The organism is Mycobacterium sp. URHB0044, assembly GCF_000620625.1.
In the GTDB taxonomy this organism is placed as follows: domain Bacteria; phylum Actinomycetota; class Actinomycetes; order Mycobacteriales; family Mycobacteriaceae; genus Mycobacterium.
Window position 1 is genome coordinate 171,604 of the sequence record NZ_JIAW01000008.1, and the last position, 56,838, is coordinate 228,441.

53 protein-coding genes and 2 tRNA genes (2 of these 55 cut by a window edge) are annotated in these 56,838 nt (G+C 68.1%); 19 read left to right on the forward strand and 36 right to left on the reverse strand.

Going from position 1 to position 56,838, the window contains the following annotated elements:
- The 4 genes in view from N536_RS0118390 to N536_RS0118405 are tightly spaced (at most 36 nt apart) and all read right to left on the reverse strand, a layout consistent with a single transcriptional unit that may run on beyond the window.
- Positions 1-2,783: the 5' portion of a pyruvate carboxylase gene (locus N536_RS0118390; RefSeq protein WP_029114943.1), read on the reverse strand. 634 nt of this gene lie to the left of the window's left edge; only the first 2,783 of its 3,417 coding nucleotides appear in the window; it begins with the start codon at positions 2,781-2,783; its stop codon lies beyond the left edge, outside the window.
- A 36-nt stretch (positions 2,784-2,819) separates the two neighbouring features.
- Entirely contained in the window at positions 2,820-3,449 is a 630-nt protein-coding gene (locus N536_RS0118395) for a vitamin K epoxide reductase family protein (protein ID WP_029114944.1), read from the reverse strand.
- Entirely contained in the window at positions 3,446-4,324 is an 879-nt protein-coding gene (locus N536_RS0118400) for a thioredoxin domain-containing protein (RefSeq protein ID WP_029114945.1), read from the reverse strand. Before N536_RS0118400 ends, N536_RS0118395 begins: the two co-directional genes overlap by 4 nt.
- Before the next feature lie 34 nt (positions 4,325-4,358).
- Positions 4,359-5,504, reverse strand: a complete 1,146-nt coding sequence (locus N536_RS0118405) for an alpha/beta hydrolase (protein WP_029114946.1) — start codon at positions 5,502-5,504, stop codon at positions 4,359-4,361.
- Here N536_RS0118405 and N536_RS0118410 point away from each other — a divergent pair.
- Both N536_RS0118410 and N536_RS0118415 read left to right on the forward strand, forming a co-directional pair.
- The gene (locus tag N536_RS0118410; protein WP_029114947.1) at positions 5,503-6,333 is read left to right on the forward strand and encodes an aldo/keto reductase; all 831 of its coding nucleotides are present in this window, start codon (positions 5,503-5,505) and stop codon (positions 6,331-6,333) included. The genes N536_RS0118405 and N536_RS0118410 overlap by 2 nt on opposite strands.
- A gap of 5 nt (positions 6,334-6,338) precedes the next feature.
- Positions 6,339-7,178: an aldo/keto reductase gene (locus N536_RS0118415; RefSeq protein ID WP_029114948.1), complete on the forward strand. Its 840-nt coding sequence runs from the start codon at positions 6,339-6,341 to the stop codon at positions 7,176-7,178.
- A gap of 22 nt (positions 7,179-7,200) precedes the next feature.
- Here N536_RS0118415 and N536_RS0118420 read toward each other — a convergent pair whose 3' ends face one another.
- From N536_RS0118420 to N536_RS0118430, 3 genes are read right to left on the reverse strand one after another with little or no spacing between them, the layout of a single operon-like run.
- The gene (locus N536_RS0118420; RefSeq protein ID WP_029114949.1) at positions 7,201-7,902 is read right to left on the reverse strand and encodes an HNH endonuclease family protein; all 702 of its coding nucleotides are present in this window, start codon (positions 7,900-7,902) and stop codon (positions 7,201-7,203) included.
- Positions 7,899-10,127, reverse strand: coding sequence for an ATP-dependent DNA helicase RecG (gene recG, locus N536_RS0118425; protein WP_029114950.1), 2,229 nt, complete (start codon positions 10,125-10,127; stop codon positions 7,899-7,901). Before recG ends, N536_RS0118420 begins: the two co-directional genes overlap by 4 nt.
- Positions 10,128-10,129: 2 nt before the next feature.
- The gene (locus N536_RS0118430) at positions 10,130-11,761 is read right to left on the reverse strand and encodes a DAK2 domain-containing protein (RefSeq protein WP_029114951.1); all 1,632 of its coding nucleotides are present in this window, start codon (positions 11,759-11,761) and stop codon (positions 10,130-10,132) included.
- A 185-nt stretch (positions 11,762-11,946) separates the two neighbouring features.
- Between N536_RS0118430 and rpmB the strand changes: the two genes are divergently transcribed.
- Entirely contained in the window at positions 11,947-12,141 is a 195-nt protein-coding gene (gene rpmB, locus N536_RS0118435) for a 50S ribosomal protein L28 (RefSeq protein WP_029114952.1), read from the forward strand.
- Between the two features lie 110 nt (positions 12,142-12,251).
- Here rpmB and N536_RS0118440 read toward each other — a convergent pair whose 3' ends face one another.
- Together N536_RS0118440 and N536_RS0118445 are read right to left on the reverse strand one after the other, a co-directional pair.
- Positions 12,252-12,935 carry a uracil-DNA glycosylase gene (locus tag N536_RS0118440; RefSeq protein WP_029114953.1) on the reverse strand — a complete coding sequence of 228 codons (684 nt, stop codon included), beginning with the start codon at positions 12,933-12,935 and terminating at the stop codon, positions 12,252-12,254.
- 28 nt (positions 12,936-12,963) lie between these two features.
- On the reverse strand, positions 12,964-13,938 hold the full coding sequence (locus N536_RS0118445; protein ID WP_029114954.1) for a thiamine-phosphate kinase: 975 nt from the start codon (positions 13,936-13,938) through the stop codon (positions 12,964-12,966).
- A 79-nt stretch (positions 13,939-14,017) separates the two neighbouring features.
- Between N536_RS0118445 and N536_RS0118450 the strand changes: the two genes are divergently transcribed.
- A complete protein-coding gene (locus N536_RS0118450) occupies positions 14,018-14,260 on the forward strand; it encodes an Lrp/AsnC family transcriptional regulator (protein ID WP_029114955.1) in 243 nt (80 codons plus the stop codon).
- Between the two features lie 10 nt (positions 14,261-14,270).
- Positions 14,271-14,813: a DUF3515 domain-containing protein gene (locus tag N536_RS0118455; protein WP_029114956.1), complete on the forward strand. Its 543-nt coding sequence runs from the start codon at positions 14,271-14,273 to the stop codon at positions 14,811-14,813.
- Here the strand turns inward: N536_RS0118455 and N536_RS0118460 are convergent.
- The 3 genes from N536_RS0118460 to N536_RS0118470 all read right to left on the reverse strand — a co-directional run bounded on the left by N536_RS0118460 (position 14,810) and on the right by N536_RS0118470 (position 18,091).
- Positions 14,810-15,913, reverse strand: a complete 1,104-nt coding sequence (locus tag N536_RS0118460; protein WP_029114957.1) for a D-alanine--D-alanine ligase family protein — start codon at positions 15,911-15,913, stop codon at positions 14,810-14,812. The genes N536_RS0118455 and N536_RS0118460 overlap by 4 nt on opposite strands.
- 80 nt (positions 15,914-15,993) lie before the next feature.
- A complete protein-coding gene (locus N536_RS0118465; protein ID WP_029114958.1) occupies positions 15,994-17,097 on the reverse strand; it encodes a cystathionine gamma-lyase in 1,104 nt (367 codons plus the stop codon).
- 13 nt (positions 17,098-17,110) lie between these two features.
- On the reverse strand, positions 17,111-18,091 hold the full coding sequence (locus N536_RS0118470) for an NAD(P)H-dependent glycerol-3-phosphate dehydrogenase (RefSeq protein ID WP_036436853.1): 981 nt from the start codon (positions 18,089-18,091) through the stop codon (positions 17,111-17,113).
- A gap of 62 nt (positions 18,092-18,153) precedes the next feature.
- Between N536_RS0118470 and cofC the strand changes: the two genes are divergently transcribed.
- From cofC to N536_RS0118485, 3 genes are read left to right on the forward strand one after another with little or no spacing between them, the layout of a single operon-like run.
- On the forward strand, positions 18,154-18,825 hold the full coding sequence (gene cofC, locus N536_RS0118475) for a 2-phospho-L-lactate guanylyltransferase (RefSeq protein WP_029114960.1): 672 nt from the start codon (positions 18,154-18,156) through the stop codon (positions 18,823-18,825).
- Between the two features lie 43 nt (positions 18,826-18,868).
- Entirely contained in the window at positions 18,869-21,034 is a 2,166-nt protein-coding gene (locus tag N536_RS0118480; RefSeq protein ID WP_029114961.1) for an RNA degradosome polyphosphate kinase, read from the forward strand.
- Between the two features lie 60 nt (positions 21,035-21,094).
- Positions 21,095-22,015: a bifunctional NUDIX hydrolase/histidine phosphatase family protein gene (locus N536_RS0118485; protein WP_029114962.1), complete on the forward strand. Its 921-nt coding sequence runs from the start codon at positions 21,095-21,097 to the stop codon at positions 22,013-22,015.
- Between the two features lie 75 nt (positions 22,016-22,090).
- Here the strand turns inward: N536_RS0118485 and N536_RS0118490 are convergent, their stop codons facing one another.
- The 3 genes from N536_RS0118490 to leuC form a co-directional block, all read right to left on the reverse strand.
- On the reverse strand, positions 22,091-22,759 hold the full coding sequence (locus N536_RS0118490; RefSeq protein WP_029114963.1) for an HU family DNA-binding protein: 669 nt from the start codon (positions 22,757-22,759) through the stop codon (positions 22,091-22,093).
- A 204-nt stretch (positions 22,760-22,963) separates the two neighbouring features.
- Positions 22,964-23,557: a 3-isopropylmalate dehydratase small subunit gene (gene leuD, locus N536_RS0118495; protein ID WP_029114964.1), complete on the reverse strand. Its 594-nt coding sequence runs from the start codon at positions 23,555-23,557 to the stop codon at positions 22,964-22,966.
- A gap of 11 nt (positions 23,558-23,568) precedes the next feature.
- Entirely contained in the window at positions 23,569-25,017 is a 1,449-nt protein-coding gene (leuC, locus tag N536_RS0118500; RefSeq protein WP_029114965.1) for a 3-isopropylmalate dehydratase large subunit, read from the reverse strand.
- A gap of 77 nt (positions 25,018-25,094) precedes the next feature.
- Here leuC and N536_RS0118505 point away from each other — a divergent pair, with 77 nt between their 5' ends.
- Together N536_RS0118505 and N536_RS41095 are read left to right on the forward strand one after the other, a co-directional pair.
- A complete protein-coding gene (locus N536_RS0118505) occupies positions 25,095-25,796 on the forward strand; it encodes an IclR family transcriptional regulator (RefSeq protein WP_029114966.1) in 702 nt (233 codons plus the stop codon).
- 140 nt (positions 25,797-25,936) lie between these two features.
- Positions 25,937-26,764 (forward strand): hypothetical protein, encoded by an 828-nt coding sequence (locus N536_RS41095; protein ID WP_155948639.1) that lies wholly within the window; start codon positions 25,937-25,939, stop codon positions 26,762-26,764.
- On the opposite strand, the gene N536_RS0118515 is transcribed toward N536_RS41095, so the two are convergent.
- The 4 genes from N536_RS0118515 to N536_RS43045 all read right to left on the reverse strand — a co-directional run bounded on the left by N536_RS0118515 (position 26,759) and on the right by N536_RS43045 (position 28,969).
- Positions 26,759-26,834, reverse strand: a tRNA-Glu gene (locus N536_RS0118515). The genes N536_RS41095 and N536_RS0118515 overlap by 6 nt on opposite strands.
- Positions 26,835-26,914: 80 nt before the next feature.
- Entirely contained in the window at positions 26,915-27,250 is a 336-nt protein-coding gene (locus tag N536_RS38855) for a hypothetical protein (protein ID WP_369798446.1), read from the reverse strand.
- A gap of 13 nt (positions 27,251-27,263) precedes the next feature.
- Positions 27,264-28,100, reverse strand: a complete 837-nt coding sequence (locus tag N536_RS0118525) for an NAD(P)-dependent oxidoreductase (protein ID WP_029114969.1) — start codon at positions 28,098-28,100, stop codon at positions 27,264-27,266.
- Entirely contained in the window at positions 28,097-28,969 is an 873-nt protein-coding gene (locus tag N536_RS43045) for an NAD(P)-dependent oxidoreductase (RefSeq protein ID WP_029114970.1), read from the reverse strand. Before N536_RS43045 ends, N536_RS0118525 begins: the two co-directional genes overlap by 4 nt.
- 82 nt (positions 28,970-29,051) lie before the next feature.
- On the opposite strand from N536_RS43045, the gene N536_RS0118535 reads away from it, so the two are divergent.
- The gene (locus tag N536_RS0118535) at positions 29,052-32,189 is read left to right on the forward strand and encodes a BTAD domain-containing putative transcriptional regulator (protein WP_029114971.1); all 3,138 of its coding nucleotides are present in this window, start codon (positions 29,052-29,054) and stop codon (positions 32,187-32,189) included.
- A gap of 25 nt (positions 32,190-32,214) precedes the next feature.
- Here N536_RS0118535 and N536_RS0118540 read toward each other — a convergent pair.
- The 4 genes from N536_RS0118540 to N536_RS0118555 form a co-directional block, all read right to left on the reverse strand.
- Positions 32,215-32,289, reverse strand: a tRNA-Gln gene (locus N536_RS0118540).
- 118 nt (positions 32,290-32,407) lie between these two features.
- Positions 32,408-33,892 carry a glutamate--tRNA ligase gene (gene gltX, locus N536_RS0118545; protein WP_029114972.1) on the reverse strand — a complete coding sequence of 495 codons (1,485 nt, stop codon included), beginning with the start codon at positions 33,890-33,892 and terminating at the stop codon, positions 32,408-32,410.
- Positions 33,889-34,671, reverse strand: coding sequence for a fumarylacetoacetate hydrolase family protein (locus N536_RS0118550; RefSeq protein WP_029114973.1), 783 nt, complete (start codon positions 34,669-34,671; stop codon positions 33,889-33,891). Before N536_RS0118550 ends, gltX begins: the two co-directional genes overlap by 4 nt.
- A 45-nt stretch (positions 34,672-34,716) precedes the next feature.
- Positions 34,717-34,938 (reverse strand): hypothetical protein, encoded by a 222-nt coding sequence (locus N536_RS0118555; protein WP_155948641.1) that lies wholly within the window; start codon positions 34,936-34,938, stop codon positions 34,717-34,719.
- Positions 34,939-35,216: 278 nt separating this feature from the next.
- Here N536_RS0118555 and N536_RS0118560 point away from each other — a divergent pair, with 278 nt between their 5' ends.
- On the forward strand, positions 35,217-36,386 hold the full coding sequence (locus N536_RS0118560; protein ID WP_369798447.1) for an MFS transporter: 1,170 nt from the start codon (positions 35,217-35,219) through the stop codon (positions 36,384-36,386).
- Here the strand turns inward: N536_RS0118560 and N536_RS0118565 are convergent.
- From N536_RS0118565 to serA, 3 genes are read right to left on the reverse strand one after another with little or no spacing between them, the layout of a single operon-like run.
- The gene (locus N536_RS0118565; RefSeq protein ID WP_231514569.1) at positions 36,383-37,009 is read right to left on the reverse strand and encodes a hypothetical protein; all 627 of its coding nucleotides are present in this window, start codon (positions 37,007-37,009) and stop codon (positions 36,383-36,385) included. The genes N536_RS0118560 and N536_RS0118565 overlap by 4 nt on opposite strands.
- 10 nt (positions 37,010-37,019) lie before the next feature.
- Positions 37,020-38,030, reverse strand: a complete 1,011-nt coding sequence (locus N536_RS0118570) for a 3-isopropylmalate dehydrogenase (protein WP_029114977.1) — start codon at positions 38,028-38,030, stop codon at positions 37,020-37,022.
- On the reverse strand, positions 38,027-39,613 hold the full coding sequence (gene serA, locus N536_RS0118575) for a phosphoglycerate dehydrogenase (protein ID WP_029114978.1): 1,587 nt from the start codon (positions 39,611-39,613) through the stop codon (positions 38,027-38,029). The genes N536_RS0118570 and serA overlap by 4 nt, the downstream gene beginning before the upstream one ends.
- Before the next feature lie 66 nt (positions 39,614-39,679).
- On the opposite strand from serA, the gene N536_RS0118580 reads away from it, so the two are divergent.
- The gene (locus tag N536_RS0118580; protein ID WP_029114979.1) at positions 39,680-41,110 is read left to right on the forward strand and encodes an NAD(P)/FAD-dependent oxidoreductase; all 1,431 of its coding nucleotides are present in this window, start codon (positions 39,680-39,682) and stop codon (positions 41,108-41,110) included.
- A gap of 61 nt (positions 41,111-41,171) precedes the next feature.
- On the opposite strand, the gene ilvC is transcribed toward N536_RS0118580, so the two are convergent.
- From ilvC to N536_RS0118595, 3 genes are read right to left on the reverse strand one after another with little or no spacing between them, the layout of a single operon-like run.
- Complete coding sequence (gene ilvC / locus N536_RS0118585) at positions 41,172-42,173, reverse strand: ketol-acid reductoisomerase (RefSeq protein WP_197040177.1); 1,002 nt, start codon at positions 42,171-42,173, stop codon at positions 41,172-41,174.
- Positions 42,174-42,226: 53 nt separating this feature from the next.
- Positions 42,227-42,727: an acetolactate synthase small subunit gene (ilvN, locus tag N536_RS0118590; RefSeq protein ID WP_029114981.1), complete on the reverse strand. Its 501-nt coding sequence runs from the start codon at positions 42,725-42,727 to the stop codon at positions 42,227-42,229.
- On the reverse strand, positions 42,724-44,583 hold the full coding sequence (locus tag N536_RS0118595) for an acetolactate synthase large subunit (RefSeq protein ID WP_029114982.1): 1,860 nt from the start codon (positions 44,581-44,583) through the stop codon (positions 42,724-42,726). The genes ilvN and N536_RS0118595 overlap by 4 nt, the downstream gene beginning before the upstream one ends.
- A gap of 267 nt (positions 44,584-44,850) precedes the next feature.
- Here N536_RS0118595 and N536_RS0118600 point away from each other — a divergent pair, with 267 nt between their 5' ends.
- Complete coding sequence (locus tag N536_RS0118600) at positions 44,851-45,258, forward strand: PH domain-containing protein (RefSeq protein WP_197040174.1); 408 nt, start codon at positions 44,851-44,853, stop codon at positions 45,256-45,258.
- On the opposite strand, the gene N536_RS0118605 is transcribed toward N536_RS0118600, so the two are convergent.
- Positions 45,255-46,091 (reverse strand): DoxX family protein, encoded by an 837-nt coding sequence (locus N536_RS0118605; protein WP_029114984.1) that lies wholly within the window; start codon positions 46,089-46,091, stop codon positions 45,255-45,257. The genes N536_RS0118600 and N536_RS0118605 overlap by 4 nt on opposite strands.
- 128 nt (positions 46,092-46,219) lie before the next feature.
- Here N536_RS0118605 and N536_RS0118610 point away from each other — a divergent pair, with 128 nt between their 5' ends.
- Entirely contained in the window at positions 46,220-47,338 is a 1,119-nt protein-coding gene (locus tag N536_RS0118610) for a PQQ-dependent sugar dehydrogenase (RefSeq protein WP_029114985.1), read from the forward strand.
- A gap of 4 nt (positions 47,339-47,342) precedes the next feature.
- Here the strand turns inward: N536_RS0118610 and N536_RS0118615 are convergent, their stop codons facing one another.
- Positions 47,343-48,083, reverse strand: coding sequence for an SDR family NAD(P)-dependent oxidoreductase (locus N536_RS0118615; RefSeq protein ID WP_029114986.1), 741 nt, complete (start codon positions 48,081-48,083; stop codon positions 47,343-47,345).
- A gap of 116 nt (positions 48,084-48,199) precedes the next feature.
- On the opposite strand from N536_RS0118615, the gene N536_RS0118620 reads away from it, so the two are divergent.
- On the forward strand, positions 48,200-48,805 hold the full coding sequence (locus N536_RS0118620; protein ID WP_029114987.1) for a TetR/AcrR family transcriptional regulator: 606 nt from the start codon (positions 48,200-48,202) through the stop codon (positions 48,803-48,805).
- On the opposite strand, the gene gatB is transcribed toward N536_RS0118620, so the two are convergent.
- The 4 genes from gatB to gatC all read right to left on the reverse strand — a co-directional run bounded on the left by gatB (position 48,802) and on the right by gatC (position 53,275).
- Entirely contained in the window at positions 48,802-50,304 is a 1,503-nt protein-coding gene (gene gatB, locus N536_RS0118625; protein WP_029114988.1) for an Asp-tRNA(Asn)/Glu-tRNA(Gln) amidotransferase subunit GatB, read from the reverse strand. The genes N536_RS0118620 and gatB overlap by 4 nt on opposite strands.
- A gap of 110 nt (positions 50,305-50,414) precedes the next feature.
- The gene (locus tag N536_RS0118630; protein ID WP_029114989.1) at positions 50,415-51,446 is read right to left on the reverse strand and encodes an ATP-dependent 6-phosphofructokinase; all 1,032 of its coding nucleotides are present in this window, start codon (positions 51,444-51,446) and stop codon (positions 50,415-50,417) included.
- 39 nt (positions 51,447-51,485) lie between these two features.
- Positions 51,486-52,979 carry an Asp-tRNA(Asn)/Glu-tRNA(Gln) amidotransferase subunit GatA gene (gatA, locus tag N536_RS0118635; protein WP_029114990.1) on the reverse strand — a complete coding sequence of 498 codons (1,494 nt, stop codon included), beginning with the start codon at positions 52,977-52,979 and terminating at the stop codon, positions 51,486-51,488.
- Positions 52,976-53,275, reverse strand: coding sequence for an Asp-tRNA(Asn)/Glu-tRNA(Gln) amidotransferase subunit GatC (gene gatC / locus N536_RS0118640; RefSeq protein WP_029114991.1), 300 nt, complete (start codon positions 53,273-53,275; stop codon positions 52,976-52,978). The genes gatA and gatC overlap by 4 nt, the downstream gene beginning before the upstream one ends.
- Before the next feature lie 113 nt (positions 53,276-53,388).
- Between gatC and N536_RS0118645 the strand changes: the two genes are divergently transcribed.
- Positions 53,389-54,048 carry an amino acid-binding protein gene (locus N536_RS0118645; RefSeq protein WP_036436946.1) on the forward strand — a complete coding sequence of 220 codons (660 nt, stop codon included), beginning with the start codon at positions 53,389-53,391 and terminating at the stop codon, positions 54,046-54,048.
- On the opposite strand, the gene ligA is transcribed toward N536_RS0118645, so the two are convergent.
- Positions 54,038-56,113, reverse strand: a complete 2,076-nt coding sequence (ligA, locus tag N536_RS0118650) for an NAD-dependent DNA ligase LigA (protein ID WP_029114993.1) — start codon at positions 56,111-56,113, stop codon at positions 54,038-54,040. The two genes, N536_RS0118645 and ligA, sit on opposite strands and share 11 nt — an antisense overlap.
- 65 nt (positions 56,114-56,178) lie before the next feature.
- Between ligA and N536_RS0118655 the strand changes: the two genes are divergently transcribed.
- The gene (locus N536_RS0118655; protein ID WP_029114994.1) at positions 56,179-56,583 is read left to right on the forward strand and encodes an MmcQ/YjbR family DNA-binding protein; all 405 of its coding nucleotides are present in this window, start codon (positions 56,179-56,181) and stop codon (positions 56,581-56,583) included.
- A gap of 34 nt (positions 56,584-56,617) precedes the next feature.
- Positions 56,618-56,838: the start of a 4-coumarate--CoA ligase family protein gene (locus N536_RS0118660; protein WP_029114995.1), read on the forward strand. 1,387 nt of this gene lie beyond the right edge of the window; only the first 221 of its 1,608 coding nucleotides appear in the window; the start codon lies at positions 56,618-56,620; its stop codon lies off the right edge, out of view.

The following is a 56,838-nucleotide window of genomic DNA, read 5'->3' on the forward strand; positions in this document are numbered from 1 at the left end:
CCCGCCAGCGCCTTCGTGCGCAGCGGTTCGGGCCACCCACCCGGCGGGTCACCGAGTTCGCCCCGCAGGAAACCGATTACGGAGTCGGGGATGTCGAAACGTGCCGGGTCGGCGGCGAATTCGTCGGCAGTGGCACCCGCGCCGACGAGGGCGAGCGCGAGGTCACCGACGACCTTCGACGACGGCGTGACCTTCACCAGGTGACCGAGTACGCGGTCGGCCGCGGTGTAGGCCTCCTCGATCTGCTCGAACCGGTCCCCCAAGCCCAGCGCGATGGCCTGCTGCCGCAGGTTCGACAACTGACCGCCGGGGATCTCGTGGGAGTAGACCCTGCCCGTCGGCGAGGGAAGCCCGGATTCGAAGGGCCGGTACACCTTTCGCAGCGCCTCCCAGTACGGCTCGAGGTCACAGACCGCACTCAGCGACAAACCGGTGTCGTACCTGGTGTGTGCGGCCGCGGCGACGATGGAGCTCAACGCCGGCTGGCTGGTCGTACCGGCCAGCGGGGCGGCAGCACCGTCGACGGCGCTGGCACCGGCGTGCCAGGCGGCGGTGTAGGTGGCCAGCTGACCGCCGGGGGTGTCATGGGTGTGCACGTGCACGGGAAGGTCGAACCGGCTGCGCAACGCACTGACCAACGTGGCCGCCGCGGGCGGTCGCAGCAGCCCGGCCATGTCCTTGATCGCGAGCACGTGGGCGCCTGCCTCGACGATCTGCTCGGCGAGCTTGAGGTAGTAGTCCAGCGTGTAGAGCGTCTCCGCGGGGTCGGACAGGTCGCCCGTGTAGCTCATCGCGACTTCGGCGACGGCAGAACCGGTTTCGCGCACCGCATCGATCGCGGGCCGCATCGATTCGACGTTGTTCAGTGCGTCGAAGATGCGGTAGATGTCGATGCCCGTCGCGGTGGCCTCCTCGACGAACGCCGACGTCACCACCTCTGGGTAGGGCGTGTAGCCGACGGTGTTGCGGCCACGCAGCAGCATCTGCAGGCAGATGTTGGGTACGGCCTCGCGCAGCGCGGCCAGCCGCTCCCACGGGTCTTCCTTCAGGAACCTAAGGGCCACATCGTAAGTCGCCCCACCCCAGCACTCGATCGACAGCAGCTCGGGTGTCATCCGTGCGATGTACGGTGCGATCAGCGCGAGGCCGGTGGTGCGCACCCGCGTGGCGAGCAGCGACTGGTGCGCGTCGCGGAACGTGGTATCAGTGACGCCCACCGCGGGCGAGTCCCGCAGCCACGCCGCGAAGCCCTCGGGTCCGAGCTCCACCAGGCGCTGCTTGCTTCCCGGCGGTGGAGTGGTCTCGACGTCGACGTCGGGAAGTTTGTCCTGCGGGTACACCCGCTGGCTGCCCCCGTAGGGCGTGTTGACGGTGACCTCGGCGAGGTAGTTGAGGATCTTCGTCCCACGGTCGGCGGAAGTGTGCGCGGTGAGCAGATGCGGACGCTCGTCGATGAACGACGTCGTCACGTGGCCCGCGCGGAAGTCGGGATCGTCGACCACGGCCTGCAGGAAAGGGATGTTCGTCGACACGCCACGGACGCGGAACTCCGCCAAACCGCGGCGCGCGCGTGTGACGGCCGTGGAGAAGTCGCGCCCGCGGCACGTCAGCTTCACCAGCATGGAGTCGAAGTGCGCGCCGACCTCGGCGCCCAGGTGGGTGCCACCGTCGAGGCGGACTCCTGCGCCACCCGGGGAGCGGTAGCCGGTGATCCGACCGCTGTCGGGCCGGAAGCCGTTGGCCGGGTCCTCGGTGGTGATGCGGCACTGCATGGCCGCGCCGCGCACCTGCAGTGCGTCCTGGCTGAGCCCGAGGTCCGCCAGTGTCTCCCCCGCCGCGATGCGCAGCTGGCTGGCCACCAGGTCGACGTCGGTGATCTCCTCGGTCACGGTGTGCTCGACCTGGATGCGCGGGTTCATCTCGATGAACACGTGGTGACCGCGCTCGTCGAGCAGGAATTCGACGGTACCGGCACACGTGTAGTTGATCTGCCTGGCGAAGGCGACTGCGTCCGCGCAGATCCGGTCACGCAATTCGGCGGGCAGGTTGGGTGCCGGCGCGAGTTCGATCACCTTCTGGTGGCGGCGCTGCACACTGCAGTCCCGCTCGAACAGATGGATGACGTGGCCTTGGGCGTCGGCCAGGATCTGCACCTCGATGTGGCGCGGGTTCACCACCGCCTGTTCGAGATAGACGGTCGGGTCTCCGAACGCCGACTCCGCCTCCCGGCTGGCGGCCTCGATCGACTCGGCAAGCGAATCGGGGTCGGACACCCGGCGCATGCCGCGCCCGCCGCCGCCGGACACAGCCTTGACGAACAGGGGGAACTGCATGTCGGCTGCGGCCGCGACGAGTTCGTCCACCGACGCCGACGGCGCCGACGAGTTCAGCACGGGCAGGCCCGCCTCGCGGGCTGCGGCAACCGCGCGCGCCTTGTTGCCGGTCAGCTCAAGGACCTTCGCGCTCGGACCGACGAACGTGATGCCGGCCTCGGCGCACGCCGCGGCCAGCTCCGGGTTCTCCGACAGGAAGCCGTAACCGGGATAGACGGCGTCCGCTCCGGCGTGCTTGGCGACGCGGATGATCTCGTCCACCGACAGATAGGCGCGGACCGGGTGGCCGGTGTCACCGATCTGGTAGGACTCGTCGGCCTTCAGGCGGTGCGACGAATTGCGGTCTTCATAGGGATACACCGCAACCGTGGCGATGCCCATCTCGAATGCGGCGCGAAATGCGCGGATGGCGATCTCACCACGGTTCGCTACCAGGAGTTTGGAGAGCACGCGCTACCTTAACCTCTCCGATTTGGCCGCCCGTTCCTAGATCAGCGTCGACCAGTAATCCCAGAAGCGCACCAGAATCAGCAGAACCAGCGCCGTGAACCACAGCGCGACCAGCGACCAGCGCCACTGGTGAATCGCTCGCGCCACCGCGTTGCCCTCCTGGGGCGCCAGCGCGATCGACGCCACCACCACCAGCAGCGGAATGGTCACGGCCCACACCACCATGCAGTACGGGCACAGCGCGCCGATGGTGTAGAGGCTCTGATAGATGAGCCAGTGGATGAAGACCACGCCCAGCGTGGTGCCGACGGCCAGGCCGGCCCAATACCACCGCGGCAGTGGAACTTTCGCGACCGCGAGCACACCAGTGACCACGACCACCGAGAACGCGACGACGCCGATCAGCGGGTTGGGAAAGCCGAAAGCCGCAGCCTGCGGGGTGACCATCACCGATCCGCAGGAAAGGACCGGATTGAGGTTGCAGGACGGGACGTAGGCGGGGTTCTGGAGCAGCTCGATCTTCTCGATCGTGAGCGTGACGGCGGCGGCGAGGCCGAGGACGCCGGCAATCAACACCCAGAGGGCGCTCGCCCTCGGTACGGCGAATGCGGGGCCGTCGGCCGATGGCTCGGTCGACGGCTCTCCAGTCGCCGCGGTGACGGTCATCGCGTCGTCGTCGGCGCCGCGGGTGCTGCGGGCGGCGTCGGGGCGGCCGGCGCTGCGGGTGCGCCGGGTTGCCCGGGGGCAGCTGGCGCTGCCGGTGCGCCCGGTTGCGTCGGGGCGGGCGCAGGCGGCGCGGCGGTCACGTTCGGCAGGTCGCCGACGATCTCCTTGATCTTGGCGACCAGGGCGTCGGGCGTGGAGTACTCGTAGTCCTCACCGTTGATCCGGACCGTCGGAGTGGCGTTCACCTTCGACGCCGCGGCGAGGCCGTCGACCATGTCGACGTAGCGGCCGCTGTTGATGCATTCGGGCACCTTGCCCACCACACCGGCCTGCCGGGCGGTTTCGATCAACTGCTCGTTGGTGGGGAAGATCGTTCCCGTCTCGCTGGGCTGCTGGGCGTACAGCGCGGCGTGGAACCGTCGGAAGACCTGCTTGTCCGGAGTGGTGTCCTCGTCGGCCACGCAGTACGCGGCGGCGCCGGAGCGCGACGAGTAGTTCTGGTTGGCCGGCCGGTCCAGGATCGCGACCATGTTGTAGTCGGCCGCGATGGCGCCGCTCTCGATCAGCTGATTGATCGTCGGGCCGAACGTCTGCTCGAAGCGGCCACAGACCGGGCAGAGGAAGTCCTCGTAGAGGGACAGCACGGCCTTCGGTTCGGAGGTGCCCTCCTTGGTGATCAAGTTGCTCGACGCCACCCGGATCGACTTCGTCTCGCCACCCGAGGGCTTCTTGCTGCCAGACATCACGATGTAGAGCACCAGGGCCACGGCGAACACCACGACGACGGCGGTCAGCCCGATCTGGATCATGAGGTTGCGCCGGCGATCGGCGGCCTTCAGGTCGTAGCTTGCGGTCTTCTTGGGTTTCGTGGCCACGCGACTAGGGTACCGGCGGCGTTTCCGGCGTCCGTCAGGTCCGGCTCAGATGCGCGCGCACCGCGGAAACGACCTCCGCCATCGCGGTGGCGCTATCGCCGCCGAGGGTGAAGAAGTTGGCGAAGCCGTGCACCAGCGAGCCGAACTGCCGGTGATCGACGGCGACACCGGCCGCCGCCAGCGCATCGGCGTACTGGTTGCCTTCGTCGCGCAGCGGGTCGAAGCCCCCGGTCACCACCAATGCCGCTGGCAGGCCGGACAGGTCGGCGGCCCGCAGCGGCGACACCCGCGGGTCGGTCATCGCCACAGCGGGATCGGCGAGGTAGTTGTCGCGGAACCAGTCCATGTCCCGCTTGGTCAGGAAGTATCCGTCGGAGAACAGCGTCCCCGAACGCGTCTCGTCACCGAACTGGGCAACGGGGTACAGCAGCAGTTGCAGCGCCGGCAGTTGCACACCCTCGTCGCGGGCCTGCTGCGACACGACGGCGGCGAGGTTGCCGCCCGCGCTGTCACCGCCGACCGCGATCCGGGTCGGGTCGGCGCCGAGTTCCGCCGCGTGCTGCTGTGCCCACCGATAAGCGGTGTAGCAGTCCTCTGCGGCTGCGGGCGCCTGATGCTCGGGGGCGAGCCGATAGTCGACGGACAGCACGTGCACACCCGCGTCCCGGCAGAGCAGGCGGCACAGGCCGTCGTGAGTGTCGATGTCGCCGATGACGAAGCCGCCACCATGGAAGAAGACGAGCAGCGCGGGCTCTGGGTTGTTGACGTTGTTCACGGGAACGTAGTGCCGGGCCCTGATGGCGCCAGCGGCGCCTGGGATGGTGATGTCGGTCACGCCGACGGCGATGGCAGGGGCGATCTTCGCGGCGAGCTTGCGCAGCTGGGAGCGGGCCACTGCCACGTCGCGACTGGCGACCAGTCCATTGACACCCGAGACCCGTTGCGCGGCCAGCATCAGCTGCAACGTGACGTCCAGAGTGTTGCCGTCGATCGTCACCGTCCGTCCACCGAGGAGCAGCCGCTTGACGGGATCGGGGATCTTCGGCAGTGCGCGCAGCAGGACTCCGCTGGCCCCGTTGAGCACGGCCAGACGGACCCGACTCGGACGGTCCACGTCCGAATGACCCTTGGCCAGTGGTGATCGGGTGTGCACAGCCTCGGCTGGCAGACTCTTCGTCATGGCAACTCCATCAGTCACGCTGAACGACGGTAATTCGATACCCGCCATCGGGTTGGGGGTATGGCAGACGCCGGCCGACGATACCGAGCGGGCCGTTGGCGCCGCACTGACCGCCGGTTACCGGCACGTCGACACCGCGGCAGCGTACGGCAACGAGGCCGAGGTCGGGCGTGCGGTCGCCGCCTCGGGCGTCCCTCGGGAGGACGTCTTCCTGGTGACGAAGTTGTGGAACTCCGAGCAGGGTTACGACAAGACGTTGAAGGCCTTCGACGCCAGCATTTCGAAGTTGGGGGTCGACTACCTCGACCTCTACCTCATTCACTGGCCCGTGCCCGAGGCGAACGCCTACGTCGACACGTTCAAGGCCTTCGCCAACCTGCGCGACCAGGGCGGCATCCGCTCCATCGGCGTCAGCAACTTCGAACCCGAGCATCTGAACATCCTGATCGATGCGACGGGAATCGTCCCCGCCGTCAATCAGATTGAGCTGCACCCCCTTCTGCCGCAACGCGAACTGCGGGAAGTGCACGCCAGCCTGGGCATAGCTACCGAGGCGTGGAGCCCGTTGGGCCAGGGCTCGCTGCTGGAGCACCCGACCGTCACCAAGCTCGCCGAGGCACACGGCAAAACGCCAGCACAGGTCCTGATTAGGTGGCACATCCAGCTCGGTAATATCGTCATCCCCAAATCGGTGAACCCCGATCGGATTGTGAGCAACTTCGACGTGTTCGACTTCGAGCTGAGTGAGCAGGACATGACGTCCGTCGCCTCGCTCGAGGATGGCACCCGACTGGGTCCCGATCCACGAACGTTCAACTTCACAGGATAGGTGACATGACCTCGGCCGCAGCGACTCCCAATTTGTCTCTCAACGACGGGAACACCATTCCGGTTCTCGGGATCGGCGTGGGTGAGCTGACGGACGCGCAAACCGAGCAGGCGGTGTCGTCGGCGCTTGAGATCGGCGTCCGCCTCATCGACACCGCCGCGGCTTACGGCAACGAGGCCGCGGTGGGCCGGGCGGTCGCCGCGTCGGGCATTCCGCGTGCCGAGATCTTCGTGACCACCAAGCTCGCCACCGAGGACCAGGGCTTTCAGGCATCGCAGGATGCGTGCAAGGCCAGCCTGGAACGGCTGGGGCTGGACTACGTCGACGCGTACCTCATCCACTGGCCGGCGGGCAATCCCGGCAAGTACGTCGACAGCTGGGGCGGCCTGATGAAGGCCAAGGAAGTCGGCCACGCCAAGTCGATCGGCGTCTGCAACTTCACGGCCGAGGACCTCTCCAACGTCATCGAGCTGTCGTTCTTCGTTCCGGCGATCAACCAGATCGAACTGCATCCGCTGCTGAATCAGGCCGAGCTGCGCGCGGTCAACGCCGAGCACGACATCGTGACCGAGGCATACTCACCGCTCGGCGTGGGCAAGGTGCTGCAGAACGCGACGGTTCAGTCGATCGCGGGCGAGTACGGCAAGACTCCTGCGCAGGTGCTGATCCGGTGGAGCATCCAGCTCGGCAACGTCGTGATCCCGCGGTCGTCCTCCCCCGAGCGCATCGCCGAGAACTTCGACGTGTTCGACTTCGAGTTGGCCGCCGAGCACATCGATCAGCTGAGCGCGCTCGACGAGGGCACCCGCTTCCGGCCCGACCCCGAGACCTACACGGGCACGTAAGCCCCACCTCTCCGGGCGAGACTCAGCCCGTCGGACAGGTAGTCGCGGCATCGCGCAGCACCACCGCGGACGGCTGGTCGATCGGAAGTCCATAGCCGCGCAACACCTCGGCGAACTGCACCGCGTACTGGCACCAGAACGCGTGGTTGGGCGGCATCCACACCGCGGGTTGTCCATCGCCCTTTTCCTGGTTGGCCGGTCCGTCGACCGCGAGCAGGTTCGCCGGATCGTTGGCGAACCGGACGCGCAATTCGTCGGGCCAGTTCCGCGCGCCCAGATCCCACGCGAGGGCCAACGGAACGATGTGGTCGATTTGGACGGCGGCGCCCACCTGAGCTCCACGGGTGAACGGGATGACGGCGTTGGTGTACGGGTCGTGCAGCGTGCCGGTGGCAACCGCGGTGGGGCACCGCGTGATCGACACGTAGGTCTTGTCGAGCAGGTCGCGATCGAGGACGTCGTTGCGGGTGTCACAGCCGTTGTGGCCGCCGGGTGCGGTGTTGTCGTCGGTCCAGGTGTCGCCGAAAGCAGCTCGGCGGTAATCGTTTCCGTGGATGCGCTGCGGGATCTCCGGGATGCCTGCGAGCACGTCGACGCCGGGCGCGACGGTGGGAACGTCGGCGTCGGCCACGAACCGGTCGGCGCGCCCCGTCGTCGACATCACCTGGACCGCCACCACCACGGCGAGCAGCACCCCGGCCACCAGCCAGGCCAACCGCCTCACGACTTGTCCAGGTACTCGACCGCGTCGGTATCGGAGAACGGCGCCGCCAGCAGCGCGATGCCGCGGTGCCGGACCAGTGTCGGGTCGTCACCGTAGAGCGATTCGCAGAATTCCCGCGCGGCTTCGATGATTTCGCGGTGTTCGGCCAGCGATAGCAGTTTGAGCGTGATCGCCCGCCCAGACTGGTTGAGGCCCAAGACGTCTCCCTCGCGCCGCTCGGCGAGGTCGAGGTCGGCGAGTTCGAAGCCGTCGAGGGTGGACGCCACGGCCTTCAAGCGCGCGCCCGCCTTCGAGGCTTCGGGAAGGTTGGTGGCCAGCAGGCACAGGCTGGCGTGGCTGCCCCGGCCGATCCGGCCGCGCAGCTGGTGCAGCTGGCTGATGCCGAACCGGTCGGCGTCCATCACGACCATCACGGTCGCGTTGGGGACGTCGACACCGACCTCGATGACGGTGGTACACACCAGAACGTCGATCTCACCGTTGCGGAAGGCCGACATGACGGCGTCCTTCTCGTCGCCGCTCAACCGTCCGTGCATGAGGCCCAGCCGCAGGCCGGCCAGCGGCCCGTGCTTGAGGTGGTCGAGCACCTCGACGACGGTCAGGGGCTTCGGGCCACCGTCCTTCTTGGCGCCCTTCTCGGTGTCGTCGATGCGCGACGCCACCACGTAGGCCTGTCGTCCAGCGCCGACCTCCTCGGCGACGCGCTGCCACGCCCGGCTCAGCCACTGCGGCTTGTCCTTCACGAAGATGGTGTTGGTGGTGATCGGCTGGCGACCGCGCGGCAGTTCCCGCAGGGTCGAGGTCTCCAGATCGCCGTAGACCGTCAGCGCCACAGTGCGGGGAATCGGCGTTGCGGTCATCACCAGCAGATGCGGCGTTATGCCACCGGTTGCCTTGGCGCGCAATCGATCCCGCTGCTCGACACCGAAGCGGTGTTGTTCGTCGACCACCACCATGCCCAGTTGATGGAAGTCGACGGCGTCCTGCAGCAGCGCGTGCGTCCCGATGACGATGCCGGCCTGCCCCGTCGCCACCTCGTCGCGCACTTGGCGCTTCTGCTGCGGCGTCATGGATCCGGTGAGCAGCGCCACCCGGGTGGCGCCTTCCGCACCGCCGAGCTGTCCCGCCATGCCGAGTGGTCCCAGTACATCGCGAATGGACCGATCGTGTTGGGCAGCAAGAACTTCCGTTGGCGCGAGCAGAGCGCACTGGAAGCCGGCATCGACCATCTGCAGCATGGCCAGCACCGAGATGATTGTCTTGCCAGAGCCGACCTCACCCTGCAGCATCCGGTGCATGGGCTTGGTGGACGCGAGTTCCTCGGTGAGCACGTCGAGTACTTCGCGTTGACCCTTGGTCAGCTCGAACGGCAGCCGGTCGTGTAGCGCAGCGGCCAACCCGTCGTCGCGTTTCGGCGCTGGCGGGCCGGTGTCACTCAGCGCGCCGTACCTGCGTTCGACCAGGGCCCACTGCAGTCCGATGGCCTCGTCGAAGGTCAGCCGCTGTCGTGCCCGGTCGCGGTCCTCGACGCGCTCGGCCATGTGGATCCCACGCAGCGCCTCGTCTTCGGAGCACAGATCCCACTGCCGCCGAACGCTTTCCGGTAGTGGATCCTCGATCGGATCGAGTACGGCCAGTACCTGGCGCACGCACGCGAAGATGTCCCAACTCTGCAGCTTCGCGCTGGCCCCGTAGATGGGGAAGTAGTCGCGTTCGAACGCCGCCAGCAGCTCGGCCTCGTCGCCGGCCCCCTCCGCGATCTTGGCCAGCGACTTGCTGCCCGTGCCCTGCCCCGACCCATCGAGCACCAAGAATTCCGGATGAGTCAGCTGCATGACGTCGCGGAAGTACGACACCTCGCCCGACAACATCACCCGGGCGCCCTTGGGCAATTGCTTCACCAGGTAGTCGGCGTTGAAGAACGTGGCCGTCACCTTGGGCTTTCGATTTCCCAGGGTGACGATTGCGTACTTGCGTGGCCGCTTGCCCGGCTGCTGCTTCATCGGCTTGGTGACCACGTCGGAGATGACGTCGACGAAGGTGACGTGCTCCCCCGCTTCGAGATCGAGGGCCTCGCCCTCTCCTCGGACCGTCATGCCGTCGCTGTACTTGCGCGGATAGTGCCGCAACAGGTCGTCCACGGTGCGGATGCCGAAGTGCTCGTCCAGCGACTTGGCGGCCTTCGCGCCGAGCACGTGCAGCAGTCCGTCGGTGAGCGCGACCACGGTTACTCCACCCCGATCAGCAGGGCGTCGCCGCCGTGGCCGGTGTGATAGGTCACCAGCTCGGCCGCCAGATGCTTGCCGCGTACGTGCGCCTGCAGGGCCTCGCCGACGCTCGGTTCGACGTCGGCTCCGGTCAGCACGGTGACGAGTTCACCGCCCGAGGTGAGCATCAAATCGATCAAGCCTGCCCCGGCGGCAATCAGGTCATGCCCGACGATCAGCACCTCGTCGCCCGAAATGCCCAGCCCTTCACCGGGTCGGCAGGTGCCCGCCCAGGTGAGCGCCTCTTCGGTGGCGACCCGGACCGAGCCGTGCCGAGCTCCCGCCGCGGCGCGCGCCATCGTGTAGCCGTCGTCGACGGCCTGGCGCGTCGCGTCGTGCACCGCGAGCGCGGCAAGGCCCTGGACCATCGACGCCGCAGGCACGGGAACCACGTCGATGCCCCAGCCGATCGCCGCGGTGCAGCCGGCGACCAATTCCTCGGCGGCGAGATATCCGTTGGGAAGCACCATGATCTGCGCGGCGCCGACGTCGACGAGAGCGCGCAGCAGCCGTTGCGCGCTGATCGGCTCGCCGCCGTCGGGCCGCAGCACGTGCGCACCCTCGCCGGCGAACAGCGCCTGCGCGCCGTCGCCGTCGACGATCGCAAGCACCGCCCGGTCGTGGCTCCATCCACCGGACGGCCTGGCCCCGGCGTTGCCGGTCAGCGCGGTGACCTGGATGCGGCTGGGCGTGCCGACGTCCAGCGCCGCCTCCACGGCGCCGCCCGCATCGTCGGCGTGGACGTGCACCGAGTACTGGCCGCCACGTCCGGATGCCGCGATGGCCACCGATTCGCCGAGCCGTCCGAGCCGCTCGCGCAGCAGTTCGACACCGGCGTGGTCGCAGTCGGCCAGCAGGTACATCACCTCGAACTGTGGTGGGACGCCCGTCGTGATCGTCGCCGCATCGTCCGCTGGCGGAGCCGCGTCATATTCGCCCCGGTGCGGCGCCTGTCCGGTCAGCGCGGACGTCATCGCGTCGAGCAGCACCAGCAGCCCGCGCCCTCCCGCGTCGACCACGCCGGCCTTGGTGAGCACGTCGAGTTGTTGCGTGGTCTTCTCCAGCGCAATCGCCGCCGCCTCGCAGGCCGTTGCGACGACCGTGACGAGGTCCGCGCCGTCGGCGGAAGCGTCCTGCGCGGCGTCGGCCGCGGCTTGCAGCACGGTGACGATGGTGCCCGGCACGGTTTCACCCACCGACGTGACCGCAAGGCCGAGCCCGCGTCGCAGAGCCGCGCCGAACAGTTCGCCGTCGAGACCGGCGAGAAGACCGTCGCGCTCGGTCGTGGCCTGGGCGGTGACGTCGGCGACGCCCCGCAGAATCTGTGACAGGAGGACGCCGGAGTTGCCGCGGGCGCCTTGCAATGCACCGTCGGCGAGCGCCGCGGCCACCGCCGCCACGTCGTCGTCGGCGCGCGAGTCGGCACATGCGCAGGCCGCACGCATGGTGAACAGCATGTTCGTCCCGGTATCGGCGTCGGCAACTGGGAAGACGTTCAGCCGGTTGATCTCGTCGGTGTGGGCGAGGAGGCCGCCGACCGCCAGATGCGCCCAATGCCGCAGAGTGGCGGCGTCGAGCCGACGAGCCGACATCCCCACCTCCAACCACGAGCCGCCGCGTGCGCGCAAGCCTAGCCATTCCACCCGACACCACGGCAGAAGCATTCGCACCGGTGGATGCGTTTTGGTGATACCCACCGAGCCCGGTATTCTGGTCGGGTTGTCGGGTCACCCGCTCGTGGTCGTTGGCCCCCCAGTACTGATCGAGGAGTTTCTACATGGCTGCCGTGTGCGATATCTGCGGGAAGGGCCCCGGCTTCGGCAAGTCGGTGTCGCACTCCCATCGCCGGACCAGCCGTCGCTGGGATCCGAACATCCAGCCGGTGCGCGCCGTCGACCGCCCAGGCGGCAACAAGAAGCGCTTGAACGTCTGCACGTCCTGCATCAAGGCCGGCAAGGTCGCACGGGGCTAAGTCCCGCTCGACACACGTTCTTCCCTCGCCGAGACTGCGGTGAGATCGCGATCTGCGCCATTCTTGCGATCTGACAGCAGGCTCGGCGCAACCGCGGTCCGCCAGGCGCGCTAATCCAGCCGCCAGTCGATCGGATCCGCACCCATCTCGGCGAGCAGCTGGTTGGCCCGGCTGAACGGCCGTGAGCCGAAGAAGCCGCGTGACGCCGACAACGGCGACGGGTGCACCGACTCGATCGTCATGCACCGATCGCCGACCAACATCGGCTTCAGCGTCGCCGCGTCGCGCCCCCACAGCACCGCCACCAACGGACGTGGCCGCGACACGAGGGCGCGGATGGCGCACTCGGTCACCGCTTCCCAACCCTTGCCCCGGTGCGACGCCGGAGTCCCGGGCCGCACGGTGAGCACCCTGTTGAGCAGCATCACGCCACGCTGCGCCCACGGCGTCAGATCACCCGACGTGGGCGCGGGATGCCCGAGGTCGGCGATGTACTCGCGGAAGATGTTGTCCAGGCTGCGCGGCAGCGGCCGCACGTCGGGCGCCACCGAGAAGCTCAACCCCACGGCGTGTCCCGGCGTGGGATAGGGATCCTGGCCGACGATGAGCACCCGCACGTCGTCGAACGGAAACGTGAAGGCGCGCAAGACGTTCTCACCCGCCGGTAGGTACCGCTCGCCGGCGTCGATCTCGCTGCGGAGAAACTTCCCCATCAGCGTGACCTGTTCCTCGACGGGTTGCAGCGCGCGGGCCCAACCCTCCTCGACGAGTTCGTGCAATGGGCGTGCCGTCATGATGGGTCAACCTAGCGTGCGCCGCTTCTCAGAACGACTGCCAGCCCGCGTTTCCACGCCACGGGTTTCCGTCCACCAGTACGCGCGACGGTCCGGCGACCACGACGCCGATGCGGCGCCAGCCGTCGGGCAGCGCCCCGGGGAACGTCGCGACGAGGGCGTGGTCCTCTCCCCCACCCATCACCCACTCCCACGCGTCCTGTCCCGTCGCCGCGGCGGCTGCGACGAGCCCGTCGTGATCGGCGGCCAGCGCCGCGCGGGACACGTCGATGCCAACAGCCGACGCGTCCGCGACGTGGCTCAGATCGGCCACCAGACCGTCGGACACGTCGGTCATCGCCGTCGCACCCGCGTCCGCGGCGGCGCGCCCCTGCCCGTAGGGCACCTCAGGCGTGAGATGTAGCCTGCGAAGCGCGTCGTACTCGCTAATGTCGTCGCGAACATCGTTGTGCCACAACGCATATCCCGCCGCCGACCGCCCGAGACCGCCCACCACCGCCACCGAGTCCCCGGGACGGGCCCCGTCCAGCCGCACCGGGTCGCGGCCAGCCAGGTCACCCAGCGCCGTGACCGAGATCACCCACTGCGGGGCCGCGACCAGATCGCCTCCGACGATCCCCGCCCCGAATAGCCCGGCCTCCGCCCACATGCCGTCGGACAGTGCGAGCACGTCATCGCCCGACGTGTCGCCGGGCGCGCCGAACGCGACGACGAAGGCGGTGGCGGTCGCACCCATGGCCTCGACGTCGGCCGCGTTCTGCGCGATTGCCTTGCGGCCCAGGTCATGCGGGGTCGACCAGTCCAGCCGGAAGTGGCGGCCCTCGACCAGCATGTCGGTGGTCACCACGGTGCGACCGTCGGGTGAGAGGACCACCGCCGCGTCGTCGCCGGGGCCGAGCGCCACCGCCGCCGGCTGCTGCCGACCGCGCACCAGCCGATCGATCACGGCGAATTCGCCAAGCCCCGCCAAGGTCGTCTTCGTCTCGTCGTTCTCGCTCGCCATTTCGTCCCCTGAACACCCGCGCGACCTGCGGTACGTTTGGTCCCCCGAAGTCTATGCAGCAGGAAGGAGGAGATAGCGCGTGGTCGAAGCCTTCATGCTGATTCAGACCGAGGTCGGCCGCGCCGAAGTCATCGCCAAACAACTTGCCGCGCTGCCGGGTGTCGTCTCGTCCGAGTACGTCACCGGCCCCTACGACGTCGTGGTCCGCATCGCCGCCGACTCCCTTCGCGACCTACAAGACACCGTCGTTCCCAGCGTTCAGCACGTCACCGGGATCACCCGCACCCTGACCTGTCCCATCGCCGACGGAGCGCAGCCCTAGAGTTGCGCGTGTGACCTCCGACGACGGACCCGACGGCCCGCCCCGCGGCGTCCTGGTGGCCGCCGTGATCGTGGCCGTGGCTGCCGTGATCGGCGTGCTGGTGTTCGCGATGATCCGGCAAACACCCCCGCAGCAACGCCCCGTCGCGATCGTGTCCGTTCCCGCGCCGCAGGCCGGCAGCGACGCCTGCCACGCTCTGGTCGCCGGGCTGCCCGACCGGCTGGGCGACTACCAGCGGGTCCCGGCCGCCGAACCCGCCCCCGTCGGGGCCGCGGCGTGGCGGGCGAATCCCGACGGCGAACCCGTGATTTTGCGCTGCGGCCTGGAACAGCCCGTCGACTTCGTCGCTGGCACGCCCGTCCAGGTCGTCGACGACGTGGACTGGTTCCGCATCGGTGACGAGGGCCGCAGCACCTGGATCACGGTGGACCGGCCGGTGTACGTCGCGCTGACGCTGCCCGACGGGTCGGGTCCGACGCCGATACAGCTGATTTCGACGGCGGTCGCCGCCGCGATGCCGGCGGTGCCGGTCAATCCACGCCCGGTGCGCTAGCGCAGGCCGGTGCCGCGCGCCAGCGCGGTGTCGACCATGGTCGACAGCAGCGTCGGGTAGTCGATCCCGCTGGCTGCCCACATCCGCGGGTACATCGAGATGGTGGTGAAGCCGGGCATGGTGTTGATCTCGTTGATCACCGGCCCGTGCTCGGTGAGGAAGAAGTCGACACGGGCCAGGCCTTGACAGTCGATGGCGCGGAACGCTCGGATGGCCAATTGTCGTACGGTGTCGGCGATCTCGTCGTCGACCTTGGCGGGAACGTCGAGTTCCGCGGCGTCTTCGAGGTATTTGGTGGCGAAGTCGTAGAACGCGTCCTCGCGGCCACGCACTCCGGCGACCCGGATCTCGCCGACGGTGCTGGCTTCGACTGTGCCGTCGGGGAATTCGAGCACTCCACACTCGAGTTCACGCCCCGGAATGGCGGCTTCGACGATCACCTTGGGATCGTGCCTGCGGGCCAGCTCGATGGCCGAAGGCAGCTCGTCCCACGCCACGACGCGGCTGACGCCGATCGAGGAGCCGCCGCGGGCGGGCTTGACGAACACCGGAAGGCCTAGTCGCTCACGGTCCTCGAGTTCCACGGTGGCGTCGTGCGGCCGCAACACCACCTGGTCACCGATCGGCAGACCCTCCGCGGCGAGCAACTTCTTCGTGAATTCCTTGTCCATGCCCGCGGCGCTGGCAAGCACCCCGGCGCCGACATAGGGCACGCCTGCGAGCTCGAGCAACCCCTGGATGGTGCCGTCCTCTCCGTAGGGACCGTGCAGGACGGGGAACACGACGTCGACGGTCGTCAACAGGTCACCGGGCCCCTTGCCGAGCGAGAGCAGTTCACCGCGCCGGACGGGGTCGGCGGACAGCGCCAGCGCGGTGCCCGACGTGCCGCTCACCTGCGGCAGTTGGCCGTCGGTGATGGCGAGCGTCTCGGGCCGCGCGTCCGTGAGCACCCAGGATCCCTCGGGCGAAATGCCGACGGCGACCACCTCGAACCGCTCCGGATCGAGATTGCGCAGGATGCTGCCAGCGGAAACGCACGAAATGGCGTGTTCGGAGCTACGTCCGCCGTAGACGACGGCGACGCGCGTGCGGGCAGTCACAATCTAGAGAGGCTACCCGTCGGCGATCCGGAGGGTGGTCCGCGCAAGCGTGCGGGAGCGCAGCGGCCGCGGGAATCGACTCAGCGGAGAGCCTGATCGATGTCGGCCAGCAGGTCGTCGGTGTCCTCTATGCCAAGGGAAATCCGGGCGAACCCCTCAGCGACCGGGTCACCCCAGCGGGCCCGACGGTCGACGGAGGTGTGCAGACCACCGAAACTGGTGGCCGCGACCAGCAAGGAACTGCGATCCACCAACGCGTGCACGGCGGCCGCGTCGGCGAGTTCGACGCTGACCAATCCGCCGAAGCGCGCCATCTGGCGGCACGCGACGCCGTGGGAGGGATCGTCGGGCAACCCCGGGTAGCGCACCGACCGCACCGCCGGATGTGCGTGCAACATCAACGCGACGGCCTGGGCGTTCTGGCATTGCCGTTCGAAGCGCAACCCCGCGCTGCCCAGACTGCGCAGCGTCAACCACGCCTCGAACGGGCCGAGGATGGCGCCGGCCAGCAGGCGTTCGCGTTCGACGGCGGCCATGAGATCGGGATGGCTGCCTGCGACGTAACCGGCAACGACGTCGCTGTGCCCGGCCAATCCCTTGGTGGCGCTCGCCACGACCAGGTTTGCACCCAGCGACAGGGGGTGCTGGCCGAACGGCGTCGGCGTGGTGTTGTCGACGACGAGGGTGGCATCGCGGGCCCGGCAGATCATCGCCAACCGATACAGGTCAACGACGTCGAGCGTCGGGTTCACCGGCGTCTCGGCCAGCACCACCTGCGCGTCGGCGGCGGCGTCGCACATCTGGTTCGCGGAGGCCTCGATGACCGTCACTCCTTGCGGCACAAGGCTTTCCGCCGCATACCGCCGGACCTGATAGTAGCCGTCGGCGGGCACGACGAGAGTCATGCCGGGCCGGACCAGCGCCCGCAACGCCGACGTGATGGCTGCCATCCCGGAACCGAACGTCAACGCCGATGCGGCACCCTCGAGTTGGGCCAGGGCCGATTCGAGTTGGCGCCAGCTGGGATTGGCGCCACGACCGTAGGTGTCCAGGGGCAGCGATTCGTCTGCCGAGAGGTGGTACGCCGACGCGGGAACCGGCGGCGGAGCCACCGGCTGGCCCGGAATGCGCTGGGACGCCGTGGCCTTGACGCTGCGGGTGGAATCACCGTAGTGGCCGTCCATAGCCCTATTGGCCCTATTCCGGTTTGGTGCTGCGACCCAGCAGCAACGCCACGGCTTCGTCGACCGAAAGACCCTTGTGGCAGACGCGGTTCACCGCGTCGGTCAGCGGCATCTCGACGTCATAGCTCGACGCGAGGGCAAGCACCGACTGGCACGACGTCACCCCCTCGGCGACGTGGCCGCCGGCCGCGGCGAGCGCCGATTCCATGGTGCCGCCCCGGCCAAGGCGTTCGCCGAACCCTCGATTGCGCGAACGCGGTGACGTGCAGGTGGCGACCAGATCGCCGACGCCGGCCAGACCCGCCAACGTCGTGCCCTTGGCGCCCAAGGCAATTCCCAGCCGCATGATCTCGGCGAGACCCCTGGTGATGATCGCTGCGGCGGTGTTCTCGCCAAGCCCCACTCCGGCGGCCATGCCGCAGGCCAGGGCGATGACGTTCTTGCACGCGCCACCGATTTCTGCGCCAACCACGTCGGTGTTGGTGTACGGGCGGAAGTATCCGGTGGACAGCGCGCGCTGAAGCGCGACGGCCCGGCCCGAGTCGGCGCAGGCGACCACGGTGGCGGCAGGCTGCTGGTCGACGATCTCACTGGCGAGGTTCGGGCCGGTGACGACGGCTACCCGATCGGCGCCCGCCCCCGTCACCTGGGTGATCACCTGGCTCATCCGCATCAGCGTGTTCAGCTCGATGCCCTTGGCCACGCTCACCAGCGTGGCGTCGCCGCCGACGTGGTCGCGCCATTGCTCGAGGTTGGTCCGCAGGGTCTGCGCCGGCACGGCGAGCAGTACGGTGCACGCGCCTGCCAGCGCCGCAGCCGGATCGCCGGTGGCTCTGACCGTCTTGGGAAGTTCGACGTCCCCGAGGTAGTTGGTATTGCGGTGAGTGTCATTGATCTCGTCGGCCAGCTCCTGGCGCCGCGCCCACAGCGTGACGTCGTTGCCCGCATCCGCGAGCACCTTCGCCAAGGCCGTGCCCCACGCACCGGCACCCATCACAGCCGCGTCCACCACGGCTTCAAATCTAGCCTGGGCACTGGGCTGGCAGGATGGCAACCATGAACGGCCATCCCGCCGGCGCCCCGGCGGACGTCGAGGTGATCATCGCGGTCAAGCGACTCGGCGCTGCCAAGACGCGGCTGGCGCCCGTGATGTCCGCCACAGGCAGGGAGAACGTCGTTCTCGCCATGCTGGTCGACACCATCAATGCGGCGTCAGCGGTGCCGGCGGTGCGCGGGATTACCGTCGTCACACCCGACGAGGTGGCCGCCTCGACCGCGCGCGGGCTCGGTGCGCGGGCACTGGCCGACCCCACCCCCGACGGTCACCACGACCCGTTGAACAACGCCATCCTTGCTGCCGCGGCAGCCGTCGCGGCAGGCGCATCGAACATCGTTGTCCTCCAAGGTGATCTGCCGGCGCTGCAGCCGCACGAACTTGCCGAGGCCATCGCCGCGGCCAGGCACCGGCCGCGCAGTTTCGTCGGCGACCGGCACGGCACCGGCACCGCGGCGCTGTTTGCCTTCGGGGCAGCACCCAATCCCCTCTTCGGGCCGGATTCGGCACGGCGCCACGCGGATTCGGGTGCAACGGCGTTGACAGTCCCGTGGCCGGGGCTACGGTGCGACATCGACACGGCCGACGATCTGTCGACCGCGATGCGGCTGGGCATCGGCCCGGCCACCGCGGCCGCGGTCAGCGCGATCGGGTTGTCTCGCGTCGAAGGATGACCCCCACGCGGTCACGCCTAGCCCCGGGCGTCGCCGATAGGGAATGATCGAGCTTGTGACCGAAGCCGAAACGCGACCTGCCGACGCGGAGTGGGTGTCGGGTACTGCTACACCCGAGGCTCCACCTGCGGCGACGCCCGACCAGATCGACAATGCCCTGCCGGAGGAGCGCTACCTCAACCGGGAACTGAGCTGGCTGGACTTCAATGCGCGCGTGCTGGCCCTGGCCGCCGACACGTCGCTGCCCCTACTCGAGAGGGCGAAGTTCCTTGCCATCTTCGCCTCCAACCTCGACGAGTTCTACATGGTGCGGGTCGCGGGCCTGAAACGCCGCGACGAGATGGGGCTCTCCGTCCGCTCGGCCGACGGCCTTTCGCCACGCGAACAACTGCGCCGCATCGGTGAGCGCACCCAGCAGATCGCCACCCGGCATGCCACGGTGTTCGGCGAACTCGTGCGCCCCGCGCTGGCGGAGCAGGGCATCGTGATCCTCACCTGGAACGAGCTCGACGACGTCGAAAAGGGGCGCCTGTCCACTTACTTCCACGAACAGGTGTTCCCGGTGCTGACGCCGCTCGCCGTCGACCCGGCGCACCCGTTTCCGTTCGTGAGCGGCTTGAGCCTGAACCTGGCGATCACCGTCAAGCAGCCCGAGGACGGCACCCAGCACTTCGCCCGAATCAAGGTGCCCGACAACGTCGACCGGTTCGTCGAACTCCGCGTGCGGGACGGCTTCGAGGGTGAAGTGCAGTTCCTGCCGATGGAGGAGCTGATCGCGGCGTTCCTGCCGGTCCTCTTTCCAGGCCTCGAGATCGTCGAACATCACGCGTTCCGCATCACCCGCAACGCCGACTTCGAAGTCGAAGAGGACCGCGACGAGGATCTGCTGCAGGCGCTCGAACGCGAGCTGGCACGGCGGCGGTTCGGCTCGCCGGTGCGGCTGGAGATCGCCGACGACATGACCGAGAACATGCTCGAATTGTTGTTGCGCGAACTCGACGTTCACCCCGGCGACGTCATCGAGGTGCCCGGCCTTCTGGACCTGTCGTCGCTGTGGCAGATCTACGGCGTCGACCGGCCCGACCTCAAGGACCCGCCGTTCGTGCCTGCCACGCCACCGGCGTTCGGTGAGCGCGAGACCCCCAAGAGCATCTTCTCCACGTTGCGCGACGGCGACGTGCTCGTCCATCACCCCTACGATTCGTTCTCGACGTCGGTGCAGCGCTTCATCGAACAGGCCGCGGCGGATCCGAACGTGTTGGCCATCAAGCAGACGCTGTACCGCACATCCGGCGACTCACCGATCGTCAACGCATTGATCGACGCCGCGGAGGCGGGCAAGCAGGTCGTCGCGTTGGTTGAGATCAAGGCCCGCTTCGACGAACAGGCCAACATCAAGTGGGCCCGTGCACTGGAGCAGGCGGGCGTGCACGTGGTGTACGGGCTGATCGGGCTCAAGACACACTGCAAGACGTGTTTGGTGGTGCGCCGTGAGGGCTCGGCGATTCGGCGCTACTGCCACATCGGGACCGGTAACTACAACCCGAAGACGGCAAGGCTGTACGAGGACGTCGGCCTGCTGACCGCCTCACCCGACATCGGTGCCGACCTCACCGACTTGTTCAACTCGCTGACGGGTTACTCCCGAAAGGTGTCCTACCGCAACCTTCTGGTGGCGCCCTACGGCGTGCGCCGGGGCATCGTCGAGCGCATCGAGCGTGAAATCGCCGCCAAGCAGGAGGGTGCCGAAGCCGGGATTCGGTTGAAGGCCAACGCCCTGGTCGACGAGCAGGTGATCGATTCGCTGTACCGGGCGTCGCAGGCCGGGGTCCGGGTCGAGGTCGTGGTGCGGGGCATCTGCGCGCTACGCCCGGGGGTGCCAGGGTTCTCCGAGAACGTGGTGGTGCGGTCGATTCTCGGCCGATTCCTGGAACACTCGCGCATTATTCACTTCCGCGCCATCGACGAGTTCTGGATCGGAAGCGCCGACATGATGCACCGTAATCTCGACCGTCGCGTCGAGGTGATGGCACAGGTCAAGGATCCGAGGCTGACCGCACAGCTGGACGACGTGTTCACGTCGGCCATGGATCCCGCCACCAGGTGCTGGGAACTCGAAGCAGACGGTCACTGGACGGCGTCGCCGCACGAGGGCCAGACCGTACGCGACCATCAGGTGTCGCTGATGGAACGGCACAGGCACCACTGAGGACGACGCCGACCGACTCGACGGGGCACACCGGCCCCCGAATGACGTGCAGGAGTTGAGGTGCCCAAGAAGTCCGCTCGCCCCGCAACCACGACGATCCTGGCTGCGGGTGCTGTGCTCTGGCGATACGCCAACGCATCCGACGCTACGGAAGTCGCGGTGGTGCACCGACCGCGCTACGACGACTGGTCCCTGCCCAAGGGCAAGGTCGACCCCGGCGAAACCGAACCGGTCACCGCGGTACGCGAGGTCGAGGAGGAGACCGGCTACGCAGCCAAGCTCGGCCGGCGACTTGCGTCGGTCAGCTATCCGGTCGAGCAAGGCACCAAGAAGGTGCGGTACTGGGCGGCCCGCGCGCTCGGCGGCGACTTCGTTCCCGGGGACGAAGTCGACCAGCTGATCTGGCTTCCCGTCGCGGACGCGATGAAGCGGGTGCAGTATCCACATGACCGAAAGGTATTGCGGCGCTTCGTAAAACAGCCTGCCGACACGAAGACGGTATTGATCGTCCGGCACGGTGTGGCCGGCACCAAGTCGCGGTACAAGGGCGACGACCGGAAGCGACCGCTCGACAAACGCGGACGCGCGCAGGCCGAGTCGTTGGTTGGCCAGCTGCTGGCGTTCGGCGCCACCGAGACCTACGCCGCGCCCCGGGTGCGGTGCCGTCAGACACTCGAGCCACTGGCCGAGGAGTTGGGCGTCGTCATCAACGACGAGCCGTTATTGACCGAGGAGGCGTACGCCGACGATCACGATGCCGGCCGACTCCGCGTCCTCGAGATCGCGAAGGCCGATGGCACGCCGGTCATCTGCACGCAGGGAAAGGTGATCCCTGATCTCGTCGCATGGTGGTGTGAACGGGACGGTGTTCGGCCCGACAAGTCGCGCAACCGCAAGGGCAGCACATGGGTGCTGTCGCTGGTCGGCGACACGTTGGTGGCCGCCGACCACATCGGCAGCGCCCTGTCCACGCGCTCGTAACGCTCACGCAGACACGCCGTAGACCCGAGGGGTCTACGGCGTGTCTTGTACCGGAACTGATTCCGGTACGTGCTGCTACTTGCGGCCCTTCTTGGCGGGCGCCTTCTTGGCCGGAGCCTTGGTGGCGGCCTTCTTGGCCGGAGCCTTCGTGGCTGCCTTCTTGGCGGGAGCCTTCTTGGCGGCCGGAGCCTTCTTGGCAGCCGGAGCCTTCTTGACTGCGGCCTTCTTGACCGGAGCCTTCTTGGCAGCCGGAGCCTTCTTGGCTGCGGTCTTCTTGGCGGGAGCCTTGGTCGCGGCCTTCTTGGCCGGAGCCTTGGTGGCCACCTTCTTGGCGGGCGCCTTGGTCGCGGCCTTCTTGGCCGGAGCCTTGGTCGCGGCCTTCTTGACCGCCTTCTTCACGGCTGCCTTCCGGGCCGGTGCCGCCGTCGCGCCACGCTTCACTGCTGGTCCTTCCGCCGGGAGACGCTGTGCGCCAGACACAACCGCCTTGAACTGAGCGCCCGGCCGGAACGCCGGTACAGACGTGGGCTTGACCTTCACCGTCTCGCCCGTGCGCGGATTGCGTGCAACCCGAGCTGCGCGGCGGCGCTGTTCGAACACGCCGAACCCGGTAATGGTGACGCTGTCGCCCTTATGGACGGCACGCACGATGGTGTCTACGACGTTCTCCACGGCGGCGGTAGCTTGCCGACGATCGGTGCCCAACTTGTCCGTGAGGACATCGATGAGCTCTGCCTTGTTCATTGCAAAACCTCCGAAGCCAGTGGTCCACTTTGGACCGACTAGTGGACACGGTAAACCTTTACACCGCTGATTTCCAAGAGCCACGCCCAATTTCAAGCGTAGCTAGCGAGGAATTCGGCAATCTGGTTGCCCCACACCGGCGGTGGTACGCGTGTCCCAAACGGGGTTGCTGGCCCGTGATTTCGGCCCTTTCGGGGCCCGCCTTCAGGCCGGCAGAGTGCGCGGCTTCCAGCTCGGCCTGCGCTGCTCGAAGGCCTCGATCTCGGCCTGTTTCTGCAGCGTAAGGCCGATATCGTCGAGTCCGGAGAGCAGTCGCCAAGCGGTGTAATCGTCAATGTTGAACGGCAGCATGACCGTTCCAGCGGCGATGGTCCGATCTTGAAGATTCACAGTGATTTCCAGACCCGGATGCTGCTCGATGAGTTTCCACAGCAGTTCCACATCGTCTTGTGCGACTTCGGCGGCGAGAAGCCCCGCTTTTCCGGAATTGCCGCGGAAGATGTCGGCGAACCGTGACGAGATGACGACCCGGAAGCCGAAGTCCATGAGTGCCCACACCGCGTGCTCACGCGACGAGCCGGTGCCGAAATCTGGCCCCGCCACCAATACCGAGCCCCTGTCGAAGGGTGGCAGGTTCAAAACGAAGGACGGATCGTTGCGCCAGGCCGCGAAGAGCCCATCCTCGAAACCCGTTCGGGTGACGCGCTTCAGATACACGGCCGGAATGATCTGGTCGGTATCGACATTCGACCGGCGCAGCGGGACGCCGATACCGGTGTGGGTTTGGAACGCTTCCATGGCTGTTTCCCCTAACGATTCGAGGCGGCGGAAGGGTCGGACAAGTCGGACGGCGAGGACAGCGTGCCGCGCACCGCGGTGGCCGCCGCCACGGCGGGCGACACCAGATGCGTGCGCCCGCCCTTGCCCTGTCGGCCCTCGAAGTTGCGGTTGGAGGTCGACGCACAGCGCTCCCCCGGCGCGAGTTGATCGGGGTTCATGCCCAGGCACATCGAGCAGCCGGCCTGGCGCCACTCCGCGCCTGCCGCGGTGAAGACCTCACCCAGCCCTTCGGATTCGGCCTGTGCGCGGACCCGCATCGAACCCGGCACCACCAGCATCCGCACCCCGTCGGCAACCTTGCGGCCGCGCAACACGTCTGCGACTACGCGCAGGTCCTCGATCCGGCCGTTCGTGCAGGAGCCGACGAAGACGGCGTCGACTGCGATGTCCCGCATCGCCGTTCCCGGAGACAAGTCCATGTAGGTCAACGCCTTCTCGGCTGCCTGGCGATCGCCCTCGTCGAAGATCATCTCGGGGTCGGGCACCGCGCCGGCGAGTGGCACACCTTGGCCGGGGTTGGTGCCCCAGGTGACGAACGGGCTCAGCGTCGAGGCGTCGAGGTAGACCTCGGTGTCGAATTCGGCGCCCTCATCGGTGCGCAACCGCCGCCACGCGTCCACCGCGGCATCCCACTCGGAACCCTTGGGGGCGTGCGGACGACCGCGCAGGAACTCGAACGTCGTCTCGTCCGGGGCGATCATTCCGGCCCGGGCGCCGGCCTCGATGCTCATGTTGCAGATCGTCATCCGCCCTTCCATCGACAGCGATTCGATGGCGCTGCCGCGATATTCGATGACGTACCCCTGGCCACCGCCGGTGCCGATCTTCGCGATCACCGCAAGGATCACGTCCTTGGCACTGACGCCGGCGGGCAGCACGCCGTCGACGTTCACGGCCATGGTCTTGAAGGGCCGCAGCGGCAATGTCTGTGTCGCGAGCACGTGCTCGACCTCCGACGTACCGATGCCCATCGCCAGTGCACCGAAGGCGCCGTGCGTAGAGGTGTGAGAATCACCACACACCACGGTCGTTCCCGGCTGGGTCAGTCCCAGCTGCGGACCGATGATGTGCACGATGCCCTGCTCGACGTCACCCATCGGGTGCAGCCGGATGCCGAATTCCTCGCAGTTGCGGCGCAACGTCTCGACCTGAGTACGCGACACCGGATCCGCGATCGGCTTGTCGATGTCGATCGTCGGCACGTTGTGGTCCTCGGTGGCGATGGTGAGATCCGGCCGACGCACGCCGCGCCCCGCGAGCCGGAGACCGTCGAACGCCTGCGGACTGGTGACCTCGTGGACCAAGTGCAAATCGATGTAGATCAGGTCCGGTTCGCGAGCGGCGCCCTCGCCGGGGCCGGTGACCACCACGTGGTCGGCCCACACTTTCTCTGCCATCGTGCGTGGCTTTTCAGTCATGACGTCATCAATCCTTCGGGAGCGATCCGCAGGTGCCGGGCTGGCAATCTCACTATGCGGGAAGTTAGTATCCCTCTGTGAGACAGGATAGCGGTATCGGCGTGCTCGACAAAGCGGTGGGCGTGCTGCACTCGGTGGCCGAGTCACCCTGCGGGCTGGCCGAACTGTGCGAGCGCACGGGCCTGCCACGCGCGACCGCGCATCGACTGGCTTCCGGACTGGAAACGCACCGGCTGCTGGACCGCGACGCCGAAGGCCGGTGGCGGCTCGGCCCCGGACTGACCGAATTGGCCGGGCACGTGAACGACCCGCTGCTCGCCGCGGGGGCGGTGGTGCTGCCCCGGTTGCGCGAAATCACTGGGGAGAGCGTCCAGCTCTACCGTCGTGAGGGCACCTCTCGGGTGTGCGTGGCGGCGCTCGAACCGCCGGCCGGCCTTCGCGACACGGTGCCGGTGGGCACCCGCCTACCGATGACCGCGGGCTCGGGCGCCAAGGTGCTTCTGGCATATAGCGACCCCGCCACTCAGCAGGCGGTACTGCCCGGCGCCAAGTTCACCGACCGCACTCTGGCCGAGGTGCGCAAGCGGGGCTGGGCGCAGAGCGCAGCCGAACGCGAACCCGGTGTGGCGAGTATTTCGGCGCCGGTTCGAGACGGCCGAGGAACCGTGGTTGCGGCGGTTTCGGTGTCGGGACCCATCGACCGCATGGGTCGGCGACCCGGCGCGCGCTGGGCGGCCGATCTGCTCGCGGCGGCCGAGGCGCTGACGCGCCGGTTGTGACGCGGGCGCAGCAGCCCGGGCGATTCGGCTGCGGCGCAGGGGAATTCGCGAGGCCGCCCGAACCGCGGGCACTGGCACGGTAATTCGCGGGTTGCATCAAATGACTTCCCGAGTGACGTTGCAATGGTTACGGTCGGATGGTGGAGATCAGATCGGCCGAGGCACTCGCCCGGTTGTTCGATGAGTTCGACTGGTTTCACTGCGGCCAATGCGTGAGTCTGTCTCCCCTCCCGAATGCCGCGCTGACGCCCGCGCGCGTCGAGATGGTCTTGCGCGATTTCGGGACGGGCGGTCTGGACGCGGGAGATCTGCGCACCTACCGAACGTTGAGCCTGACGGCCACCGACGTCCGCGAATGGTCGGCGCTCGGCGAGACCGTCGCGCATTCCCCCGACCACGCGATGGACGGTGCAGAGCCGGTCGCGGCAGCCTCGGGGTTCGGCTTCGACTTCGACGTCCCCACTCCCGTGCGCGTGGTTGCCCGCGCCTTCGAAGCCACGCGCCTCCCCGACGTCACCGAGCGCGTGAAGCCATGGACCAGTGACCGTGACATGGCCATCACCGCACCGGGCGCCCGCCTGCCGTCCCCCGCCGACTGGGTCCTGGGGCTCGCGAAGGAGGCAATCGAGGTGGCGTGGCGAATCTATGGTGGTCCCGCGGTGCCCGTCGAGCGAGTGCCCCGCGACTACACCGGCTGGTTTCTGGAGCGGCCGTCTCGCCTCGGCGATCACGACGGCGGCGTCTTCTTCAGCCATGTCGGCGACGATCGGCGGGTAGTGGCGCTGCACCTCGAGAACCAGCAAGTGGACCCTGGGCTCTGGCGCGCGTTGTGCGGATGCGTAGCTCGCATGTTTCCCGCCGGAGAGTTCAGATCGGGGAACTGTCGATTCACGGCAGATCAGTGGTCTGCCCACTTGAAAGCCGAACCAACTATCGGCGCGAGAATCCGCGGAAGGGAAGTCTGGTAGCCCCGATGGGATTCGAACCCACGCTACCGCCGTGAGAGGGCGGCGTCCTAGGCCGCTAGACGACGGGGCCAGACTTTCCGTGTGGCACGCATTGGCGTACCGGGTTGACAGCATAGCCCACCGCCGTGGGCCGACTACAAATCCGCAGCGCTACCCCACCGGCGTGCGCAGCGCCTCGAAGAGACTTCCCACGCTTTCGTCGGCGTGACCGTCGGCGACCCTGCGGTCCAGCAGCGCCCGCAGCGGCAGCAGGGGCTTCGCCGACACGCCACGGACCAGGCTGGTGTTGACCAGCTTCTGCACGGCCCACCGGTTCAACCCGACCGGCGACGTCCCATCGAGATACTGACCCGCCTCGATCTCCCCGCCGAGCTCCGCCATCAGCCCGGACATCGTGGCGAGCCATTGGCCGACCATCGGCTGGAATTGCGACGGCGACGTCCCGACGGTGTCCAGCAGCGCGGCCGCATGCAGGTAACCCAGCAGCGCGGAGTCACCTTCATGGCTCGATCACCTCGTACAGGCTGGTCCACGTGTCGGCGCCATGCCCCGCTGCGATCGCGCGGTCGTAGAGCGACTTGACCGCCTGCGGCAGAGCCAGATCCAACTTGGCTTCCGTACTAGCACCGACGATGTGGTCCGCGGTGGCGCCCATCATGACGATGTTGGCGCCCTCGCCCGGATGTTCGTGGGTGGCGATGTTCTTCGCGGCGTCCGGCAGGTAGTACGAGAGGTTGTCGAAGGTCTCGGTGGCATGCCGCAGGAAGGTTTCGGGCGCGACTCCCGCCGAGCCCACCAGTGCGGTCGCATGCATGTACGCCGACAACGACGTCAGGAAGATCGTCAACTGCGCCTGATAGAACAGTTGCGCCAACGCCGGGTCCTCGCCGACGTATTCCACCCGACCGATCACCGAAAGCAACGATTCATGCTGCCGTACAACGGGTTCCGGACCGCTGTAGAAGGTGTAGGCGGCGTCGGTCGCAATGAGCTCCTCGGGCACCATCACTCCCCCGACGATGAGTGTCGCCCCCCGCGTCGACGCCCACTCTGCGGCCCGCCGCGTGGTCGCCGGCGTGTCCGAGCTGAGGTTGATGATCGTCTTACCGCCCACGTCCTGGCCGTCGAGCAGATCGAACATCACCTGGTAGTCGGTCAGGCTCAGGAACACCACGTCGCTGGCGGCCAGCGCGTCGGCGACCGTGGGCGCGACCGTCGCATCCAGCCCTTCGGCCTTCGACGGCGTCCGGTTCCACACCGTCACCTCGTGACCGGCCTTCGCGAATGCGCGGACCATCGCCTGGCCCATCGGACCCAAACCAATGAGCGTAATCACTTGCTCTCCTTGAGTAGTTCGATGACACCGGCCAGGTCTTCCTGGCCGTGTCCTGCTTCGACACGACGCGCCATCAGTGGCCCCAACGGCGCGATGAGTTCTGGACTGATGCCCTGATCGCGGGCGGTCTCGAGCAGATTGACGAAGGCGGCCGACTGCATCCCGATGGTGGAGACCACGCCGATCGTGTAGTCCCGCTGGTCGATCTGCTGAGCCGCACCGTCGACAAAGCCGAGCATGGACTCGATGTAGCGCCGCAGCAGCGGCGCGAACGTCGTGGCCGGGATGCCCGCGGATTCGACCAGTGCAAGCGCGTGCATGCTGCCGATGAACATCCCGTACATCCCACTGAGCAGCGCGATGTCCTGCAGTGCCGCCAAACCGGCATCGTCACCGACGTAGCGGCTTTCGCCGAACACGTCGAGGACGGCGCGGTTGGTGTCGAACGCGCTGCGCGACCCGCTGTAGAAGATGAACGCGTCCGGACCACCGATCATCGGCGGCACGGCCATGATGCCGCCGTCGAGATAGTCGGCGTCGTAACGGCCGGCGAGTTCACGGGCATGCGCCGGGGTGCCGTTGGTGAGGTTCACCAGGACGCGGCCTGCCAGTGCGTCCTTGACGGGGTCGAGAACGTCGGTGACCGACGCGACGTCCAAGAGGCAGACGATGACGAGGCGACTGGCCTCGATCGCCTGTGAAACACCGGCCGCCGCGACGGCCCCGCGCGCGACGAGGGGTTGTGTCCGTTCCGGCGTGCGGTTCCACACCGTCGTCGGGTAACCCGCGTCGAGCACCGCCCCGGCGAGCGCCGACCCCATCGCCCCGAGACCGATCACCGTGACCGAGGGCTTGCTGAAATCCGTCATGCCGCCACTGTGCAACTGGCCGCGCACGGTTCACGCACGGCCGGCGCACGACGCTGTCACCGTGCCCCGATACCGTCGACACGTGCGCTTCGGGGTGCTGGGTCCACTTGCGGTGTGGACCGACGATGGCCGAGACGTCCGCGTGCCCGAGGCCAAGGTGCGACTGCTGCTTGCCGACCTGCTGGTGCAGCAGGGTCGCCCGGTGTCGGTGGACCGCTTGATCGACGATCTGTGGGGCGATCGCCCGCCGCGAGACCCGCGCAACACCTTGCAGACCAAGGTGTCGCAACTTCGCAGGGCGCTGGAGCGGGCCGAGCCGGGAAGTGGCGCTTTGGTGGCGCACGAGGGCGACGGCTATGTCATGCGGGTCGATCTCGACGTCATGCGGTTCTCGGAACTGGCGGGCCGGGCGCGCGACACCACGGACGCACGCACTCGAGCAGGCCTGCTCGAGGAGGCCCTCGCGTTGTGGCGTGGCCCGGTGCTCGGCGACCTCGCAGACGAACCGTTCGCCGCACCGTTCGTCGCGCGCCTGGACGACGACCGGCTGACCGCGCAAGAGGATTGGGCGGCCGCGCGGCTCGAACTCGGCGATCACCAGGCCGTCGCCGGCGAACTCGGCGAGCGTGTTGCGGCGAACCCCATGCGCGAGCGGCTACGCGCACTCCACATGCGGGCGCTGTACCGCGCCGGCAGGCAGAGCGAGGCCCTGGAGAGCTATCGGCAGCTGCGAAGGCTGTTGGCGGACGACCTCGGCCTGACGCCGGGACCCGACATCGTCGCCCTGCATCAGGCGATCCTGGAACAGGATCCGGCGCTCGCGCTACCGCCGCCGTCGACGACCAACCTGCCGAAACCCTTGACCGAACTGATCGGCCGCGATGATGCGGTGCAGTCCGTAGTCTCGCTGTTGACCGACACGCGCCTCGTCACGTTGACCGGTCCCGGCGGGGTGGGCAAGACCAGGCTCGCGCTGCAGACCGCGCAACGTCTTCCGAATGCGTGGCTGGTGGAGCTCAGCGGGCTCGACCGGCACGGCTACCCCTCAGCCTGCGCTCCGGACGAGCTCGTCGTCGACGTCGTCGCAGGCACGCTCGGCATCCGTGACGAACGAGGTTGCGACGCCCGAAGATTGGCCGAGTACCTGCGGGGCAAGGGCATCGCGCTCGTTTTGGACAACTGCGAAGGGGTGATCGAACCCGTCGCGGCGTTGACCACGACGCTGCTGGAAGCGGTGCCCGATCTTCGAATCCTCGCCACCAGCCAGCTGCCGCTCGGTGTGGCAGGCGAATTGGTCTGGAATGTACCGCCGTTGACCGTTCCCGGGCCGGGATCGGTTGCGGTAGAAGATGTTCGGGCGTTCGGTTCGGTTCAGCTGTTCGTGGCCCGCGCGGCCGCGTCGGTTGCCGGCTTTTCGCTCGACGCGGACAACGCCGCCGCGGTGGCCGCGATCTGCCGGCGCCTGGACGGGGTGCCCCTGGCGCTCGAGCTTGCGGCCACCAGGATCCGCGCGCTGGGGCCGCACGAACTGCTCGACCGTCTCGATGATCGCTTCCGGCTGCTGGCCAACGGAAGTCGCGGTGGACCGCAGCGGCATCGAACGCTGCGCGCCTTGCTGGATTGGAGCTGGCAACTGCTGGCCGGACCCGCGCAAGGCGTCCTGCGGCGCATGGCGGTATTCGCCGAAGGCTGTGACCTTGCGGCGGTCGAGGCGTTGTGCGGCGGCGACGGGGTGGCCGAGGGCGACGTCGTGAACCTGCTGACCGATCTCGTCGACCGTTCGTTGGTGGTCAGTGCGACCGGTCCGCGTTACCGCTTGCTGGAGACGGTGCTGGCGTATGGGTTGGACCGACTGCGAGATGCGAACGAGCTGCCCGCCATGCGGCGCCGACACGCCGGCTACTACGTGCGCCTTGCCGAGCGGGCGGCCTCGGGTCTGCGGACCCGAGAGCAGTGCGCCTGGTTGGAACGAATCAGCATGGAGACACCGAACCTGCGCCGCGCCATGGAGACCGCCGTCGACGCCGACGATGCCGACTTGGCGCTGCGACTCGTCAACGCCATGGCGTGGTATTGGTTCCTGCGCGGCCGCATCGGTGAGGCTCGCCGGTCGATTGGGCAGGCCTTGGCGCTGTCGGGTGGCACGGAACAGCGGCGGTACGTCGCCAGGTGCTGGGAGACGGGCCTGGCCATCGCCGCCGGTGAAGCAGTGGACGACGAGGCGTTCGACGTGGCCACGCAGATCACCGAACCGGCCGACCGGGCCACGGTGTACTGGTTCCTCGGCTACGTCACTACGTCGGTCGGCGTACCGAGGGCGCGCGACCTCACCGCGCAGGCGCTGCACGAGTTCGAGGAATTGGGCGACCGCTGGGGCGTCGGGGTCGCGCTGATCGACCGCGCCAGCCACCATCTCTCCGCCGCCGACTTCGTGGCCGCCGAGGCCGACGCCGCGCGCGGTACCGCACTGCTCGACGAGGTGGGCGAGCGTTGGGGGCAGCTGCAGGCGAGCTACATCACCGGCAGCCTCGCCGAGGTCGCCGGCGACTACGACCGCGCGGAACGGATGCATCGCAACGGCCTCACCATGGCCGAGGAACTCGGGCTCGCGCCGGAGATGTCCTTTCAACTGTCGTGGCTGGGCCGGATTGCGATGCTGCGCGGTGAACACGAGCGGGCGTGGGACCTGCACGAGAAGGCCAGGCAGCTGGGCGCGGAACAAGGATTCAAGCCGGCGGAGATGTACGCCGAGACCGGCCTCGGCCTCGGCGCCCGTCGGTCTGGGCAGTTCGACGTCGCGGAGAAGCATCTGCGCGCCGTGCTGGACTGGCATCGGGCGCAGCGGTTCCAGGCAGGCACCGCGCTGGCGCTCGCCGAATTGGGGTTCACCGCCGAACAACGCGGCGACGCCGAGGCGGCGCTGCGGCTGCAGCTCGAGGGCTACGAGCTGGCGGCCGACAGCGGTGACCCACGCGCCGTCGCGCTCGCGCTGGAGGGGCTCGCCGGTGCCCATGCCCTCGCCGGACGATACGACCGTGCGGCGCGCCTGCTCGGCGCAGCGGCCCGGCTTCGGGACTCAGTGGGTCGCCCGCTGCCAACGGGTCAGCGCGGCGACGTCGATCGCATCTCAGGGACCCTCAGTGCGGCGATGGGTGAGGCGAATTTCACTGCGGAGTTGCGCCGAGGCGCCGACACGGCGCTCGATGCTCTGATCCGGTGAAACAGCGCCGTCGCGCTGCCGCTGATGGCTGGGGTACCAGGACTCGAACCTAGAATGGCGGTACCAGAAACCGCTGTGTTGCCAATTACACCATACCCCACTGGGTGCCTATAACCGCAGGTCATAGGCGTTGTCCAGAGCAAGCGTGCGATGGAATCCACCACCGCCTGCCGTTCACGGACCGACGAGCAGACTATCAAAGATTTCGGAGCGGTTTTTCACGCCTCCACCGCAGCGGCGGCGGCGTGATCCCGTCCGGCGCGCAGCCGGGCCATGCTGCGGTCACGGCCGAGCAGCTCCAGCGACTCGAACAGCGGCGGACTGATCGAGGAGCCGGTGGCGGCCACCCGGATCGGTCCGAACGCCTTGCGTGGCTTCAGCTCGAGGCTCTCCAGGAGCGCGGTCTTCAGCGCTGCCTCGATCTCGGCGGTGGACCACTCCCCGACCCCGTCGAGTGCCGCCAGCGCCGCGTCGAGCACCGGAACGGCCTCGGCGCGCAGCTCCTTGCCCGCCGACTTCTCGTCGAGCACGAACGCGTCGTCGTCAAGGAACTTCAACAGATCCCACGCGTCGCCGAGCACCACGATGCGGGTCTGCACGAGTTTGGCGGCCTCGGCGAACTGGGCGTCGTCGAGCCCGGTGTCGTGGCCGTGCTCGCCGAGGTACGCCCGCAGCCGTGCGGTGAAGTCCCCTTCGTCGAGCATCCGGATGTGCTCGGCGTTGATCGCGTCGGCCTTCTTCTGATCGAAGCGAGCCGGGTTGGAGTTGACGTCCTTGACGTCGAACGCAGCCACCATCTCCGCGAGGCTGAACACGTCGTGGTCGTCGGCGATCCCCCAGCCCAGCAGGGCCAGATAGTTCAGCAGACCCTCGGGAATGAAGCCGCGGTCGCGGTGCAGGAACAGGTTCGATTGCGGGTCGCGCTTCGACAACTTCTTGTTGCCCTCGCCGAGAACGCTTGGCAGATGGGCGAACTGAGGCACGAACTCCGCTACGCCGATGCGGATCAGCGCCTGGTACAACGCGATCTGTCTCGGCGTCGAGGGCAGGATGTCCTCGCCGCGCAGGACGTGGGTGATCCTCATCATCGCGTCGTCGACGGGGTTGACCAAGGTGTACAACGGATCTCCGCTGCCGCGCGTGATCGCGAAATCGGGCACCGTGCCCGCGGCGAACGTCGTCGGGCCGCGCACCAGGTCGTGCCACGTCAGATCTTCGTCGGGCATTCGGAGCCGAAGCACGGGCTTGCGCCCCTCCGCGGCGAACTGCGCGCGCTGGGCGTCGGTCAGAGTGCGGTCGTGGTTGTCGTACCCGAGCTTGGGATTTCGGCCTGCCGCGAGGTGGCGCGCCTCGACCTCTTCGGCCGTCGAGTAGGCCTCGTAGACCTCGCCGGCGGCGAGCAGTCGCGCCACCACGTCGCGGTAGATCTCACTGCGCTCGGATTGCCGGTAGGGCGCGTACGGGCCGCCGATCTCGGGGCCCTCGTCCCAGTCCATGCCCAGCCAGCGCAGCGCGTCCAGCAGGGCGGCATAGCTTTCCGCGCTGTCGCGGGCGGCGTCGGTGTCCTCGATCCGGAACACGAAGGTGCCGCCCGTGTGGCGGGCGTACGCCCAGTTGAACAGCGCCGTGCGCACCAGCCCGACATGCGGCGTGCCGGTGGGCGAGGGACAGAACCGTACCCGGACTTCTTCTGTTGCGGTCATGACTTCTTCTTGCGCACAACGGGATTCGACAATGTGCCGATTCCATCGATGGTGATGCTCACGACGTCGCCGTCCTCGATCGGCCCCACACCCTCCGGCGTACCGGTCAGGATCAGGTCGCCGGGCAGCAGCGTCATCACCGCCGACACCCATTCGATGATCGCGCCGACGTCGTGCAGCAGCAGTGCGGTGTTGCTGTGCTGACGGATCTCACCGTTGACCTCGGTGCGCAGATCCAGTTCCGAGGGGTCTAGCTGAGTTTCGATCCACGGGCCGAGCGGGCAGAACGTGTCGTGGCCCTTCGCGCGGGTCCACTGACCGTCGTGCTTCTGCTGGTCGCGCGCCGAGACGTCGTTGGCGATGGTGTAGCCGAGGATGAACTCGGCCGCCCTGGCCGCGGGAACGTCCTTGCAGGGCCGTTCGATCACCGCGGCCAGCTCGCCCTCGTGATGTACGGGGTGCGCATCGGCGGGCAACTGGATGGCGACGTTCGGGCCGATGATCGCCGTGTTCGGTTTGAGGAAGATCACCGGATCCTCGGGCGCCTCGCCCCCCATCTCCAGTGCATGGGCCGCGTAGTTCTTGCCCATGCAGATCACCTTGGGCGCCAGGATCGGGGCCAACAGCCGCACGTCGGCCAGCGGCCACGTCCGACCGGTGAAGGTCGGATTGCGCGACAGGTACTGCTCGGCGATCTCCTTGCACACTTCGTTGGCCGGGTCGCCGTCGATGGTGACGAAGGCGACGCCGTCGGGACTGGCGATTCGACCGAGACGCATTCGTCAGAGCCTAATGAGGGGCCGTTACCCCGGGTTCGGACGGGGTCACATGCCCTGCAGCCACGGGAACTCGACCTGCGAGGGTTGTTCGACCGGGTGCGAGAAGTCGCCTTGGTAGTTGCCCGGTGACTGGCACACGTTCTGCGCCTCGCTGACGTGACAGGGCGGGGCGGCCGGTTCCGCAGAAGCGTTGGGGGCCAACGCGATCGCAGCTGCGACGGCTCCGGCGGCCATTCCCGACAGGATCAAAGTGGGGTGCATTGTCATGATGTTCGATCTCCCAGGTCGTGACGTCCGGCCCCGTTTTCGGGGGTGATCAAAGAATCGCCGCTCGGAGGGTTTGCCACATCGAGGCAGGCAGCCATCGGGACGTCCGGCATTCCGCACCGCCGACTAGCAGCTAGCCGGAAGACCAACTCGATTCGGGCCAGCCGCCAGGCTGCTGCTCATCTCATATTCTGGAATTTCTATTTAGCATGTTGAGATCGCCGTGCCACGATGGTTGTGTGACCACATGGACGATCGGGACCGCGCGCAGGTGGTCGATGTTGGTGATCGCACTCACCACGACGCTGTGCACGAACGTCTTCATCAACGGTGTTGCCTTCCTGATTCCGACGCTGCACGTCGAACGCGGCCTCGACCTGGCCGAGGCCGGCCTGATGTCGTCGCTGCCGAGCTTCGGCATGGTGGTCACCCTCATCGCCTGGGGTTATCTCGTCGACCGCGTCGGCGAACGCACGGTGCTCGCGCTCGGCGCCGCCCTCACCGCCGCGGCGGCGTTCGCGGCTGCCTCGGTGCACTCCCTGCTCGCCGTCGGAGCCTTCCTGTTCCTCGGCGGCATGGCGGCCGCCAGCAGTAACTCCGCGAGCGGCCGGCTGGTGGTCGGATGGTTCCCGCCGCACCAGCGCGGACTGGTCATGGGCATCCGGCAGACCGCCCAGCCGCTGGGCGTGGGTCTGGGCGCGTTGGTGATTCCACAGCTGGCCGAGGCGCACGGTGTGGCGGTGGCCCTGCTGTTCCCCGCCATCGTGTGCGCGGTGGCAGCGTTGATCAGCGTGGTGGGCGTGATCGACCCGCCGCGTCCGCCGCGCGCCGAGGCTCGTGCCGACGAGCTGGCGAATCCGTACCGCGGCTCGTCGACATTGTGGCGCATTCACGCCGTGTCGGTGCTGCTGGTGACGCCACAGTGCCTGGTCTGGACGTTCACGCTGGTGTGGTTGATGACCGATCGCGGGTGGTCGGCGGCGTCGGCCGGCGCGATGGTGACCTTCGCCCAGCTGCTGGGTGCGGTCGGCCGGATCGCCGCGGGACGGTGGTCGGACAAGGTCGGATCGCGACTGCATCCGATCCGCACCATCGCGATCGGCGCCGCGATCGCCATGGGCCTGCTCGCGCTGACCGATCTCCTGCACTCGCCGCTGGCCGTCGGGGTGATGGTGGTGGCGTCGGTGATCACGGTGTCCGACAACGGTCTTGCGTTCACCGCGATCGCAGAGATCGCGGGTCCGTTCTGGAGTGGCCGGGCGCTGGGCACGCAGAACACCAGTCAGCTGCTCACGTCCGGCATCGTGCCGCCGGTCTTCGGTGCCTTGATCGCCGTGGCCGGTTTCCCGGCGGCGTTCGCGGTGTGCGCGGTGTTCCCGTTGATCGCGCTGCCGCTGGTGCCCGTCGACTCCGACCCGTTGCGCTCGCGACCGGCCTCAGCCGACTAGGGCGACCGCGACCCACGGTCCCCGCGCGCCTGGAACCTCGGCAGTATCAGCAATGCTGCGACGAGGAAGCAGATGGCGCCGATGAAGGTGCAGAGACTGGCGAGCGCCTCGTTGGACGTGATGCCCGACACTCTGACGAACGCCCCGACTGCGCTGACGCCGAATGCCGCACAGCCGATCATGTTGACCCATTCCGCCTGCCAGTCGAGGGATTTCGGCATCCAAGGCCCGACTTGCGTGCTGACCGCAACGAGACCAACCACGCCACTAAACAGGAACGCGAACGAACCGATGGCGTCGGGAGCCCACACCAGTCGGCGCTCCGCCAGCACTGCGTGCGCCCACACAGCCGCTCCAGTGCTGACATTGAAGAGCACTGTGCCCGCGAACTGTGTGGCAGCAGAGAGCCATTCAGCGCTCCCCTCGGGTCCCGAACGCACCAGTTGAATCCACGCCGCAGTCGTGAAGAACCAGGAGCCGACGAAGCACAGGGCGTTGGCCGCCAGAACGCCGGCGAGTTCGGAGAAGCGCGGGGCGGTCGCCGTCGCGAACAGTGAGGAGCCTATGGCGAACAGCCAGCACTGGTGCGTGAGCGTGACCGCTTCCCGCAGGCGCGCGCTCACGCGGATGGACCTACAGCAGGCCCGCGATGCGGTCGCCGACCTGTGTCGTCGACAGTTTTTCGTCACCCCGCGTGGCCAGATGCTGCTCGACGGCCTTGTCGACCCGGGCGGACGCGGCGTCCTCCCCGACGTGCGCGAGCAGCATTGCGACGGACATGATCGCCGCGGTCGGGTCAGCGATCCCCTGCCCCGCGATGTCGGGTGCGCTGCCGTGCACCGGTTCGAACATCGAGGGGTTGGTGCCCGTGGCGTCGATGTTGCCGCTGGCGGCCAGGCCGATGCCCCCGCATACCGCGGCCGCCAGGTCGGTGACGATGTCGCCGAACAGATTGTCGGTCACGATGACGTCGAACCGGCCAGGATCGGTGACCAGGTGGATCGTGGCCGCGTCGACGTGCTGGTAGGCCACCTCGACGTCGGGGAAGTCGGCGCCCACCTCGGCGACGGTGCGCGACCACAGCTTGCCCGCGAACGTCAGCACGTTGGTCTTGTGCACCAGCGTCAGGTGGTTGCGCCGCTTGGCCGCCCGGCCGAAGGCGTCCCGCACCACGCGCTGCACCCCGAACGCGGTGTTGAGGCTGACTTCGGTGGCCACCTCATTGGGGGTGCCGACACGGATCGCGCCACCGGTGCCGGTGTAGGGACCCTCGGTGCCTTCGCGCACGACGACGAAGTCGATCTTCGGATCACCAGCCAGCGGGCTGCTCACGCCGGGATAGAGCCGACCCGGTCGCAGGTTGACGTGATGGTCGAGCTCGAAGCGCAGGCGCAGCAACAGGCCGCGTTCCAGCACGCCGCTGGGCACCGACGGATCACCGATGGCGCCCAACAGGATCGCGTCGTGTCGGCGCAACTCGTCGACCACACCGTCGGGCAGTGTTTCACCCGTCGCGTGGTAGCGCCGCGCACCCAGGTCGTAACTCGTCTTCTCCACGCCGGGGAGCACGAGATCGAGAACCTTGACGGCTTCGGCGATCACCTCGGGACCGATGCCATCACCGGCTATAACTGCGAGTTTCACGACAGATCAACCACTTCCATCGTCACGGCGCCGACATCGCTGCCGATCGCCGCCAACACGTCGGAGGGCACCTCGCGATCGAGGCGCAGCATGATCGTCGCCCCTTCGCCGTCGGCGTCCTGACTGAGCTGGGCGGCAAGGATGTTCACGCCGGCCGCGCCCAGCAGCGTGCCGATCTTGCCAAGCGCACCCGGTTGGTCCTGATAGTTGATGATCAGGTTGACGCCCTCGGCACGCAGGTCCAGGTTGCGGCCGTTGATCTGGACGATCTTCTCGACCAGCTGCGGACCGGACAGCGTGCCTGCGACGTTGGTCACCGAGCCGTCGTTGTTCACCGCGCGGACGTCGACGACGCTGCGGTGATTGGGGCTCTCGGGGGCGGTGCTGATCCCGGCCTCGACGCCGCGTTCGGCAGCCAGCGCGGGCGCGTTGACGAACGTCACTTGGTCTTCGATGACCGCCGAGAACAAGCCGCGCAACGCCGAGAGTCTCAGCACCTCAACGTCTTCGGACGCCAGTTCACCGCGGACCTCCACCGACAGCGAAGTCGGCAGCTCGGCCGACAGCGCCCCCACCAGGAGACCCAGCTTGCGAACCAGGTCGAGCCACGGCGCCACCTCCTCGCCGACCACTCCGCCGCCGACGTTCACGGCGTCGGGCACGAACTCGCCGGCCAGCGCCAGCTTCACGCTGGCCGCGACGTCGGTGCCTGCGCGGTCCTGCGCCTCCTCCGTCGAGGCGCCGAGGTGCGGAGTGACGACGACCTGCGGCAGCTCGAACAGCGGGCTGTCGGTGCACGGCTCGGTGGCGAACACGTCGATGCCCGCGCCACGTACGTGGCCGCTGGTGACCGCCTCGGCGAGGGCTTCCTCGTCGATCAGCCCGCCGCGGGCGGCGTTGACGATGATGACGCCGGGCTTGGTCTTGGCCAGCGCCTCCTTGTTGATCAGCCCGGCGGTCTCCTTCGTCTTGGGCAGGTGCACGGAGATGAAGTCGGCGCGGCCCAGCAGTTCGTCGAGCGACAGAAGTTCGATGCCCAGCTGCGCGGCGCGGGCCTGGGAGACGTAGGGGTCGTAGGCGGTGACGTGGGCGCCGAAGGCGGCGAGGCGCTGAGCCACCAGCTGCCCGATCCGACCCAACCCGACCACGCCCACCGTCTTGCCGAAGATCTCGGTGCCGGAGAACGACGAGCGCTTCCAGGTGTGGTCGCGCAGCGTCGCGTCGGCCGCCGGGATCTGGCGGGCAGCGGCCAGTAGCAGCGCCAACGCGTGCTCGGCGGCGCTGTGAATGTTCGAGGTCGGCGCGTTGACCACGAGGACGCCGCGGGCAGTTGCCGCGTCGACGTCGACGTTGTCGAGCCCCACGCCTGCGCGGGCGACGATCTTCAGCTTGGGCGCGGCGGCCAGGACCTCGGCGTCCACGGTGGTTGCCGAGCGCACCAGCAGCGCGTCGGCCTCGGGGACCGCGGCCAGCAACTTGGGCCGGTCGGGGCCGTCCACCCAGCGGACTTCTACCTGGTCGCCGAGGGCGGCGACGGTCGACGGGGCCAGTTTGTCGGCGATCAGCACAACGGGAAGACTCACGTCCACACAGCGTAGTGGGCTCTAATATTCGCACGGCGGGCAGGAGCGAACCCGGGAAGGGGACTTGTGGACGTCACCGTCGTCGGTAGTGGACCCAATGGCCTGAGCGCCGCCGTGATCTGCGCGCGTGCGGGGCTGTCGGTGCGGGTGATCGAGGCGCAGCCGACCGCGGGTGGTGGAGCGCGGACCATGGCCGACCCGGAGTACCCGGGCATCGCCCATGACATCTGCTCGGCGGTGCATCCGCTGGCGCTGGCCTCGCCGTTCTTCGCGGAGTTCGATCTGCGGGCGCGCGGCGTGAGCCTGGCGGTTCCCGAGATCGCCTACGGCAATCCCCTGCCGGGCCGGGCGGCTGCCATCGGCTACCACGACATCGAGCGCACCTGTGCCGAGCTGGACGACGGAAAGTCGTGGCGACGGCTGCTTGGCCCGCTCGCCGCCGACTGCGACGGCGTCGTCGGCCTGCTACTCGGCGACAAGCGGTCGCTGCCGCCGTCCATCCCCGCGGCGTTGCGCGTCGGCCCCCGGCTGCTGGCGCAGGGCACGCCGTTGTGGCGAACGCTGGCCGGCGAGGACGCCCGCGCGTTGTTCACCGGCGTTGCCGCGCACACGATCTCGCAGATGCCGTCGCTGGTGTCCTCGGGCGCCGGGTTGATGCTGGCGGTGCTCGGCCACGCGGTGGGATGGCCGATACCGGTCGGCGGATCGCAGGCCATCCCCAACGCCCTGATCGCCGATCTGCTGGCCCACGGCGGCCAGCTGGTCCTTGGCGAGGAGGTCACCAGCCCACCCGAGGGCGTCGTGCTGTACGACACCGCGCCGACCGCGCTCCTTGGGATCTACGGCGACGCACTGCCGTCGCGTTACGCGAAGGCGTTGCGGCGCTATCGATTCGGGCCTGGCGTGGCGAAGGTGGACTACGTGCTGTCCGGCGACATTCCGTGGCGCGACCCGCGGCTGGCGCATGCGCCCACACTGCATCTGGGCGGTACCCGAGCGCAGATGGCGTTGGCCGAGGCGACGATCGCCAAGGGCAGGCACGCCGAATGGCCGATGGTGCTCGCCGCCTCCCCGCACGTCGCCGACCCTGGCCGCATCGACGCCGACGGCCGTCGTCCGCTGTGGGCGTACGCGCACGTGCCCGCGGGGTCGACGGTCGACATGACCGAGTCGGTGACCGACGTGTTCGAGCGTTTCGCACCGGGATTCCGCGACGTGGTGGTCGCCGTGCGCAGTGTTCCCGCGGCGCGTCTGGCCGACCACAACGCCAACCTGGTTGGCGGCGACATCGGCGTCGGCGGCAACAACATGTTCAGTGCCCTCACGGGGCCGACGCTGCGACTCAACCCGTGGTCCACGCCGATCCCGAAGGCCTACCTGTGCTCGTCGGCGGCCCCGCCCGGCGGCGGCGTGCACGGCATGGCCGGCTACTACGCCGCGCGCACGGTGCTGCGCCGCGAATTCGGCATCCGGGAACTACCACGCCTCTCCCCCTAATAGCGATTTGTGGAGCCTGAGCGGCGGTGACCGCCGGCCAGACTCCACAAATCGCTGGGAATTAAGCCGTTTCGGTGATGGGCCGGTCGACCCAGCTCATCAGGTCGCGCAGCTTCTTGCCGGTCACCTCGATGGGGTGCTCGGCGTTCTCCTTGCGCAGCTTCTCAAGCCGCTTGTTACCGCCCTCGACGTTGGCGACGAGCTCCTTGACGAAGCTGCCGTCCTGAATGTCCTTGAGGATGGCGCGCATCCGCTCCTTGGTGTCGGCGTCGATGACGCGCGGACCCGACAGGTAGCCGCCGAACTCCGCCGTGTCGGACACCGAGTAGTTCATCCGCGCGATGCCACCCTCGTACATCAGGTCGACGATGAGCTTCAGCTCGTGCAGCACCTCAAAGTAGGCCATCTCGGGCGCGTAACCCGCCTCGACCATGACCTCGAAGCCAACCTTGACCAATTCCTCGGTGCCGCCGCACAACACGGCCTGCTCACCGAAGAGGTCGGTCTCGGTCTCCTCCTTGAAGGTGGTCTTGATGACGCCGGCCCGGGTGCCGCCGATGCCCTTGGCGTACGACAGCGCAAGCGCCTCGCCCTCACCCTTCGGGTCCTGGTCGACCGCAATCAGACACGGCACGCCCTTGCCGTCGACGAACTGACGACGGACGAGGTGACCAGGCCCCTTGGGCGCCACCATGCCGATCGTGATGTCGTCGGCAGGCTCGATCAGGTCGAAGTGGATGTTCAACCCGTGGCCGAAGAACAGTGCGTTGCCCGCCACCAGGTTCGGCTCGATGTCGTTCTTGAAGATCTCTGCCTGCGCGGTGTCGGGCGCCAGCAGCATGATGACGTCGGCCCACTTGGCGACCTCCGCAGGCGTATCGACGGCGAGGCCCTGCTCGGTCACCTTCTCGCGTGACTTGGAGCCCTCCTTGAGGCCGACCTTCACCTCGACGCCGGAATCACGCAGGCTCAGCGAGTGCGCGTGGCCCTGGCTGCCGTAACCGATGACGCCGACCTTGCGTCCCTGGATGATCGACAGGTCTGCGTCGTCGTCGTAGAACATCTCAACTGCCACTTGGATTCCTTCTCTTCCTTCGTATTTCGTTCGAAAACTGGTTACTTGACGATGCCGCGGGGCCCGCGGGCCAACGTCACCATGCCGGACTGCGCAATCTCCCGGATGCCGTAGGGCTCGAGGAGGTTCAGCAGAGCCGTGAGCTTGCCGGGCGTACCGGTGGCCTCCACGACCAACGACTCGGCCGACACGTCGACCACCTTGGCGCGAAACAGGTTCACGGCCTCGATGATCTGCCCGCGGGTGGCCGCGTCGGCGCGCACCTTGATCAGTGCCAGCTCGCGTGACACCGAGTTCTCCTCGTCCTGTTCGACGATCTTGATCACGTTGATCAGCTTGTTGAGCTGCTTGGTGATCTGTTCGAGCGGAAAGTCCTCGACCGCAACCACGATGGTCATGCGGGAGAGGTGCTTCTGCTCGGTGGCGCCGACGGCGAGGGACTGAATGTTGAAGCCACGCCGGGAGAACAGCGCCGACACGCGGGCCAGCACGCCGGGCTTGTCCTCGACGAGGACCGACAGGGTGTGGGTGGTGACGGTCATGCGTGCCCCTCGTTGTAGCTGTCGTCGAACAGCGGCCGAATGCCCTTGGCGGCCTGGATCTCGTCGTTGCTCATCCCTGCCGCGACCATCGGCCACACCTGCGCGTCGGCACCGACGATGAAGTCGATCACCACCGGCCTGTCGTTGATGGCCCGCGCCTGGTTGATCACGTCCTCGACGTCTTCGGCACGCTCGCAACGCAATCCGACGCAACCCAGCGCCTCGGCCAGCTTGACGAAGTCGGGGATGCGGTGGCTGTGCGTGGACAGGTTCGTCTGGCTGTAGCGCTCCTCGTAGAACAGCGTCTGCCACTGCCGGACCATGCCGAGGTTGCCGTTGTTGATGACGGCCACCTTGATCGGCGCGCCTTCGACGGCGCACGTCGCCAGTTCCTGATTGGTCATCTGGAAGCAGCCGTCGCCGTCGATCGCCCACACCTCGGCGTCGGGCCGGGCGAACTTGGCGCCCATCGCCGCCGGGATGGCGAAGCCCATGGTGCCGAGGCCGCCGGAGTTCAGCCACGTACGCGGGTTCTCGTACTTGATGAACTGCGCCGCCCACATCTGGTGCTGGCCCACCCCCGCGGCGTAGACCGCGTCCGGACCGGCGATGCGGCCCAACGTCTCGATGACGTACTCGGGGCTGAGGCTGCCGTCGCTCTGCGGGCCGTAGCTCAGCGGGTAGGTCGCCTGCACGCTGCGCAGGTACTCCCACCAGTTGTCGATGTTCAGGCTGGCCGACGACAGTCCGTCGCGCCGCAGCGCTTCGAGCAGATCGGTGATGACGTTCTTCACGTCACCGACGATCGGCACGTCGGCGTTGCGGTTCTTGCCGATCTCGGCGGGGTCGATGTCGGCGTGAATCACCTTGGCCTCGGGCGCGAAGGAGTCCAGCCGCCCGGTCACGCGGTCGTCGAACCGCGTGCCCAACGCAATCAGCAGGTCACTCTTCTGCAGGGCACCCACGGCGGCCACCGTGCCGTGCATACCGGGCATTCCCAGGTTCTGCGGGTGACTGTCGGGGAACGCGCCGCGCGCCATCAGCGTGGTGACGACGGGGATCCCCGTCAGTTCGGCCAGGTCGAGCAGCTCGGCGGTGGCCTCGCCGCGGATGACGCCACCACCGACGTAGAGCACCGGCTTGCGGGAGGCGGCGATGAGCTTGGCGGCCTCGCGCACCTGCCTGCTGTGCGGTTTGGTGTTCGGCTTGTATCCCGGAAGGTCGATCACCGGCGGCCAGCTGAACGTGCACTGTCCCTGCAGCACGTCCTTCGGAATGTCGACGAGCACCGCGCCGGGGCGGCCCGACTTGGCGATGTGGAAGGCCTCCGCCATCACGCGGGCGATGTCGTCGCCGTCGCGGACCAGGAAGTTGTGCTTGGTGATCGGCATGGTGATGCCGGAGATGTCGGCTTCCTGGAAGGCGTCGGTGCCGATCAGCCCGCGCCCGACCTGCCCGGTGATCGCGACCACGGGGATGGAGTCCATCTGCGCGTCGGCGAGGGGGGTCACCAGGTTGGTGGCGCCGGGGCCCGACGTGGCCATGCAGACGCCGACCTTGCCGGTCGCGTGGGCGTAGCCGCTGGCGGCGTGCCCGGCACCCTGCTCGTGACGGACGAGCACGTGGCGCAGCTTCACCGAGTCGAACAGCGGGTCGTAGACCGGCAACACGGCACCGCCGGGGATGCCGAAGATCACGTCGACGTCGAGCTCTTCCAAGGAGCGGATCACGGCCTGTGCTCCGGTGAGCTGTTGTGGGGCAACCTTTTTCGGCCGCGTTGTGGGCGTGGTCGCGACTGCAGGGGTGCCGTTGGCTTGTTTCGCGGGCTCCGGTGGTCGCGTAGTGGGTGCGCTCACGTTTTCCTCTTGGTCTCTCTGGGGTGATTCGTCGGGGTTCTCGGGCAACAAAAAACCCCCGTCAGCGTCAGCTGCACGAGGGTTGCGCGTCGATGCTCGTAGGCTCAGGCCTGGTTACGCACCAACGCGCCAACCAATTACTACGAGCAATGCCGTGGTCTGCATAGCAGTCGACGGTAGCCTCCGCACTGGTCAATGGTCAAATCTCCCTAGCCTCGACGACGCGCGAGCAGGACGAAAACCGGCCCGTGGGCGGCCAGTGCAAGGATGGTCGTCGTGAGTTCACCGTCCACCTCGGGTGCCGCCGCACCGGTCGTCGTCAAGATTTCGCCGATGGCCCATCTCGCGGTCGGGTTCCTCGCGCTCGCCATGCTCACCCTGGTGCTGGCGCAGCCGGTCTGGTTCGCACCGATTCTGGTGCTACCCGTGATCGCGTCCACGGCCATCGCCCGCTACCGGACCGTCGCCGACCGGGACACCGTCACCGCACGCACCCTGCTGAGCAGTCAGACGGTGCCGTGGTCGGAGATCGACGGCCTGCGGTTCGACAGGTCGTCCTGGGCGTTGGCTCGGCGCAAGGACGGGTCCGAATTCCGGCTTCCCGCGGTGACCTTCGCGACGCTGCCGGAGCTGACCGCGGTTACCGACGGCCGCGTGCCCAACCCGTACGACTAGGCCAGTGGGTTCGTGCCGTTGAGGAACACCCAGACGGCGATGCCGGCGCCGATGCCCACCAACAACGCGATGAACGAGCCGACGAACGGGCGGCGCGCCCACCCGCGTCCGGCGTCGAAGCCGTAGCGTCCCGGTCCGGTCAGCACGAGCGCCGCAGCCACCACGATCAGCGTCACCTGGAACTCGTGCCCGTCGGGCAGGAAGAACGGGAAGTATCCGGAGTCAGGTTGCTCTGCGACGGCAGCCAGCAGCCCGTTGATCAGGTAGGCCAGGGCGGCCGCGGCGGCCAATGGCGTGAACAGTCCGAGTACCAGCAGCGCGCCTGCCCCGATCTGCGCACCGGCACCGACGTAGGTGAGCACGTTCGCGTGCTGGTAGCCGAGATCGGCGAGCGACTTCTCGAAGCCGCCGAGGCCCGAACCGCCCCACCAGCCGAACGCCTTCTGCAGGCCGTGCGCGATCAGCAGCGCGCCAAGTCCGACGCGGATCAGCATCAGCCCCAGGTCCTGCGTGCCGCGACGGCCAGCTTGACGTGCCTCGTCGAAGGAGGCGCCGTCCGATTCGATCTGGGCAGGCTCCGCCGGCATTGCGGCGTGCCGGCCGCCCGGCTGGACGTACGGCAGCGGTTCGGGGTCGGCGAGCAGCCCGTACGCACCGTGTTCGGGGTTGGGTGGCGTGGTGTCGTACCGCGGGATCGCGGTGGTCTCGAAGTCACCGGCGTAGGTCGATGACGGGATGTCGTCTTCGGGGTCGACCAGGCGCGCCGAGGCAGGCCGCGCAGCCATGTCTTCGGGCCGTTGCCAGCCGCGCGGTTCGTGAGAGGTACTGGTCACGTTTTCCAGCGTAAGGGCATCTCACCCCCGAGTGGGGGATTGGCGCGGCGCTTTGGACGGCCATTTGCGCGGCGATCTGCGGAGACCGGCGTGGCGCGTACCGCCCGACGATCCGTAACCTGGCCTGCATGACACAGCGCCGCCCGTTGCGTGGAGTGCTGGCGCTGCTGTGTGCCGCGCTATTGGTCGGGTCGGGTTGCGCCCGATTCGACAAGGCCCAATCGGAACCGTTCACCACGGAACCGCAGATGGAGCCGGGCCAGACCTCGACCCCGCCGCCCCCTCCGCCGTTGCCGCCCAAGCCCTTTCCCAAGGCCTGCCCGGCACCTGGCGTGATGCAGGGCTGCCTGGAGAGCACCAGCGGGCTGATCATGCTGCCCAACAGCCAGTCCGCCCTGGTCGCCGAGCGGCAGACGGGGGCCGTCAAGAACGTCTCGGTGAGCGCCGAGCCGAAGGTCAAGGTGGTGATCCCCGTCGATCCGTCCGGCGACGGCGGACTGTTGGACATCGTGCTGTCGCCGACGTACCCACAGGATCGGCTGATGTACGCCTACGTCAGCACGCCGACCGACAACCGGGTGATCCGGATCGCCGACGGCGACGTCCCCAAGCCGATCCTGACGGGCATCCCCAAGGGCGCGACGGGCAACGCCGGCGCGCTGATCTTCACCAGCCCCACCACGCTGATGGTGCAGACCGGTGACGCGGGCAACCCCGCCCTGGCTGGTGATCCCGCGTCGTTGGCGGGCAAGTTGTTGCGCATCGAACAGCCCACGACCGTCAACCAGGCGCCGCAGACCACCGCACTGAGCGGCCTGGGCGCAGGTGGCGGACTGTGCATCGACGGGTCCGACGGGTCGCTCTACGTCACCGACAGGACGCCGACGGCCGACCGGCTGCAACGGATCACCAAGGATTCGAAGGTCTCCACCGTGTGGACGTGGCCGGATCGCCCCGGGGTGGCCGGCTGCGCGGCCTCGGAAGGCACCGTCCTAGTCAACCTGGTCAGCACCAAGCAGACCGTCGCCGTGCGGTTGGCCCCCGACACCGGTGCGGTCACCGGCGACCCCGAGGTGATCCGCCAGGATCAACATGGACACGTGTGGGCACTGCAGCTCTCTCCCGACGGCAACGTCTGGGGAGCGACGGTCAACAAGACCTCCGGTGACGCCGAGAAACTCGACGACGTGGTGTTCCCACTCTTCCCGCAGGGCGGCTTCCCGCGCAGCAGCGCCGACAACACGTAGTCCGCTAGGCGTTGGTGCCGCCGTCAACGGTGAGCACTGAGCCGGTGATGTTCCGTCCGCCCGATCCGGAGAGGAACGCGACGGTCTCCGCGATCTCGCTGGGGTCGGCGTAGCGCCCCAGCGCGCTCAGCTCGCGTTGGTGGTCGGCGCTGTCCCCGTCGGCCGGGTTCATGTCCGTGGCGGTGGCGCCGGGCTGAACGAGGTTCACGGTGATGCCCCGCTCTCCGAGTTCACGAGCCAGCCCCCTGGTGAAGCCGAGCAACGCGGACTTGCTCATCGCGTAGAGGGTGACGCCCGGGAAGGGAACGCGCTCAGCGAGATTGCTGCCGATGCTGATGATCCGTCCACCTTCGACCATGTGCGCAACGGCGGCCTGGCTGGCCAGGTACGTCGCCCGGGCATGAATGCCGAGCGCGCGGTCGACCTCTTCGAGCGGAACGTCGCTGATCGGGCCGAACGGGAAGATGCCCGCGTTGTTGACCAGGATGTCGAGGCTGCCGAGGTGGTCGACCGTTTCGCCGACGGCACTCACCACTTCGTCCGCGGACGCGCTGTCCGCCTTGATGGCCAGGCCTCGCCGACCCAGTGCCGTGATCCGGCCCACCACCTCGTCGGCGCTCTCCTTGGACTGCACATACGTGATTGCGACGTCGGCACCAAGCTCCGCCAGCCGCGTCGCGATGGCCGCTCCGATCCCCCGGCTGCCGCCGGTCACCAGTGCCACTTGGCCGTTCAAATCCGACATGCCAACTCCTTTTCTGTGTCGTTCGATACAAAATTGGTGCAACCTCAAACTATGGACGCGCGCTAGGCTTGTCAAGTAATTTCCGGGCGTTCGATACAGAAAGCGAGGTGAGTGTCGTGGCACGTGGCCGACCTCGCGGTTTCGACCGGGACGCCGCGCTGCGTCGGGCCATGGAGGTGTTCTGGAAATCGGGCTACGAGGGCACGTCGATCAGTGATCTGACCGCAGCGATGGGCATCAACTCGCCCAGCTTGTACGCCGCCTTCGGTTGCAAGGAGCAGTTGTTTCGCGAAGCCGTCGCCCTCTACACCGAGACCGAAGGCGCCTCCGCGGCCGTGGCACTGCGCGAGCTACCCACGGCGCGGGAATCGATCGCCGAGGTGCTGCGCAACCATGCGACGGAGTTCACCGAGTCCGACAAACCGCACGGGTGCATGATCGTCCTCACCGCGATCACGTCCACGGATCGCAGCGAGGCAGTGCGCGATCATCTCGCCGAACGGCGGACCGCCACCGAAAACGACTTCCTGGCGCGCATCGAGCGCGGCATCGCCGACGGAGACGTCCCCGCTGGCGTCGACGCCGCGAAGATCGCCGCGTTCTACAACGCGGTGAACCAGGGCATGGCCATCCAGGCCCGCGACGGCTCCGACCGGGAAAAGCTGTCTGCGGTCGCCGAAGCCGCCATCGCCGCGTGGAGCGCGCTGGTCGACACGCCTTAAGTGCAGGCAGCCAATACGAGCTCGCGCACCTGTGCGGCGTCGGCCTGTCCCTTGGTGGCCTTCATGACGGCGCCGACGATCGCGCCCGCCGCCTGGACCTTTCCGCCGCGGATCTTCTCCGCCACATCGGGATTGGCGGCCAGCGCCTCGGCGACGGCAGCCTGGATCACCGAGTCGTCGCGCACGACCGCCAGCCCGCGGTCGGTCATCACCTGTTCGGGCTCACCCTCACCGGCCAGCACGCCCTCGATCACCTGACGGGCCAACTTGTTCGACAACGAGCCACCGTCGACCAACTTCACCACCGCGGCCACCTGTGCGGGCGTGATGGCCAGCGCGTCGAGTTCGATACCCGCCTCGTTGGCCTTCTGCACCAGGAAGTTGCCCCACCATGCGCGCGCCGATTCACTGGACGCGCCGTGCTCGACGGTCGCGGCCACCAGATCGATGGCACCGTTGTTGACCAGATCGCGCATCACCTCGTCGGAGATGCCCCAGTCGTCCTGAATTCGCTTGCGCTGCAACCACGGCAGCTCCGGAATCGTCTTGCGCAGCTCCTCGACGAGCTCCGCGCTGGGCGCCACCGGCTCGAGGTCCGGCTCTGGGAAGTACCGGTAGTCCTGCGCGGTTTCCTTGCTGCGGCCTGCCGTGGTGTAGCCGTCCTCGTGGAAGTGCCGCGTCTCCTGGATGACTCGCCCGCCCGCTTCCAAAACCGCTGCCTGACGGCGCATCTCGTAGCGCACGGCCACCTCGACGCTCTTGAGCGAGTTGACGTTCTTGGTCTCGGTACGGGTGCCAAATTCGCTGGCGCCGATCAGCTTGAGGCTGACGTTGGAGTCACACCGCATCGAGCCCTGGTCCATCCGCACGTCCGAAACGCCCAACGCGCGCAATAGACCTCGCAAGGCGGTCACATACGCGCGGGCGATCTGGGGTGCCCGCTCCCCCGCACCCTCGATGGGCTTGGTGACGATCTCCACCAGGGGCACACCGGCCCGGTTGTAGTCCAGCAGCGACGTCGTCGCGCCCTCGATGCGGCCGGTGTCGCTACCCAGGTGGGTCAGCTTTCCGGTGTCCTCCTCCATGTGCGCGCGCTCGATCTCGACGCGCCAGGTGGTGCCGTCGTCCAGCGGAACGTCCAGGTAGCCGTTGACGGCGATCGGCTCGTCGTACTGGCTGATCTGATAGTTCTTCGGCTGATCGGGATAGAAGTAGTTCTTCCTGGCGAACCGGCCCCACGGCGCGATGTCGCAGTTCAGCGCGAGGCCGATGCGGATGGCCGACTCGACGGCGACGGCATTGACCACCGGCAGCGAGCCGGGCAGCCCCAGGCACACCGGACACACCTGGGTGTTGGGCTCGGCGCCGAACTTGTTGGCGCAACCACAGAACATCTTGGTCGCGGTCGACAACTCGACGTGAACTTCCATGCCCATCACGGGCTCGTATCGCGAGATGACCTCGTCGTACTCGAGAAGTTCGGCGGCGGTGACAGTCATGGCTCAATCCTAGTTAGTCGCATCCGCCCACTCGCCGACACTGCTGTCAGATCGCATCCGACGCCGATTTCGCGATCTCCCAGCAGGCTCGGTGGCCGGGCGCAGGAAGGTCAGCCGAAGAACTCGGCGGCGTCGTCGTAACGGGTCTGCGGCACCAGCTTGAGCTGGCGCACCGCGTCGGCCAGCGGAACCCGCCCGATGTCCTGACCGCGCAGCGACACCATCATCCCGTACTCACCGGAGTGCGCGGCGTCGGCGGCGTTGACCCCGAACCGGGTCGCCAGCACGCGGTCGTACGCCGTCGGCGTGCCGCCGCGCTGCACGTGCCCAAGCACGGTGGTGCGCACTTCCTTCTTGATCCGCTTCTCGATCTCGACGGCCAGCTGCTGCGCCACGCCGGTGAAGCGCTGGTGGCCGAACTCGTCGATGCCGCCGTCGCGCAGCTGCATCGAGCCCTCCGCGGGCTTCGCGCCCTCCGCGACGACGCAGATGAAGTGGGAATCACCCCGGATGAAGCGCTGCTTGACCAGCCGACAGACCTCTTCGACGTCGAACGGCTGCTCGGGGATCAACGTCATGTGCGCGCCGGATGCCATGCCTGCGCCGAGAGCGATCCAGCCCGCGTGGCGGCCCATCACCTCGACGAGCATCACCCGCTGATGCGATTCCGCGGTGCTGTGCAACCGGTCGATGGCGTCGGTCGCCACCTGCAGGGCGGTGTCGTGGCCGAACGTGACGTCCGTGCAGTCGATGTCGTTGTCGATGGTCTTGGGCACCCCGACCACCGGCACGTTCTCCTCCGACAGCCAGTGCGCCGCGGTGAGCGTGCCTTCGCCGCCGATCGGGATCAGCACGTCGATCCCGTTGTCGTCCAGCGTCTGCTTGATCTGGTCGAGCCCGGCGCGCAGCTTGTCGGGGTTCACCCGCGCGGTGCCGAGGATCGTTCCGCCCTTGCCGAGCAACCGGTCGTTGCGGTCGTCGTTGGCCAGCTGGATGCGGCGGTCCTCCAACAGGCCGCGCCAGCCGTCCAGGAAGCCGACCACCGACGACCCATACCGCGCGTCGCAGGTACGCACCACGGCACGAATGACCGCGTTCAGGCCGGGACAGTCGCCGCCTCCGGTCAGGACTCCGATGCGCATGTCTTTATCTTGCCCGTTGCGGGCGCACGGGGCAGCCCATCAGATCGCCGACCGCAGCGGGCCGCGGGCAGCCTCGTAGGCAGCGCCCACGCGGTAGAGCCTGTCGTCGGCCAGCGCGGGCGCCATGATCTGCAGGCCCACCGGCAGGTCGTCGTCCGGGGAGAGCCCCGACGGCACCGACATCCCGCAGTGCCCCGCGAGGTTCAGCGGCAACGTGCACAGGTCGAACAGGTACATCGCGAGCGGGTCGTCGACCTTCTCCCCCAGCGCGAACGCCGTCGTCGGCGTCGCGGGTGACACCAGGACGTCCACCTTCTCGTACGCCGCGGCCAGGTCGCGGGCGATCAGCGTACGTACCTTCTGGGCCTGGTTGTAGTACGCGTCGTAATAGCCTGCCGACAACGCGTAGGTGCCAATCATGATGCGGCGCTTGACTTCCGGGCCGAAACCGGCAGCGCGGGTCAGCGCCATCACCTCTTCGGCGCTGTGCGTACCGTCATCACCGACGCGCAGGCCGAAGCGCATCGCGTCGAAGCGCGCCAGGTTGCTCGACACCTCAGACGGCAAGATCAGGTAGTAGGCCGCCATCGAGTAGTCGAAGTGCGGACAGTCGACCTCGGTGACCTCCGCGCCCAACGCAGTGAGCTGATCCACGGCGGCGTTGAACGACGACAGCACGCCCGGCTGGTAGCCCTCGCCACTGCGCAGCTGCTTGACCACGCCGATCCGGACTCCCTTGAGATCGCCTGTCGCGCCCGCCCGTGCGGCGCCGACGACATCGGGCACCGCGGCCTCCACCGACGTGGAGTCCCGCGGATCGTGGCCGGCGACGACCTGGTGCAGCAGCGCGGTGTCGAGCACGGTGCGCGCGCACGGTCCGCCCTGGTCCAGCGACGATGCGCACGCGATCAGCCCGTACCGCGACACGGTGCCGTAGGTGGGTTTGACGCCGACGGTCGCGGTCAGCGCGGCAGGCTGACGAATCGACCCGCCGGTATCCGAGCCCATCGCGAGCGGCGCCTGGAACGCGGCCAGCGCCGCGGCACTGCCACCTCCGGAACCACCGGGGACGCGGTCGACGTTCCACGGGTTGCGCGTCGGGCCGTACGCGGAGTTCTCCGTCGAGGAGCCCATCGCGAACTCGTCCATGTTGGTCTTGCCGAGGATCGGGATGCCCGCCGCCCGCAGCCGTGCCGTGACCGTGGCGTCGTACGGTGCGCGCCAGCCCTCGAGGATCTTCGACCCGCACGTGGTCGGCATGTCGGTGGCGGTGTATACGTCCTTGAGCGCCAACGGAACCCCGGCCAGCGGTGACGGCAGCGCGTCACCGGCAGCCACCGCCGCGTCGACCGTGGCCGCCGCAGCCAACGCCTCGTCGGCAGCCACGTGCAGGAACGCGTGATAGCGCTCGTCGGTGGCGGCGATCTGATCCAGGTGGGCCTGAGTGACCTCCTTCGAGGACACCTCCTTGGCGGCGATCTTGGTGCCGAGCGTTGCCGCGTCCAGACGGATCAACTCGCTGTTCGTGCTCATTCGGCCTCCCCCAAAATGCGTGGGACGCCGAACCGGCCGTCGACCACCTTGGGCGCGGCGGCGAGCGCCTGCTCCTGGGTCAGGCAGGGCTGGACGACGTCGGGCCTGGTGACGTTGAGGTCCTTGAGTGGGTTGCCCGTGGGCTCGACGTTGGTCACGTCGACCGCCTGGATCTGACCGACGTAAGCCAGGATGGCGTCCAGCTGGCCGGCGAAGCCGTCCAACTCGTCGTCGGTCAGGGCAAGCCGGGCCAGACGCGCCAGGTGGGCGACATCGTCCTTGGAGATCTGCGACACGACGAACAAGCCTAGTCAGCCGCGCTGCGGCGACTCCGCCGGAGTGCTTTCCTGCGGCCAAGGACCATTTCCCGAGTCGCTGCGCTCCCACCCTCCGTGAAACAGTGTTGCCCGTGCCTTCGTATCTGCTGCGGGTCCAGCTCGAGGACCGACCAGGCAGCCTCGGCTCGCTCGCCGTGGCGCTGGGGTCGGTCGGAGCCGACATCCTGTCGCTCGACGTCGTCGAGCGGGCCGCGGGTTACGCCGTCGACGATCTGGTCGTCGACCTGCCACCCGGCGCGATGCCGGACATGCTGATCACCGCAGCCGAGAAGCTCAACGGCGTCTACGTCGACAGCATCCGGCCGCACACCGGCCTGCTCGAGGCGCACCGCGAGCTGGAGTTGATCGACCACATCGCCGCCGCACCGACGAAGCTGCAGAAGCTGCAGGTGCTCGCCGACGAGGCGCCCAAGGTGCTGCGGGTCGGTTGGTGCATGGTCGTCAGGCTGACCGAGTCGGGGCTGGAACGCGTCGTCGGTAGCCGCGGCGCACCGGAGACCGAAACCGATTCGGCGCCATGGCTACCGCTCGAGCACGCCGAGGCGCTGGACGGTTCGGCGGACTGGGTACCGCAGGTGTGGCGCGACATGGACAGCACGCTGGCCGCCGCACCGCTGGGCGATCACCACACCGCGGTCATGCTCGGCCGGCCGGGCGGACCGTTGTTCCGGCCGTCGGAGGTGGCCAGGCTGGGTTACCTCGCCGGGATCGTCGCGACGATCATTCGCTGACGTCCGGGCCGTCCTCCAACAGCCGGCGGAACCCGTCCTCGTCGAGCACCGGGACGCCGAGTTCGATCGCCTTGTCGTACTTGGACCCCGGTGCATCGCCCGCGACGACGTAGGCGGTCTTCTTGGACACCGAGCCGGCAGCCTTGCCGCCCCGCGCGAGGATGGCCTCCTTGGCCTCATCGCGGGAGAAACCGGTCAGTGACCCGGTGACGACGATCGACATGCCCTCCAGCGTGCGTTCGATGCTCGCGTCGCGCTCGTCGGCCATGCGCACCCCCGCCGCGCGCCACTTGTCGACGATCGCGCGGTGCCAGTCGACCGTGAACCACTCGACGACCGCCGCGGCGATGGTGGGCCCAACGCCCTCCACGGCGGCCAACTGCTCCTCCGATGCGGCCTCGATCGCCTCGAGACTGCCGAACTCTCCTGCCAGCGCGCGCGCCGCGGTGGGCCCGACGTGGCGGATGGACAACGCCACCAGCACTCGCCACAACGCCTGCTGCTTGGCCTTGCCCAGGTTGGCCAGCAGACGCTTGCCGTTCGCGGACAGCTCGCCCTTCTGCGTCGTGAACAACGTCGTGCGAAGCAGGTCCTCCTCGGTGAGCGTGAACAGGTCGCCCTCGTCGGTGATGACGCCGGCTTGCAGTAGCGCGGTGCCTGCCTCGTAGCCCAGCCCCTCGATGTCGAAGGCGCCCCGGCCGGCGACGTGGAACACCCGCTCCCGCAGCTGCGCCGGGCAGCTCCGTGAGTTCGGGCAGCGGATGTCGGCGTCGCCCTCCTTGGCCGGCGCCAGCGTGGTGCCGCACTCGGGACACGCTGTCGGCATGACGAATTCGCGTTCGGACCCGTCGCGCAGGTCGACGACCGGGCCGAGCACCTCGGGGATGACGTCGCCGGCCTTGCGGATGACGACGGTGTCACCGATCAGCACACCCTTGCGCCGGACCTCGGATGCGTTGTGCAACGTCGCGAGGCCCACCGTGGAACCGGCGATCTTGACCGGCTCCATGTAGGCGAACGGGGTGACCCGCCCGGTTCGGCCGACGTTGACCCGGATGTCGAGGAGCTTGGTGGTGGCCTCCTCCGGCGGGTACTTGTAGGCGATCGCCCACCGCGGGGCGCGCGACGTGGCCCCGAGCCTGCGCTGCAGCGCGACGTCGTCGACCTTGACCACCAGACCGTCGATCTCGTGTTCGACGTCGTGCCGGTGTTCGCCCCAGTACGTCACCCGCTCGGCCACCGCCCCGACGCCCTTGACCCGTGTGGTGTGGTCGGACACCGGCAGTCCCCACGCCTTGAGCGCGAGGTAGGCGTCGTGCAGGCTGGCCGGCCGGAAACCCTCCATGTGGCCGAGCCCGTGGCAGATCATCCGCAGCCTGCGGCGCGCCGTCACCGCCGGATTCTTCTGCCGCAGCGACCCGGCCGCGCTGTTGCGCGGATTGGCGAACGGCGCCTTGCCCTCCGCGACGAGGCCGGCGTTGAGGTCCTCGAAGTCGGCGACCCGGAAGAACACCTCGCCGCGCACCTCGAGCACCGCGGGCACCGGGTATTGGTCGCTGTGCGTCAAGCGCTCCGGGACGTCGTCGATGGTGCGGGCGTTGAGCGTGACGTCCTCGCCCGTGCGCCCGTCACCGCGCGTGGCGGCGCGCACCAGCTTGCCGTCGCGGTACACCAGCGCCAGCGCGACGCCGTCGATCTTCAGCTCGCACAGGAACTCCGGATCGTCGCCGACCTCGCCGGTGAGCCGCGCCGCCCATGCCAGCAGTTCGTCCGCGGTGAACACGTTGTCCAGCGACAACATCCGTTCCAGATGGTCGGCGGAGGTGAAGTCGGTGGCGAAACCCGCACCACCGACGAGCTGCGTCGGCGAATCGGGCGTACGCAGTTCGGGGTGCTGTTCCTCCAGCGCCGCGAGCTCGCGGAGCAGTTTGTCGAAGTCGGCGTCGGAGATGACCGGCGCATCCTTGACGTAGTAGCGGAATTGGTGGCCCCGGACCTCGTCGGCCAGCCTCTGCCACTCACGCCGGACGTCCGGCGCGACGGGGTCGATGTCGGGTGAGCTCACCTTGGCAGGCTAACCGAGCGGGCCGACACCGCTAAGGCGTGGACACGCCGCCATACACTGCCTGCGTGCCGCACCCGATCATGTTCCGCGACGACGATCTCGGCCTGGCCAAAGTGCGTCGCATCGCCCTCGGCTTTCCCGGGGCCTTCGAGAAGGTGTCGTGGGGCAGACCGGTCTTCTGCGCACCCAAGATGTTCGTGATGTACGGCGGAAGCGCGAAGACGCCGGGACAACCCGGCGAGTACACGCCATATCCGCATTCGGTCCTGGTCAAGGTCGACGAGAGCGACCGCAAGGCGTTCGACCAAGACAGCCGGTTCTACTACCCGGCTTACATGGGACCGTCGGGCTGGCTTGGGCTGGACTTCACCGCGGCGAAGGTCGACTGGAACGAAGTGCGCGAGCTGGTCGACGCGTCGTACCGGCTCGTCGCACCCAAGAAGCTGATCAAACAACTCGACCAAGGTTGACCCCCGACCGGCGACGCATGGTTCGATCGGGCCCATGAGCTTCGCGAGCCCCTTCCCAGAAGTCGACATCCCCTCCACGAGCGTTTACGAGTTCCTGTTCGGCGGCATCGAGGACGCCGACCTCGACCGGGTAGCGCTCATCGATGCGAAGTCCGGCAGGGAGACCACCTACCGCGAGTTGATCGGCCGCATCGACGCGTTCGCGGGAGCGCTCGCCGGCCGCGGCATCGGCGTCGGTGATGTCGTCGGACTGTT

What these genes read in the sequence shown, in the direction of transcription:
- N536_RS0118395 (WP_029114944.1), bottom strand. Translation starts at nt 3,449, where the DNA reads ATGACCGTCACCGCGGCGACTGGAGAGCCGTCGACCGAGCCATCGGCC.
- N536_RS0118410 (WP_029114947.1), top strand. Translation starts at nt 5,503, where the DNA reads ATGGCAACTCCATCAGTCACGCTGAACGACGGTAATTCGATACCCGCC.
- N536_RS0118405 (WP_029114946.1), bottom strand. Translation starts at nt 5,504, where the DNA reads ATGACGAAGAGTCTGCCAGCCGAGGCTGTGCACACCCGATCACCACTG.
- N536_RS0118415 (WP_029114948.1), top strand. Translation starts at nt 6,339, where the DNA reads ATGACCTCGGCCGCAGCGACTCCCAATTTGTCTCTCAACGACGGGAAC.
- N536_RS0118430 (WP_029114951.1), bottom strand. Translation starts at nt 11,761, where the DNA reads ATGTCGGCTCGTCGGCTCGACGCCGCCACTCTGCGGCATTGGGCGCAT.
- rpmB (WP_029114952.1), top strand. Translation starts at nt 11,947, where the DNA reads ATGGCTGCCGTGTGCGATATCTGCGGGAAGGGCCCCGGCTTCGGCAAG.
- N536_RS0118440 (WP_029114953.1), bottom strand. Translation starts at nt 12,935, where the DNA reads ATGACGGCACGCCCATTGCACGAACTCGTCGAGGAGGGTTGGGCCCGC.
- N536_RS0118445 (WP_029114954.1), bottom strand. Translation starts at nt 13,938, where the DNA reads ATGGCGAGCGAGAACGACGAGACGAAGACGACCTTGGCGGGGCTTGGC.
- N536_RS0118465 (WP_029114958.1), bottom strand. Translation starts at nt 17,097, where the DNA reads ATGGACGGCCACTACGGTGATTCCACCCGCAGCGTCAAGGCCACGGCG.
- N536_RS0118470 (WP_036436853.1), bottom strand. Translation starts at nt 18,091, where the DNA reads ATGGGTGCCGGTGCGTGGGGCACGGCCTTGGCGAAGGTGCTCGCGGAT.
- cofC (WP_029114960.1), top strand. Translation starts at nt 18,154, where the DNA reads ATGAACGGCCATCCCGCCGGCGCCCCGGCGGACGTCGAGGTGATCATC.
- N536_RS0118480 (WP_029114961.1), top strand. Translation starts at nt 18,869, where the DNA reads ATGATCGAGCTTGTGACCGAAGCCGAAACGCGACCTGCCGACGCGGAG.
- N536_RS0118490 (WP_029114963.1), bottom strand. Translation starts at nt 22,759, where the DNA reads ATGAACAAGGCAGAGCTCATCGATGTCCTCACGGACAAGTTGGGCACC.
- leuD (WP_029114964.1), bottom strand. Translation starts at nt 23,557, where the DNA reads ATGGAAGCGTTCCAAACCCACACCGGTATCGGCGTCCCGCTGCGCCGG.
- leuC (WP_029114965.1), bottom strand. Translation starts at nt 25,017, where the DNA reads ATGACTGAAAAGCCACGCACGATGGCAGAGAAAGTGTGGGCCGACCAC.
- N536_RS43045 (WP_029114970.1), bottom strand. Translation starts at nt 28,969, where the DNA reads ATGACGGATTTCAGCAAGCCCTCGGTCACGGTGATCGGTCTCGGGGCG.
- gltX (WP_029114972.1), bottom strand. Translation starts at nt 33,892, where the DNA reads ATGACCGCAACAGAAGAAGTCCGGGTACGGTTCTGTCCCTCGCCCACC.
- N536_RS0118550 (WP_029114973.1), bottom strand. Translation starts at nt 34,671, where the DNA reads ATGCGTCTCGGTCGAATCGCCAGTCCCGACGGCGTCGCCTTCGTCACC.
- N536_RS0118555 (WP_155948641.1), bottom strand. Translation starts at nt 34,938, where the DNA reads ATGACAATGCACCCCACTTTGATCCTGTCGGGAATGGCCGCCGGAGCC.
- N536_RS0118560 (WP_369798447.1), top strand. Translation starts at nt 35,217, where the DNA reads ATGTTGGTGATCGCACTCACCACGACGCTGTGCACGAACGTCTTCATC.
- ilvC (WP_197040177.1), bottom strand. Translation starts at nt 42,173, where the DNA reads ATGTTCTACGACGACGACGCAGACCTGTCGATCATCCAGGGACGCAAG.
- ilvN (WP_029114981.1), bottom strand. Translation starts at nt 42,727, where the DNA reads ATGACCGTCACCACCCACACCCTGTCGGTCCTCGTCGAGGACAAGCCC.
- N536_RS0118600 (WP_197040174.1), top strand. Translation starts at nt 44,851, where the DNA reads ATGGTCGTCGTGAGTTCACCGTCCACCTCGGGTGCCGCCGCACCGGTC.
- N536_RS0118610 (WP_029114985.1), top strand. Translation starts at nt 46,220, where the DNA reads ATGACACAGCGCCGCCCGTTGCGTGGAGTGCTGGCGCTGCTGTGTGCC.
- N536_RS0118615 (WP_029114986.1), bottom strand. Translation starts at nt 48,083, where the DNA reads ATGTCGGATTTGAACGGCCAAGTGGCACTGGTGACCGGCGGCAGCCGG.
- gatB (WP_029114988.1), bottom strand. Translation starts at nt 50,304, where the DNA reads ATGACTGTCACCGCCGCCGAACTTCTCGAGTACGACGAGGTCATCTCG.
- N536_RS0118630 (WP_029114989.1), bottom strand. Translation starts at nt 51,446, where the DNA reads ATGCGCATCGGAGTCCTGACCGGAGGCGGCGACTGTCCCGGCCTGAAC.
- gatA (WP_029114990.1), bottom strand. Translation starts at nt 52,979, where the DNA reads ATGAGCACGAACAGCGAGTTGATCCGTCTGGACGCGGCAACGCTCGGC.